The 54117-nt window shown below is 72.5% G+C and carries 59 protein-coding genes and 1 riboswitch (2 of these 60 cut by a window edge); of the genes, 26 read left to right on the top strand and 33 right to left on the bottom strand.

From position 1 onward, the window contains the following. Window positions 1-729 carry the 5' portion of an iron chelate uptake ABC transporter family permease subunit gene (locus ACFY9E_RS21660; RefSeq protein ID WP_390986652.1) on the bottom strand. Its footprint begins 270 nt before the window's first position, so 729 of the gene's 999 nt are visible here — the first part of the coding sequence; the start codon lies at window positions 727-729; its stop codon lies beyond the left edge, outside the window. Window positions 730-858: 129 nt separating this feature from the next. Next, complete coding sequence (locus ACFY9E_RS21665) at window positions 859-1875, bottom strand: ABC transporter substrate-binding protein (RefSeq protein WP_390986381.1); 1017 nt, start codon at window positions 1873-1875, stop codon at window positions 859-861. A 68-nt stretch (window positions 1876-1943) separates the two neighbouring features. Beyond that, window positions 1944-2134: riboswitch (cobalamin riboswitch) on the bottom strand. 82 nt (window positions 2135-2216) lie between these two features. Here ACFY9E_RS21665 and ACFY9E_RS21670 point away from each other — a divergent pair. The 3 genes from ACFY9E_RS21670 (at window position 2217) to ACFY9E_RS21680 (ending at window position 5629) form a co-directional block, all read left to right on the top strand. Continuing rightward, entirely contained in the window at window positions 2217-2645 is a 429-nt protein-coding gene (locus tag ACFY9E_RS21670; RefSeq protein ID WP_390986383.1) for a CoA-binding protein, read from the top strand. Between the two features lie 133 nt (window positions 2646-2778). Next, a complete protein-coding gene (locus tag ACFY9E_RS21675) occupies window positions 2779-4383 on the top strand; it encodes an amino acid permease (protein ID WP_390986386.1) in 1605 nt (534 codons plus the stop codon). 22 nt (window positions 4384-4405) lie between these two features. Continuing rightward, window positions 4406-5629 carry a 4-hydroxybenzoate 3-monooxygenase gene (locus ACFY9E_RS21680; protein ID WP_390986388.1) on the top strand — a complete coding sequence of 408 codons (1224 nt, stop codon included), beginning with the start codon at window positions 4406-4408 and terminating at the stop codon, window positions 5627-5629. A gap of 1 nt (window position 5630) precedes the next feature. On the opposite strand, the gene ACFY9E_RS21685 is transcribed toward ACFY9E_RS21680, so the two are convergent. Then, window positions 5631-5990, bottom strand: coding sequence for a metalloregulator ArsR/SmtB family transcription factor (locus ACFY9E_RS21685; protein WP_390986391.1), 360 nt, complete (start codon window positions 5988-5990; stop codon window positions 5631-5633). A 63-nt stretch (window positions 5991-6053) separates the two neighbouring features. Between ACFY9E_RS21685 and ACFY9E_RS21690 the strand changes: the two genes are divergently transcribed. Then, entirely contained in the window at window positions 6054-7118 is a 1065-nt protein-coding gene (locus tag ACFY9E_RS21690) for a cation diffusion facilitator family transporter (RefSeq protein ID WP_390986393.1), read from the top strand. Window position 7119: 1 nt separating this feature from the next. On the opposite strand, the gene ACFY9E_RS21695 is transcribed toward ACFY9E_RS21690, so the two are convergent. Further along, window positions 7120-7677: a YbaK/EbsC family protein gene (locus ACFY9E_RS21695; protein ID WP_390986395.1), complete on the bottom strand. Its 558-nt coding sequence runs from the start codon at window positions 7675-7677 to the stop codon at window positions 7120-7122. A 43-nt stretch (window positions 7678-7720) separates the two neighbouring features. Next, window positions 7721-8293 (bottom strand): cupin domain-containing protein, encoded by a 573-nt coding sequence (locus tag ACFY9E_RS21700; protein ID WP_390986396.1) that lies wholly within the window; start codon window positions 8291-8293, stop codon window positions 7721-7723. 97 nt (window positions 8294-8390) lie between these two features. Between ACFY9E_RS21700 and ACFY9E_RS21705 the strand changes: the two genes are divergently transcribed. Next, window positions 8391-9248: an EamA family transporter gene (locus ACFY9E_RS21705; protein ID WP_390986399.1), complete on the top strand. Its 858-nt coding sequence runs from the start codon at window positions 8391-8393 to the stop codon at window positions 9246-9248. A 67-nt stretch (window positions 9249-9315) separates the two neighbouring features. Here the strand turns inward: ACFY9E_RS21705 and ACFY9E_RS21710 are convergent, their stop codons facing one another. Continuing rightward, a complete protein-coding gene (locus ACFY9E_RS21710) occupies window positions 9316-10116 on the bottom strand; it encodes a DapH/DapD/GlmU-related protein (RefSeq protein ID WP_390986401.1) in 801 nt (266 codons plus the stop codon). Between the two features lie 111 nt (window positions 10117-10227). Here ACFY9E_RS21710 and ACFY9E_RS21715 point away from each other — a divergent pair, with 111 nt between their 5' ends. Continuing rightward, window positions 10228-10755: a DapH/DapD/GlmU-related protein gene (locus ACFY9E_RS21715; protein WP_390986404.1), complete on the top strand. Its 528-nt coding sequence runs from the start codon at window positions 10228-10230 to the stop codon at window positions 10753-10755. A 13-nt stretch (window positions 10756-10768) separates the two neighbouring features. Here the strand turns inward: ACFY9E_RS21715 and ACFY9E_RS21720 are convergent, their stop codons facing one another. The 3 genes from ACFY9E_RS21720 to ACFY9E_RS21730 all read right to left on the bottom strand — a co-directional run bounded on the left by ACFY9E_RS21720 (window position 10769) and on the right by ACFY9E_RS21730 (window position 15933). Then, complete coding sequence (locus ACFY9E_RS21720; RefSeq protein ID WP_390986407.1) at window positions 10769-11419, bottom strand: VTT domain-containing protein; 651 nt, start codon at window positions 11417-11419, stop codon at window positions 10769-10771. Window positions 11420-11490: 71 nt separating this feature from the next. Continuing rightward, a complete protein-coding gene (locus tag ACFY9E_RS21725; RefSeq protein ID WP_390986409.1) occupies window positions 11491-13875 on the bottom strand; it encodes a phosphoketolase in 2385 nt (794 codons plus the stop codon). Between the two features lie 312 nt (window positions 13876-14187). Beyond that, window positions 14188-15933, bottom strand: a complete 1746-nt coding sequence (locus tag ACFY9E_RS21730) for a ricin-type beta-trefoil lectin domain protein (RefSeq protein WP_390986412.1) — start codon at window positions 15931-15933, stop codon at window positions 14188-14190. A 534-nt stretch (window positions 15934-16467) separates the two neighbouring features. Between ACFY9E_RS21730 and ACFY9E_RS21735 the strand changes: the two genes are divergently transcribed. Continuing rightward, window positions 16468-17358 carry a sugar phosphate nucleotidyltransferase gene (locus ACFY9E_RS21735; RefSeq protein WP_390986414.1) on the top strand — a complete coding sequence of 297 codons (891 nt, stop codon included), beginning with the start codon at window positions 16468-16470 and terminating at the stop codon, window positions 17356-17358. 51 nt (window positions 17359-17409) lie between these two features. Here the strand turns inward: ACFY9E_RS21735 and ACFY9E_RS21740 are convergent, their stop codons facing one another. After that, window positions 17410-17847 (bottom strand): DUF4442 domain-containing protein, encoded by a 438-nt coding sequence (locus ACFY9E_RS21740; protein WP_390986655.1) that lies wholly within the window; start codon window positions 17845-17847, stop codon window positions 17410-17412. Between the two features lie 178 nt (window positions 17848-18025). Between ACFY9E_RS21740 and ACFY9E_RS21745 the strand changes: the two genes are divergently transcribed. After that, window positions 18026-19033 (top strand): hypothetical protein, encoded by a 1008-nt coding sequence (locus ACFY9E_RS21745; protein WP_390986417.1) that lies wholly within the window; start codon window positions 18026-18028, stop codon window positions 19031-19033. Between the two features lie 70 nt (window positions 19034-19103). Here ACFY9E_RS21745 and ACFY9E_RS21750 read toward each other — a convergent pair whose 3' ends face one another. Further along, window positions 19104-19433, bottom strand: coding sequence for a hypothetical protein (locus ACFY9E_RS21750; RefSeq protein ID WP_390986420.1), 330 nt, complete (start codon window positions 19431-19433; stop codon window positions 19104-19106). A 149-nt stretch (window positions 19434-19582) separates the two neighbouring features. Here ACFY9E_RS21750 and ACFY9E_RS21755 point away from each other — a divergent pair, with 149 nt between their 5' ends. Then, complete coding sequence (locus ACFY9E_RS21755; RefSeq protein ID WP_390986423.1) at window positions 19583-20887, top strand: MFS transporter; 1305 nt, start codon at window positions 19583-19585, stop codon at window positions 20885-20887. Here the strand turns inward: ACFY9E_RS21755 and ACFY9E_RS21760 are convergent. Both ACFY9E_RS21760 and tuf read right to left on the bottom strand, forming a co-directional pair. Continuing rightward, window positions 20849-21694 carry a fused MFS/spermidine synthase gene (locus ACFY9E_RS21760; RefSeq protein ID WP_390986426.1) on the bottom strand — a complete coding sequence of 282 codons (846 nt, stop codon included), beginning with the start codon at window positions 21692-21694 and terminating at the stop codon, window positions 20849-20851. The two genes, ACFY9E_RS21755 and ACFY9E_RS21760, sit on opposite strands and share 39 nt — an antisense overlap. A 108-nt stretch (window positions 21695-21802) precedes the next feature. After that, window positions 21803-22972 carry an elongation factor Tu gene (gene tuf / locus ACFY9E_RS21765; protein ID WP_390986429.1) on the bottom strand — a complete coding sequence of 390 codons (1170 nt, stop codon included), beginning with the start codon at window positions 22970-22972 and terminating at the stop codon, window positions 21803-21805. 341 nt (window positions 22973-23313) lie between these two features. On the opposite strand from tuf, the gene ACFY9E_RS21770 reads away from it, so the two are divergent. Further along, window positions 23314-24105, top strand: coding sequence for a VTT domain-containing protein (locus tag ACFY9E_RS21770; protein WP_390986431.1), 792 nt, complete (start codon window positions 23314-23316; stop codon window positions 24103-24105). A 22-nt stretch (window positions 24106-24127) separates the two neighbouring features. On the opposite strand, the gene ACFY9E_RS21775 is transcribed toward ACFY9E_RS21770, so the two are convergent. Beyond that, complete coding sequence (locus ACFY9E_RS21775) at window positions 24128-25297, bottom strand: acetyl-CoA C-acyltransferase (protein WP_390986434.1); 1170 nt, start codon at window positions 25295-25297, stop codon at window positions 24128-24130. 93 nt (window positions 25298-25390) lie between these two features. Here ACFY9E_RS21775 and ACFY9E_RS21780 point away from each other — a divergent pair, with 93 nt between their 5' ends. The 3 genes from ACFY9E_RS21780 (at window position 25391) to ACFY9E_RS21790 (ending at window position 27174) form a co-directional block, all read left to right on the top strand. After that, entirely contained in the window at window positions 25391-25861 is a 471-nt protein-coding gene (locus ACFY9E_RS21780) for a winged helix-turn-helix transcriptional regulator (protein ID WP_390986438.1), read from the top strand. 159 nt (window positions 25862-26020) lie between these two features. Then, window positions 26021-26896: an undecaprenyl-diphosphate phosphatase gene (locus tag ACFY9E_RS21785; protein ID WP_390986441.1), complete on the top strand. Its 876-nt coding sequence runs from the start codon at window positions 26021-26023 to the stop codon at window positions 26894-26896. Window positions 26897-26994: 98 nt separating this feature from the next. After that, entirely contained in the window at window positions 26995-27174 is a 180-nt protein-coding gene (locus ACFY9E_RS21790; protein WP_298564011.1) for a hypothetical protein, read from the top strand. 11 nt (window positions 27175-27185) lie between these two features. Here ACFY9E_RS21790 and ACFY9E_RS21795 read toward each other — a convergent pair whose 3' ends face one another. Then, entirely contained in the window at window positions 27186-27788 is a 603-nt protein-coding gene (locus ACFY9E_RS21795; RefSeq protein ID WP_390986443.1) for a DUF4291 family protein, read from the bottom strand. A gap of 96 nt (window positions 27789-27884) precedes the next feature. Here ACFY9E_RS21795 and ACFY9E_RS21800 point away from each other — a divergent pair, with 96 nt between their 5' ends. Further along, window positions 27885-28355 carry a nuclear transport factor 2 family protein gene (locus ACFY9E_RS21800; protein WP_390986445.1) on the top strand — a complete coding sequence of 157 codons (471 nt, stop codon included), beginning with the start codon at window positions 27885-27887 and terminating at the stop codon, window positions 28353-28355. A gap of 68 nt (window positions 28356-28423) precedes the next feature. Beyond that, window positions 28424-29989 carry an apolipoprotein N-acyltransferase gene (gene lnt / locus ACFY9E_RS21805; protein WP_390986447.1) on the top strand — a complete coding sequence of 522 codons (1566 nt, stop codon included), beginning with the start codon at window positions 28424-28426 and terminating at the stop codon, window positions 29987-29989. Here the strand turns inward: lnt and ACFY9E_RS21810 are convergent. Next, the gene (locus ACFY9E_RS21810; RefSeq protein ID WP_390986449.1) at window positions 29913-30818 is read right to left on the bottom strand and encodes a Gfo/Idh/MocA family oxidoreductase; all 906 of its coding nucleotides are present in this window, start codon (window positions 30816-30818) and stop codon (window positions 29913-29915) included. The two genes, lnt and ACFY9E_RS21810, sit on opposite strands and share 77 nt — an antisense overlap. 13 nt (window positions 30819-30831) lie before the next feature. Beyond that, the gene (locus ACFY9E_RS21815; RefSeq protein WP_390986452.1) at window positions 30832-32016 is read right to left on the bottom strand and encodes an FAD-dependent monooxygenase; all 1185 of its coding nucleotides are present in this window, start codon (window positions 32014-32016) and stop codon (window positions 30832-30834) included. An 82-nt stretch (window positions 32017-32098) separates the two neighbouring features. On the opposite strand from ACFY9E_RS21815, the gene ACFY9E_RS21820 reads away from it, so the two are divergent. The 3 genes from ACFY9E_RS21820 (at window position 32099) to ACFY9E_RS21830 (ending at window position 33909) form a co-directional block, all read left to right on the top strand. Next, a complete protein-coding gene (locus ACFY9E_RS21820) occupies window positions 32099-32689 on the top strand; it encodes a TetR family transcriptional regulator C-terminal domain-containing protein (RefSeq protein ID WP_390986455.1) in 591 nt (196 codons plus the stop codon). Window positions 32690-32732: 43 nt separating this feature from the next. Further along, a complete protein-coding gene (locus ACFY9E_RS21825; protein WP_390986458.1) occupies window positions 32733-33245 on the top strand; it encodes a DinB family protein in 513 nt (170 codons plus the stop codon). Between the two features lie 145 nt (window positions 33246-33390). Then, on the top strand, window positions 33391-33909 hold the full coding sequence (locus tag ACFY9E_RS21830) for a hypothetical protein (protein ID WP_390986460.1): 519 nt from the start codon (window positions 33391-33393) through the stop codon (window positions 33907-33909). Between the two features lie 9 nt (window positions 33910-33918). Here the strand turns inward: ACFY9E_RS21830 and ACFY9E_RS21835 are convergent, their stop codons facing one another. From ACFY9E_RS21835 to fabG, 5 genes are all read right to left on the bottom strand, one after another. Next, the gene (locus tag ACFY9E_RS21835) at window positions 33919-34419 is read right to left on the bottom strand and encodes a hypothetical protein (protein WP_390986463.1); all 501 of its coding nucleotides are present in this window, start codon (window positions 34417-34419) and stop codon (window positions 33919-33921) included. A 115-nt stretch (window positions 34420-34534) separates the two neighbouring features. Further along, window positions 34535-35218, bottom strand: coding sequence for a uracil-DNA glycosylase (locus tag ACFY9E_RS21840; RefSeq protein ID WP_390986465.1), 684 nt, complete (start codon window positions 35216-35218; stop codon window positions 34535-34537). 92 nt (window positions 35219-35310) lie between these two features. Then, a complete protein-coding gene (locus ACFY9E_RS21845; RefSeq protein WP_390986468.1) occupies window positions 35311-36897 on the bottom strand; it encodes an ABC transporter substrate-binding protein in 1587 nt (528 codons plus the stop codon). A gap of 199 nt (window positions 36898-37096) precedes the next feature. Beyond that, window positions 37097-37855: a glucose 1-dehydrogenase gene (locus ACFY9E_RS21850; protein ID WP_390986470.1), complete on the bottom strand. Its 759-nt coding sequence runs from the start codon at window positions 37853-37855 to the stop codon at window positions 37097-37099. Between the two features lie 12 nt (window positions 37856-37867). Further along, complete coding sequence (gene fabG, locus ACFY9E_RS21855; protein ID WP_390986473.1) at window positions 37868-38629, bottom strand: 3-oxoacyl-ACP reductase FabG; 762 nt, start codon at window positions 38627-38629, stop codon at window positions 37868-37870. Window positions 38630-38920: 291 nt separating this feature from the next. Between fabG and ACFY9E_RS21860 the strand changes: the two genes are divergently transcribed. After that, the gene (locus ACFY9E_RS21860) at window positions 38921-39307 is read left to right on the top strand and encodes an excalibur calcium-binding protein (protein ID WP_390986476.1); all 387 of its coding nucleotides are present in this window, start codon (window positions 38921-38923) and stop codon (window positions 39305-39307) included. A gap of 19 nt (window positions 39308-39326) precedes the next feature. On the opposite strand, the gene ACFY9E_RS21865 is transcribed toward ACFY9E_RS21860, so the two are convergent. Together ACFY9E_RS21865 and ACFY9E_RS21870 are read right to left on the bottom strand one after the other, a co-directional pair. Continuing rightward, the gene (locus ACFY9E_RS21865; protein WP_390986478.1) at window positions 39327-39740 is read right to left on the bottom strand and encodes a DUF3037 domain-containing protein; all 414 of its coding nucleotides are present in this window, start codon (window positions 39738-39740) and stop codon (window positions 39327-39329) included. Continuing rightward, entirely contained in the window at window positions 39737-40492 is a 756-nt protein-coding gene (locus ACFY9E_RS21870; protein ID WP_390986481.1) for a HipA family kinase, read from the bottom strand. Before ACFY9E_RS21870 ends, ACFY9E_RS21865 begins: the two co-directional genes overlap by 4 nt. Before the next feature lie 199 nt (window positions 40493-40691). Here ACFY9E_RS21870 and ACFY9E_RS21875 point away from each other — a divergent pair, with 199 nt between their 5' ends. Continuing rightward, window positions 40692-41180, top strand: coding sequence for a Rieske 2Fe-2S domain-containing protein (locus tag ACFY9E_RS21875; RefSeq protein ID WP_390986483.1), 489 nt, complete (start codon window positions 40692-40694; stop codon window positions 41178-41180). Here the strand turns inward: ACFY9E_RS21875 and ACFY9E_RS21880 are convergent. Beyond that, window positions 41167-41817, bottom strand: a complete 651-nt coding sequence (locus ACFY9E_RS21880) for an isochorismatase family protein (RefSeq protein ID WP_390986486.1) — start codon at window positions 41815-41817, stop codon at window positions 41167-41169. The genes ACFY9E_RS21875 and ACFY9E_RS21880 overlap by 14 nt on opposite strands. 132 nt (window positions 41818-41949) lie before the next feature. Between ACFY9E_RS21880 and ACFY9E_RS21885 the strand changes: the two genes are divergently transcribed. Beyond that, the gene (locus ACFY9E_RS21885; RefSeq protein WP_390986489.1) at window positions 41950-42420 is read left to right on the top strand and encodes a pyridoxamine 5'-phosphate oxidase family protein; all 471 of its coding nucleotides are present in this window, start codon (window positions 41950-41952) and stop codon (window positions 42418-42420) included. A 16-nt stretch (window positions 42421-42436) separates the two neighbouring features. Here the strand turns inward: ACFY9E_RS21885 and ACFY9E_RS21890 are convergent, their stop codons facing one another. After that, window positions 42437-43339 carry a LysR substrate-binding domain-containing protein gene (locus ACFY9E_RS21890; RefSeq protein WP_390986491.1) on the bottom strand — a complete coding sequence of 301 codons (903 nt, stop codon included), beginning with the start codon at window positions 43337-43339 and terminating at the stop codon, window positions 42437-42439. Between the two features lie 75 nt (window positions 43340-43414). Here ACFY9E_RS21890 and ACFY9E_RS21895 point away from each other — a divergent pair, with 75 nt between their 5' ends. Beyond that, on the top strand, window positions 43415-44368 hold the full coding sequence (locus tag ACFY9E_RS21895) for an EamA family transporter (protein WP_390986494.1): 954 nt from the start codon (window positions 43415-43417) through the stop codon (window positions 44366-44368). A 427-nt stretch (window positions 44369-44795) separates the two neighbouring features. Here the strand turns inward: ACFY9E_RS21895 and ACFY9E_RS21900 are convergent, their stop codons facing one another. Continuing rightward, entirely contained in the window at window positions 44796-46127 is a 1332-nt protein-coding gene (locus tag ACFY9E_RS21900) for an aminotransferase class I/II-fold pyridoxal phosphate-dependent enzyme (RefSeq protein WP_390986497.1), read from the bottom strand. A gap of 35 nt (window positions 46128-46162) precedes the next feature. On the opposite strand from ACFY9E_RS21900, the gene ACFY9E_RS21905 reads away from it, so the two are divergent. Then, window positions 46163-46849 carry a pyridoxamine 5'-phosphate oxidase family protein gene (locus ACFY9E_RS21905; RefSeq protein ID WP_390986500.1) on the top strand — a complete coding sequence of 229 codons (687 nt, stop codon included), beginning with the start codon at window positions 46163-46165 and terminating at the stop codon, window positions 46847-46849. Then, entirely contained in the window at window positions 46849-47481 is a 633-nt protein-coding gene (locus ACFY9E_RS21910) for an FMN-binding negative transcriptional regulator (protein ID WP_390986503.1), read from the top strand. The genes ACFY9E_RS21905 and ACFY9E_RS21910 overlap by 1 nt, the downstream gene beginning before the upstream one ends. 15 nt (window positions 47482-47496) lie before the next feature. Here ACFY9E_RS21910 and ACFY9E_RS21915 read toward each other — a convergent pair whose 3' ends face one another. From ACFY9E_RS21915 to ACFY9E_RS21925, 3 genes are all read right to left on the bottom strand, one after another. Further along, on the bottom strand, window positions 47497-48447 hold the full coding sequence (locus ACFY9E_RS21915) for an EamA family transporter (protein WP_390986506.1): 951 nt from the start codon (window positions 48445-48447) through the stop codon (window positions 47497-47499). 230 nt (window positions 48448-48677) lie between these two features. Further along, the gene (locus ACFY9E_RS21920) at window positions 48678-49682 is read right to left on the bottom strand and encodes an EamA family transporter (protein WP_390986508.1); all 1005 of its coding nucleotides are present in this window, start codon (window positions 49680-49682) and stop codon (window positions 48678-48680) included. A gap of 86 nt (window positions 49683-49768) precedes the next feature. Next, window positions 49769-50317 carry a Clp protease N-terminal domain-containing protein gene (locus ACFY9E_RS21925; RefSeq protein ID WP_390986511.1) on the bottom strand — a complete coding sequence of 183 codons (549 nt, stop codon included), beginning with the start codon at window positions 50315-50317 and terminating at the stop codon, window positions 49769-49771. A gap of 222 nt (window positions 50318-50539) precedes the next feature. Between ACFY9E_RS21925 and ACFY9E_RS21930 the strand changes: the two genes are divergently transcribed. Then, window positions 50540-50968 (top strand): SRPBCC family protein, encoded by a 429-nt coding sequence (locus ACFY9E_RS21930; RefSeq protein WP_390986513.1) that lies wholly within the window; start codon window positions 50540-50542, stop codon window positions 50966-50968. A 59-nt stretch (window positions 50969-51027) separates the two neighbouring features. Here ACFY9E_RS21930 and ACFY9E_RS21935 read toward each other — a convergent pair whose 3' ends face one another. Next, window positions 51028-51663: a helix-turn-helix transcriptional regulator gene (locus tag ACFY9E_RS21935; protein WP_390986516.1), complete on the bottom strand. Its 636-nt coding sequence runs from the start codon at window positions 51661-51663 to the stop codon at window positions 51028-51030. A gap of 167 nt (window positions 51664-51830) precedes the next feature. Here ACFY9E_RS21935 and ACFY9E_RS21940 point away from each other — a divergent pair, with 167 nt between their 5' ends. Next, the gene (locus tag ACFY9E_RS21940) at window positions 51831-52649 is read left to right on the top strand and encodes a PhzF family phenazine biosynthesis isomerase (protein ID WP_390986519.1); all 819 of its coding nucleotides are present in this window, start codon (window positions 51831-51833) and stop codon (window positions 52647-52649) included. Window positions 52650-52699: 50 nt separating this feature from the next. Here ACFY9E_RS21940 and ACFY9E_RS21945 read toward each other — a convergent pair whose 3' ends face one another. Next, a complete protein-coding gene (locus tag ACFY9E_RS21945; protein ID WP_390986521.1) occupies window positions 52700-53500 on the bottom strand; it encodes a type II CAAX prenyl endopeptidase Rce1 family protein in 801 nt (266 codons plus the stop codon). Window positions 53501-53568: 68 nt separating this feature from the next. Beyond that, window positions 53569-54117 carry the end of a glutamate-cysteine ligase family protein gene (locus tag ACFY9E_RS21950; RefSeq protein WP_390986524.1) on the bottom strand. Its footprint extends 969 nt past the window's final position, so 549 of the gene's 1518 nt are visible here — the last part of the coding sequence; its start codon lies off the right edge, out of view; it ends in the stop codon at window positions 53569-53571.

The raw sequence follows: 54117 nt of genomic DNA on the forward strand, positions 1-54117 counted from the left end.
CGTGACGCACAGCAGCACCAGGCGGGTGCGGGCGACGGACACCCCGAGCGCGGCCGCCGCGTCCTGCCCGAAGGCGAAGGCGTCGAGGGTACGCGCGTACGACAGGCACACCACCAACGCCAGGGCCAGCACCGCCAGGCACAGCCACACGTCGGTCCAGCCGGCGCCGCCGAGCGAGCCGAGGAGCCAGAACAGCACGCCGCGGGTCGTCTCGGCGTCGGCGGCGGTCATGACGACGAAGGAGGTGAGCGCGGAGAAGAGCTGCATGGCGGCGACGCCCGCGAGGACGACCCGGTCGGTGGTGCCGCCGAGGGTGTGACTGAGCAGCAGCACCAGCGCGAACGACAGCAGGGCGCCGAGGAACGCCCCGGCGGACACCGGGAGGGCGCCGCCGCCCACGCCGAGGACGACGACGAGGACCGCTCCGGTGGAGGCGCCCGAGGACACTCCGAGCACGAACGGGTCGGCGAGGGGATTGCGCAGCAGCGACTGCATCACCGCCCCGCACACGGCGAGTCCGGCCCCGCACACCGCGGCGAGCAGGGTGCGGGGCAACCGCAGCTGCCAGACGATCCCGTCCCGGATCGGCGTCAGCCCCGAGCTGCCGAGACCCAGGTGGGCGGCGACGACGGACCACACGTCGGCGACCCGGATGTCGGCGGGGCCGATGGTGATGGCCACGGCGAGGGAGGCGGCGAGCGCGACGGCCCCCGCCGCGCCCAGCGCGATCGACCCGGATGTCGGCGGGGCCGATGGTGATGGCCACGGCGAGGGAGGCGGCGAGCGCGACGGCCCCCGCCGCGCCCAGCGCGAGTCCGGCCCCGCGTCGGGCCCCGGGGGCCGGCTCGCTCCGGGTGGTCACTTCACCAGCCCGAACCGGCGCAGCCCCGCGGCCACCCGCTCCACGCCCTCGACGGTGCGGATGGTCGGGTTCATGGCCTGCCCGCTGAGCAGCACGTACCGCTTGTGCCGGACGGCGTCCATGTTCCTGGTGACGGGGTTGGACTCCAGGAAGGCGATCTTCTTCGCGGCCGACTCGGCGGTCTGCGACTTGCGGGTCAGGTCGCCGATGACGAGGACGTCGGGGTCGCGGTCGGCGACCGTCTCCCAGTTGACCTGCGGCCATTCCTCGCGGGTGTCGTCGAAGGCGTTCTTCGCGCCGAGGACCCGGGTGATGATGCCCGGCGCTCCGCAACAGCCGGCCGTGTAGGGCGACTCGGAGTTGGCGAACCAGTACAGGAGGGTGACGTCGGAGGCGTCGATGCCGGCCGTGGCCTTCTTCATGCGCTGCTGGAGGGAGGCCACGAGCTTGTCGCCCCGCTCCTTCACCCCGAACACGGTCGCGAGGTCCCGGACTTCGCCGTAGACGGTGTCGATGCCCAGGGCCTTGTCGCGTGCGCCGTCGCCGCCGCCGGAGTTGTCCTTGCCTGCGCAGTCGGACGGGGAGACGTAGGTGGGGACGCCGAGCTTCTCGAACTGCTCGCGGGTTGCGACGCCGCCCTTGCCGAGGGTGGAGACGAAGGACGCGGCGACGAAGTCGGGGTCGGCGTCCAGGACGCGTTCGAAGGACGGGTTGTCGTCGGCTAGGCGCGGCACCGACGCGTTGGCCTTCTCCAGCCCCTTCATCACCGGGTCGGTCCAGGTCGCGGTGCCCGCGAGGCGGTCGGTTAGACCGAGGGACAGCAGGATCTCGGTGGTGCCCTGGTTGAGGGAGACCGCGTGCCGCGGCGGGGTCTCGACGGCGACGTCGTGGCCACAGTTGACGAGCGTGACGGCGGCCTTCGCCGTCGTGGGTCCGGAGGCGCCGCAGCCGGTCAGGAGCAGGGAGCCGGCCGCGAGCAGGACGGCGGCACGGGCGGGTAGGGCGAGGGACACGGGAACCAGTCCTCAGGCGTCGAGGGCCCATTCGCGGAGCCCGGTCGTACGGTGCTCCCCCGCCGCATGCGGCCGCGGGGGCCGCCAGCAGGTCTTCGGACTCGGGTTCACCCGGATCGGAGCGCCTTCCCGGACGTCCACGAGGGAGTCCAGTGGCCGAGGCCCCGCCCGTCCCCCTCACCGCTGCGCGTCAGTTCCGGATTCGCACCGGATTCCCTGACCCACGTACATGGGTTCGACTGGCCTCGGCAAGCTATCACGGAGGCCGTCCGGGGAATCACCGCGCACCCCGCGCCGTTGACCCGGGAGCAGTTCGTCCACGACTCCCGAGGAGGCCGCCGGTGTACGGCGACGAGGCAACGGTCCGCAGGATTCTCACCGGGCTCGGCGACACCTGGGCCGTGGTGGGCCTGTCGTCGAACCGGCAGCGCGCGGCGTACGGCGTCGCCGCCGTGCTCCAGCGCTTCGGCAAGCGCGTCGTGCCGGTGCACCCGAAGGCGGAGACGGTGCACGGGGAGAAGGGGTACGCGAACCTGGCGGACATCCCCTTCGAGGTGGACGTGGTGGACGTCTTCGTGAACAGCGACCTCGCCGGAGCCGTCGCCGACGAGGCGGTCGCCAAGGGCGCGAAGGGCGTCTGGTTCCAGCTCGGCGTCATCGACGAAGCGGCGTACGACCGGACCCGGGCGGCGGGCCTGGAGATGGTGATGGACCGCTGCCCGGCGATCGAGATCCCACGGCTGTCTCATCACCGCGTACAGGAATCCTGAAGCGTTTCCCACGAAATCCCCGTGCCCGGTCAAGGCTGCACAACTCGTCTTCTGCGGTCGCCTGACCCCTTCCTAACCTGAGGCCTCTTGCTCGCCGAACTCCCCGAGTTCATCTCTGAGAGGCCCCGCATTCATGGAAAGAGACGGCCTGCGCCGGGAGGTCGGGCTGATCGGGCTCATGTGGGCCTCGGTCGGTTCCATCATCGGCTCGGGCTGGCTGTACGGCGCCGAGAAGGCCGTCGTGGCGGCCGGCCCCGCGGCGATCCTGTCCTGGCTCATCGGCGCGGTGGCGATCGTGCTGCTGGCCCTGGTGCACGCGGAACTGGGCGGCATGTTCCCGGTCGCGGGCGGCACGGCCCGCTACCCGCACTACGCGTTCGGCGGACTGGCCGGCATGTCCTTCGGCTGGTTCTCCTGGCTCCAGGCGGCGACCGTGGCACCGATCGAGGTCGAGGCCATGATCGGCTACGCCGGGCACTGGCACTGGGCACAGGGCTTCCAGCACGCGAAGGACGGGACGCTCACGACGAGCGGCTTCGCCGTCGCCGTCGTCCTGATGGCCGTGTTCGTCGTCGTCAACTTCCTCGGCGTGCGGATCCTGGCGCACACCAACAGCGCCGCCACCTGGTGGAAGGTGGCCGTGCCGCTGGCCGCGATCTTCATCATCGCGGCCGGCAACTTCCACCCGGGCAACTTCACCGAGCACGGTTTCGCCCCCTTCGGCGCCCACGGCGTGCTGAGCGCCGTCAGCTCCAGCGGCATCATCTTCGCTCTGCTGGGCTTCGAGCAGGCGATCCAGCTGGCGGGCGAGAGCCGCGACCCGCAGCGTGACCTGCCCCGCGCCACGATCGGCTCGGTCGCCATCGGCGCGGCCATCTACGTCCTGCTCCAGGTCGTCTTTATCGCCGCCCTGCCGCTGAGCTCCTTCGCGCACGGCTGGACCAAGCTCGACTACCCCGGCATCAGCGGTCCGTGGGCCGGACTCGCGACCCTGGTGGGTCTCGGCTGGCTGAGCGCGGTGCTGTACCTGGACGCGGTGGTCTCCCCCGGCGGCACCGGCCTGATCTACACGACGGCCACGTCCCGCGTCTCCTACGGTCTGGCCCGCAACGGTTACGCGCCGAAGCTCTTCGCCCGCACGGACGCGCGCGGCGTGCCGTGGTTCGGGCTGATCGTGTCCTTCGTGACCGGCGTGGTCTGCTTCCTGCCGTTCCCCAGCTGGCAGCAACTGGTCAGCTTCATCACCTCGGCGAGCGTGCTGATGTACGCGGGCGCCCCACTGGCCTACGGCGTCTTCGCGGACCGGCTGCCGCACCGGGAGCGCCCCTACCGCCTGCCCGGCGGGAAGGTCCTCTCGCCCCTGTCGTTCGTGGTGGCCGACCTCATCATCTACTGGTCCACCTGGGACACCCTGTGGCGGCTCGGCGTGGCCATCGTCCTCGGCTACGTCCTGCTCGGCGGCTACGCCTGGTACGCCGTCCGCAAGGGTCTGCCCGACGCGCCCCGCCTCGACTGGAGGGCCGCCCAGTGGCTGCCCGTGTACCTGCTGGGCATGGGCGTCATCTCCTGGCAGGGCGGTTTCGGCGGCCAGGGGCACCTCGGACTGTGGTGGGACGTCCTGGTCGTCGCCGTGTTCTCGCTGGCGATCTACTACTGGGCCCGTGCCTCGGCTTCCCGGACCGGGGAGATCGAGCGGAGCATCGAGGAGGTGGCCGTCGCGGAGGTGCCCGTGCACTGAGACCGGCCTCCATAATGTGCGCATGACCCACCCCGTGCCGCCCGTCAACTCCGGCGCCCCGCAACGCTTCCCGGTCGTTGTCGTGGGCGCCGGTCCCGCGGGGCTGACCGTCGGCAACATCCTGCGGGCCGCGTCCGTTGACTGTCTGGTGCTGGAGACGGAGACCCGGGAGTTCATAGAACAGCGGCCCCGGGCCGGGGTCATCGAGGAGTGGGCCGTACGCGGCCTGGAGAAGCGGGGCCTCGCCCGGAACCTGCTGGACCGCGCCGAGCTGCACACCGCGTGCGAGTTCCGCTTCGACGGGCAGCGTTACCGGTTCCCGTACGGCGAGCTGACGGGCAGCCATCACTTCGTCTACCCGCAGCCGTTGCTGGTGACGGACCTGGTGCGCGAGTACGCCGACGTCCGGGGCGGAGAGATCCGCTTCGGCGTCCGGGACGTGCGGATCCACGACCTCGACACCGACCGGCCCTGGGTCTCGTACACCTGCCCGGAGACGGGTGAAGGCCACGTGGTGCACTGCGACTTCGTCGCCGGCTGCGACGGGGCGCGCGGGGTGAGCCGGGCCTCGCTCCCGCCCGAGCGGGTCCGTATCGCGCGGCACGACTACGGCGTCGGCTGGCTGGCCCTGCTCGCCGAGGCCCCGCCGTCCGCCGACTGCGTGCTGTTCGGCTGCCACGCGCGCGGGTTCGCCGGCCAGATGCCCCGCAGCCCGGAGGTGACCCGCTACTACCTCCAGTGCCCGCCGGGCGACGACCCGGCGAACTGGCCGCACGAGCGTGTCTGGGCCGAGCTCCGGGAGCGGCTCGGGGCGGCCGGTGTGCCGCCGCTGACCGAGGGGCGGCTGATCGAGAAGCGCGTGCTGGACATGCACGACTACGTGGTCGAGCCGATGGTGCACGGCCGGCTGTTCCTCGCCGGCGACGCGGCCCATCTGGTCGCCCCCATCGCCGCCAAGGGCATGAACCTCGCCCTGCACGACGCCTTCCTGCTCGGCGACGCCCTGGCCGCCCGGCTGACCACCGGCGACGACAGCGGTCTCGGCGGCTACGCGGCGGCGTGCCTGCGGCGCGTGTGGGACTACCAGGAGTTCTCGCAGTGGCTGTCCGAGGTGTACCACGGCACGGCGGCGGGCGACCCGTTCCGCGCGGGCATCACGCTCGCCCGGCTGCGCCGCCTGTTCACCTCGCCCGCGGCGGCCGCCGCCTTCGCCGAGCAGTACCTCGGGACGGCGGCGCGGTACTGACTCAGTCGTGCGGGGGCCGGTCGCTGAGGCGGTGGTCGGCCACGTTCAGCGCCTCGTCGACGAGCCGGCGCAGATGGCCGTCGCGGAGTGCGTAGATCACCCGGCGGCCTTCCTTGCGCGTGTTCACCAGGCCCGCGAGGCGCAGTCGCGCCAGGTGCTGGCTGACGGCCGGCCTGGCCGCCCCGCACACTTCCGTGAGGGTCGTGACGTCGGCCTCTCCCCCGGTCAGCGCGTGCAGCAGAGCGAGCCGGGTCCGGTCCCCCAGCAGGGCGAGGAGTTCGGCGGCGAGTGCGAACTGCTCCTCGCCGGGGCTGCGCGGATGCGCATCATGCGCAGATGACAGGTGCATGCGTGCGCTCATACGCACATAATGGCGGCACGGGACGGGTACGTCCACTCTCGCGCGCACCGAAAGGGGATCCACGTGAGCGACCGGCACGAGCACTCCCACCCGCACCGCCACGACCACGGCAACGGCCACGGCCACGGCCACAGTCACAGCCACGGCCTGCGCCGGCGGATGAGCCACCTCCTCACCCCGCACTCCCACGAGACGGCCGACAAGGTCGACTCCGCGCTGGAGTCCTCGGCGCGCGGGATGCGTGCGCTGTGGGTCTCGCTCGCCGTCCTCGGCGTGACGGCACTGGCCCAGGCGGTCGTGGTGGCCCTGTCCGGATCGGTGGCACTGCTCGGGGACACGGTGCACAACGCCGCGGACGCACTGACCGCCGTGCCCCTCGGGATCGCCTTCGTGCTGGGCCGGCGCGCGGCCACCCGCCGCTTCACCTACGGCTACGGGCGGGCCGAGGACCTGGCCGGGCTCGTGATCGTGCTGACGATCGCCGCGTCCGCGGCCTTCGCGGGCTGGACGGCTGTCGACCGGCTGCTGGATCCGCGCCCGGTCCAGCACGTCCCGGCGGTCGCCGTGGCCGCTGTCGTCGGCTTCGCCGGCAACGAGTGGGTGGCCCGCTACCGCATCCGCGTCGGCCGCTCGATCGGCTCGGCCGCACTGGTCGCCGACGGACTGCACGCCCGCACGGACGGCTTCACCTCACTGGCCGTGCTGCTGGGCGCCGGGGGCTCGGCCCTGGGCTGGCAACTGGCCGACCCGATCGTCGGGCTGGCGATCACGGCGGCGATCGCGCTGGTGCTGCGCGACGCGGCCCGTGAGGTGTTCCGCCGGGTGATGGACGCCGTCGACCCGGCTCTGGTGGACCGGGCCGAGCGGGCCCTGGCCGAGGTGCCCGGGGTGCGGGGGGTGGGTGAGCTCCGGCTGCGCTGGATCGGCCACCGGCTGCGCGCCGAGGTGGCGGTCGTGGTGGACGGCGACGTGACGGTGCGCGAGGCACACCGCGTCGCCGTGGAGGCCGAGCACGCGCTGCTGCACGCGGTGCCGCGGCTGACCGCGGCCCTCGTGCACGCGGATCCGGAGCCGGCCCCGGGCGAGAGCGACCCCCACCTTCCGCTGGTCCACCACATCGCGGCGTAGGTCAGCGGACCCCGAGGTCCTCCAGTACGACGGCGCCCGGCAGTTCCGTGAACGCCTTGCCCGGGACGAGCAGCTTGCCGCGCCGCCGGCCGCTGCCGACCAGCACGTAGGGCAGGTCGACGACGGCGGCGTCCACCAGGACGGGCCAGCCGTCCGGCAGTCCGAGCGGGGTGATGCCGCCGTACTCCATGCCGGTCTCGCCGGTGGCCGTGTCCGTCGAGGCGAAGGACGCCTTGCGGGCACCGAGCCGGCGGCGCACGGCGCCGTTCACGTCGACCCGGGTGGTGGACAGCACTACACAGGCGGCGAGCGTGGACGCGCCACCCCGCTTGCCCGCGACGACCACGCAGTTCGCCGACCGCTCCAGCAGATCCTGCCCGTAGTGCTCCACGAAGGTGGCGGTGTCGGCCCACTCCGGGTCGGTGTCGACGTAGACGATGTGCTCGGCGGGGACGCTGCCCCGCCAGTGGCGTACGGCGTCGGCGACCGGGACGGTGAGTTCGTCGAGGCAGGCGGGGGCCGGGCGGGCGTTGTCGAAGTGTCCGATGGGTGCGCGCATGAGCGCACGCTAACAACAGCGGACCGGCGTCGGGCCGGGCGCCTTACGTCACGGGCGGCACCGAGACGGCCATGACCATCTCCATGGGCGCGTCGCCTGTGTTGCCGTAGATGTGCGGGACGTTGGCCTCGAAGTGGACGCTGGCGCCGGCGGGCACGCGGTGTTCGACGCCGTCGACGGTGAGGGTCAGCTCGCCCGCCGTGACGTGGAGCAGTTCGGTCGTGCCGGCGGGGTGCGGGTCCGAGGGGCTGCTCTCGCCGGGCATGAGCCGCCAGTCCCACATCTCCAGCGGGCCGGGCGCCTCGGTGCCCGCGAGGAGCCGGTTGTAGCTGCCGGCGTCGGTGTGCCACAGCCGTACGGCCTGCTCGGCGGGGATGACGCGGACGTTCGGGCCCTGCTCGTGGTCGAGCAGCGTGGTGATGCTGATCCCGAGCGCGTCACCGATCTTGACGACGGTGCCGAGGCTGGGGTTGGTGCGGGCCTGCTCGATCTGGATGAGCATGCCGCGACTGACGCCCGCCCGGGCGGCGAGCACGTCCAGGGTGAAGCCGCGCACCGCGCGCCAGTGCTTGACGCTCCGCGCCAGGGACTGGGTCAGCAGGTCGAGGTCCGACACGTTCCGTCCAATATTCTGTATGACACAGTACAGCGGGCTGCACTATGGTGTGGTTGACCTGATCGTTCACTGAACTGTACTGCGAGGTATCCACCCCATGACAGCGCTCTTCGCCCTGGCCACCAGCCTGCTGTGGGGGCTGGCCGACTTCGGCGGCGGCCTGCTGACCCGGCGCACGCCCGCGCTCACGGTGGTCGTCGTCTCGCAGTCGATCGCGGTGGCCGTGCTGGGCGTGGTCGTGGTGGCGACCGGCGGCTGGAGCGAGGCGGGGCCACGACTGTGGTTCGCGGTGGCGGCCGGGCTGGTCGGGCCGGTGGCGATGCTCGCCTTCTACAAGGCGCTCGCGCTGGGCCCGATGGGCGTGGTCTCGCCGCTGGGGTCGATCGGCGTGGCCGTGCCGGTCGGGGTGGGCCTGGTGCTGGGCGAACGCCCGGGTCTGCTGCAGTTCGCCGGCATCCTGGTCGCTGTCGCCGGTGTGTGCCTGGCCGGCGGCCCCCAGTTCCGCGGCGCTCCCGTCCAGCGCCAGGCCATCGGGCTGACCCTGCTCGCGGCGTTCGGCTTCGGCGCGGTCATGGCCCTGATCGCCGAGGCGTCGTCGACCCTCACGGGTCTGTTCCTCGCGTTGTTCGTGCAGCGGGTGACCAATGTCGCCGCCGGCGGCCTGGCGCTGTACGTCTCGGTGCGGCGCGGGTCGCCCGCACTCCCGGCGGACGGCTTCCCCTGGCACTCCCTGCCCGCCCTCGCCTTCGTCGGCCTCGCCGACGTCGCCGCGAACGGCACGTACTCGATCGCCGCGCAGCACGGCCCGGTGACGGTCGCCGCCGTGCTGGCCTCCCTGTACCCGGTGGTGACGGCCGTGGCGGCACGGGGCGTCCTCCGCGAACGGCTGCGGGCGATTCAGGCCGCGGGGGCGGGACTGGCCCTGGTGGGGACGGTGCTGCTGGCCTCGGGCTGATCCGGGCTCATACCCCAGGGGCGGCGCACCCCTCTCGTCCGGGCACCCGAGGATTCCCTCCCGGAGGTCAGGACGACCCCGGCTCCAGCTCCGCGAGACCCGCCGCCGCCTCCTCGTCCAGTTCGGCCAGCCGGGCCGCCGTCTCCTCGTCCAGGTCCGACAGCGCACGCAACTGCTCGGGGGTGACGCCCTCCGGTATCGGGACGGGCGCCGGCGTGCGCAGCGGGGGCTGCCAGCCGTCGGCCGGGGTCCAGCGTCGTACGACGCGGGCCGGTGCGCCCGCCACCACGGCGTGGTCCGGCACCGTGCCCCGGACGACGGCGCCCGCGGCGACCACCACGTTCCGCCCGATCCGGGCGCCCGGCAGGATCACCGCTCCCGTGCCGATCCAGCAGCCGGGCCCGATCTCCACCGGCTCCATCCGCGGCCACTGCTTGCCGATCGGCTCGTGCGGATCGTCGTAGGAGTGGTTCGTGGAGGTGACGTAGACGTACGGGCCGAAGTAGCAGTCGCTGCCGATCGTGACCGTGGTGTCGGCGATGACGTGGCTGCCGCGGCCCAGGACGACGCCGTCGCCGAGGCGCAGGATCGGGTCCGGGCCGAGGTCGAGGTCGGGCATGAGGCCCGCGGTCAGGGTGACCTGCTCGCCGATGATGCAGTGGGAGCCGAGGTGGATCCACGGTTCACCGAAGACCGTGCCGAGCGGGAAGGCGAGCCTGGTACCTGTTCCCATCGCGCCGAACCGGTACCGGCCGGGGTGCTCTGCGGTCACGGAGGCCGTCCGTTGCAGCCAGGCCCAGCCCGCGTGGACGGCGCGCTGGGTGAGGCCACGCCGCCAGGATGAGAACGTGTTCTTGCGCTTCGGCACCCGCTCACCGTACTCAGCGGCCGCTCACCCCGCGGCGTCCCATGCCTGTGATCTTCGCCCCACCGGGTGGCGTACGGTGTGCGCGTTGTCTACGACGCTTGGGAGGCGGACATGGGTCAGCGGGCGATGATCACGGGCATCGGCGGCAGGGAACCGGAGATCGACGAGTCCGCGTTCGTGGCGCCGACGGCGTCGGTGATCGGGAGCGTCACACTCGGGGCGGGCGCGAGCGTCTGGTACGGAGCCGTCGTGCGCGGCGACGTCGAGGCGATCTCCGTCGGGGCGAGCAGCAACGTCCAGGACAACTGCACCCTCCACGCCGACCCGGGGTTTCCCGTGAGCGTCGGTGAGCGCGTGAGCATCGGGCACAACGCGGTGGTGCACGGGGCGACCGTGGAGGACGACTGCCTGATCGGCATGGGGGCGACGGTGCTGAACGGCGCCGTGATCGGGGCCGGGTCGCTCGTCGCCGCGCAGGCCCTGGTGCCGCAGGGCATGGTGGTGCCGCCCGGTTCGCTGGTGGCGGGGGTTCCCGCGAAGGTGCGGCGGGAGCTGTCGGAGGAGGAGCGGCAGGGGGTCACCCTCAACGGCACGATGTACGCCGAGCTCGCCAAGGCGCACCGCGAGGTGCACGCGTAGCGGAAAGGCCGCGCTACTCCGCGGCGGCCACGGTCTCGGCCTGCTGGGTCTGCGTCTGCTGCTGAGCCTGCTTCGCCTTGCGCTTGAGCACGAGCATGGACGTGAGGCCCACCAGGACCGCCGCCACCAGGCCCAGCCACGAGAAGCGCTTCAGCCAGGACTCCGCGACGATGCCGACGTAGTAGATGACCGCCGTCGTACCGCCCGCCCAGACGATGCCGCCGAGGACGTTGGCGATGAGGAACTTCCAGTACGGCATGCGGAGCACGCCGGCGAGCGGGCCCGCGAAGATGCGGAGCAGGGCGACGAAGCGGCCGAAGAAGACGGCCCACATGCCCCACTTCTCGAAGGAGCGCTCGGCGGTGGCGATGTGGCCCTCGCTGAAGTGCTTGGGGAACTTGTTGCCCAGCCAGGCCAGCAGGGGCCGCCCGCCCTTGCGGCCGATGGCGTAGCCGATCGAGTCGCCGATGATCGCGCCGGCCGTGGCGCTGGCGCCGAGGACGACGGGGTCGATCTCGCCGTGCTGGGACGCGAGCAGCGCCGAGGAGACGAGGATGATCTCGCCCGGCAGCGGGATGCCCAGGCTTTCCAGCCCGATGACCAGCCCCACCAGTGCGTAGACGGCGACCGCGGGTACGGTTTCGAGCCACTCCTGGACGTGCAAGGCCGGTTCCTTTCCCTGAGCTTCCCTGCGTGCCCGGGAAGCCTACCGGCTATTGGGACGTCCCTCGCGGCTCAGGCGTTCCAGCTCCACTCGGCGACCTCCGGCAGATCGGTGCCGTGTTCGCGGATCCAGGCGTGGTGGCGGGTGCGGGCGTCCTGCATCCTCTGGCGCACGGCCGTGGCGCGCACCGCGAGGCCGGGGACGCGGTCGATGACGTCCATGACCAGGCGGTAGCGGTCGAGGTCGTTGCGGACGACCATGTCGAACGGCGTGGTCGTGGTTCCGGCCTCCTTGTAACCGCGCACGTGCAGATGCCGGTGTCCGGTGCGGCGGTAGGCGAGGCGGTGGATCAGCCACGGATAGCCGTGGTAGGCGAAGACCACCGGCTTGTCGGTGGTGAACAGGCCGTCGTACTCGAAGTCGCCCATGCCGTGCGGATGCTCCTCCCGGGGAAGCAGCCGGGCGAGGTCGACGACGTTCACGACCCGGACGGACAGCTCGGGCAGGTACCGGCGAAGCAGGTGCGCGGCGGCCAGGGTCTCCTGGGTGGGGACGTCCCCGGCGCAGGCCAGCACGACATCGGGCTCGGTGCCGTCCTCGGTGCCCGCCCACTCCCAGATGCCGGCGCCCCGGGCGCAGTGGACCCGCGCCTCGTCCATCGACAGCCAGTCGAAGCAGGGCTGTTTGCCGGCCACGACGACGTTGACGTAGTCGCGGCTGCGCAGGACGTGGTCCGCCACCGACAGCAGGGTGTTGGCGTCCGGCGGGAAGTAGACGCGGACGACCTCGGGGCTCTTGTTGAGGACGTGGTCGACGAAACCGGGATCCTGGTGGGAGAAGCCGTTGTGGTCCTGCCGCCACACATGGGAGGTCAGCAGGTAGTTCAGGGAGGCGATGGGGGCCCGCCAGGGCAGCCGGCGCGAGGTCCGCAGCCACTTGATGTGCTGGTTGACCATGGAGTCGACGATGTGGACGAACGCCTCGTAGCAGGAGAACAGCCCGTGCCGGCCGGTGAGCAGGTAGCCCTCCAGCCAGCCCTGGCAGAGGTGTTCGGAGAGGACCTCCATCACCCGGCCGTGCCGGTCGAGGTGCTCGTCCACGGGCAGGGTCCCCGCCTGCCAGGCCTTGCCGCTGGCGCCGTAGACGGCCTGGAGCCGGTTCGAGGCGGTCTCGTCCGGGCCGACCAGGCGGAAGTCGCGGCGGTCGGTGGTGTCGCGCATGATCCGGGCGAGGAGGTCACCGAGGACCCGGGTCGGCTCGTGCATCGTCGTGCCGGGCTTGTCGACGGGGACGGCGAAGTCGTCCAGGGACGGGATCGGCAGGTCACGCATGAGCAGTCCGCCGTTGGCGTACGGGGTGGCGCCCAGGCGCCTGGTGCCGTCGGGCACGCAGGCGAGGACGTCCTCGACCGGGCGGCCGTCCGCGTCGAACAGTTCCTCGGGCCGGTACGAGCGCAGCCAGGACTCCAGTTGCCGCAGGTGCTCCGGGTTGTCGCGGACACCGGCCAGCGGCACCTGGTGCGCACGCCAGGTGCCCTCGACGGGTTCACCGTCGACCTCGCCCGGACCGGTCCAGCCCTTCGGGGTGCGCAGCACGATCACCGGCCAGTGCGGGCGCTCGGTCACGCCCTCCTCGCGGGCGGCGCGCTGAGCGTCGGCGATGCGGTCGAGGGCGCTGTCCATGGCCTCGGCCATGGCGCGGTGGACGGTGGCCGGATCGTCGCCGGCGACGTGGATCGGCTCGTGGCCGTAGCCGCGCAGCAGCGCGTCGAGTTCGTTTTCCGGGAGGCGGGCGAGGACGGTCGGGTTGGCGATCTTGTAGCCGTTGAGGTGCAGGATCGGCAGGACGGCCCCGTCGTGGACGGGGTCGAGGAACTTGTTGGCGTGCCAGGACCCGGCCAGCGGGCCGGTCTCCGCCTCGCCGTCACCGATCACGCAGGCGACGAGCAGGTTCGGGTTGTCGAGGGCGGCGCCGTAGGCATGGGCGAGGGAGTAGCCGAGTTCGCCGCCCTCGTGGATCGAACCGGGCACCTCCGGGGCGACGTGGCTGGGCACGCCGCCGGGGAAGGAGAACTGCCGCATCAGCAGCTCCATGCCTCGCGCGTCCCGGGTCGCGTCCGGGTACTTCTCGGTGTAGCTGCCCTCCAGCCAGGAGTTGGCCAGGACCGACGGCCCGCCGTGGCCCGGGCCCCAGATGCACAGGGCGTCCAGCTCACGCGCCTTGATGACCCGGTTGAGGTGGGTGTGGACGAGGTTCAGCCCGGGAGAGGTGCCCCAGTGGCCCAGCAGCCGCGGCTTGATGTGCTCGGGCCGCAACGGCTCGGTGAGCAGGGGGTTCGCGAGCAGGTAGATCTGGCCGGCCGCCAGGTAGTTGGCGGCCCGCCAGTGGGCGTCCAGCGTGCGCAGTTCCTCCTCGGTCGGTGCGGTCCTGCTGTCCTGGCGCGGGGCCTCGGGCATGAATGACTCCCTGGGTTCTGCGGGCGGCCTCAGGAGGAGTACCAGTTTGTTCCGGTTCGATGCCGGTCGCCTCTCGGTCATGCCTCGCCCTGCCTGGAATCGGCCGCCGACCCTCGCGCGCGGCCGCGCCCGCGGATCCCGGGTGCCGCCCCTGCGGGTGCCCGGGTGCCGGTTCCCGGGTGCTGGCTACCGGATCCCGGGTGCTGGGTGCCGGATCCCGGGTGCTGGGTGCCGGATCCGGGGTGCCGGATCCGGGGTGCCGGGTGAATGCTCGGTCTCGGGGTCGCCCAGAGGACGACCCCGAGCAGAGCTCTACGGCAGCGCGGCGGAGTGCAGCGCCGTCACGGCGTCGGCCAGGGTGGCGGTCGCCGAACCCAGGACATCGGAGCCGGGCCGCGCACCGGCCCGGCCGGCCCCGTCGGCCTCGTCCGCTTCGGCGGCCCCGGCGGCCCCGGCGGCCTCCGCACAGCAGTCCACCTGCGCGAACCGCGTCTCGTACCGCTCCTGCGGCCGTTCTCCGGACGTGACGCCCGGCCCGGGCCGGGACGGGGCGTGGTCGTCCCGCTGCCGCCCCTCCCCGCGGCTCTCCCGCGGGGCGTCCTCGGCGCGCTTCTCCCGGGACTCCCCCGGCCCCTCGGCGGTGGCCACCGGTTCCAGCGCCCAGCGTTGGGCCTCGGATCCGTCGCGCCCGGCGACGATCACGTCCCGGCCCTTCCCCGGCGCGACGGCCAGTTTCTTGCCGCCGCGCGGCAGGAGTTCGCCGCGCACGGTCAGGTCGTAGCGGACGACTCCGGCGTGCACGAGGCAGTCGGCCAGGACGACCGAGCCCTCGGCCGGTTCGGAGCCGAGGCACAGGGTGGGGTCGGTGGCGCTGCGCAGGACACCGTCGTCCTGGTAGGACCAGCGCTGGGACGGGCCCGCGGAGCAGGCGGCCAGCACGATGCGGGCGTCGGCCCGGGTCCGTCCGCCCCGGACGTCGAGGCACAGGCCGGCGTCGAGATTGCGCAGCCGTCCACGGGCCACCTCGGCGGGGTTGCCCGCGGAGGCGGCCGTCGGTGAACCGCCGGTCGAGGATCCGGACGAGGAGTCCGTGGCGTCCGGTCCTACGGACGAGGAACCTCCGCCGTCCGGCCGGACGGTGTGGCCGCTGACCGCGCCCCAGGTGGCCCGCGGGTCGGCGGTGCCGTTCTCCTCCGTCCAGCCCCGGGCGGCGAGCAGGGTCGCGAGCAGCACCAGGGAGGTCACCCCGACCGCGGCGGCCAGCGCCTTCGTGTGCCTTCTCGCAGGTCCGGGCCGGCCGTCGGCGGGCAGGGCACGGGCCCGGAGGCGATGGCGTCCGCCGCCGGGCATCACGCCCCGGTTCGCGTCGCGGCCCGGCCGTGACTCCAGGTAGCGGCGGGCGCCCCAGCCGAGCACCGTCTCGACGAGCAGGTCTTCCAGACCGTCCTCGAAATGGCTGAGTTGTTCGGCGGCGTGACGGCAGTAGCGGCATGCCATGAGATGCCGTTGCACATCGGGCAGCAGGGCCCCGCCGCGGCGCATGGGAACGTCCAGCAGGCGGTTGTAGTGGCGGCATTCCCGCGTCGGCGCGAGTTCCCGGTGCGCCCGTACGCATCCGGTCCGGAATTGCTCGCGCGCCTGCTCCAGGGCGGCCGACGCGGTGGCGGCGTCCACTCCCAGCAGACCGGCCGGTACGGATATGGGCTCGGCCTCGACCTCCGTGTGCCACAGGAGGCATTGGGAAGCCCCGGGAAGGCCGCGGAAAGCACGCTCCGCGAGACGTCGCCTTTCGGGCGTGATGGATCGGGCGGCGCGCAGGCCCCGGGCGCCGACGGTTTTGCGGAGTTCCGGCAGGACATGGGAAATGCCGTCGTCGGCGGCCCACTGCCCGACCGTCTCCCGGACGGCCGCGAGCAGCCGGGGACGCAGGGCGCCGCCGCCCGGCCGGGCCAGTTCCGCGCGGAAGGCGGCGGCCGTCGCCATCGACGCGGAATCCTCCGAGGAGGCCAGGCAGATCACGGCGTATTCGTAGACCGCGCGCCAATGCCGTGCCAGCAACAGCGCGACGGCGCGGGGCCCTTCATCAGGTTCACCGACCCGGGCCAGGAGATTGCGATCGGACTCCGCCGGCCCCGCTCCGGGTCGTGGCGGGTACGGCGGGCGTGGGGGGTAGGGGGATTGCACGGAACCATTTCCTTCCAGCCGCAGAACGGCAGGCGAATTGCGCGTCCGTCGGAAAGCAGGTGCGTGATTGGTGCATACCTATGCCGCGTCAGCTGCGGACTCGGCTGTGAGGCGGCTCACTTTCGCACATACGACTCGCAGGTAACAAGGCGTTCGGATGGCGCATGTTCACAACGCGGGGAATTCAGATATGTTACCGGCGGTATCCGCACCGGCTTTCGAAAAACCCGGCTGCCCAGGGCGGCAAGTTGTGCGCGGACAAAGGCGGTTGGTCCACGAAATCTCCCCCTCCACAGGCCACTCCCATGCGGCGCTCGGCGCGCTCCCATTTCCGCACGCCGGCATGGGCCGCATGATCACCCCCACCCCTCCACCCCGGCCGCCCCTGCCCGCACCGTCCGCAAGGCGGTGGTCCCGGCCGCCGGTCTCGGAACCCGCTTCCTGCCCGCCACGAAGGCGACGCCCAAGGAGATGCCGCCCGTCGTCGACAAGCCGGCCATCCAGTACGTCGTCGAGGAGGCGGCAGCGGCGGGACTCGACGACGTCCTGATGGTCACCGGCCGGCACAAGCGGGCCCTCGAGGACCACTTCGACCACGCCTTCGAACGGGAGCAGGCCCTCGCGGCCAAGGGCGACGCCGTACGGCTGGACGCGGTGCGCGACTTGGCGCGGCCGGCGAGCATCCACCACATCCGGCAGGGCCAGCCGCTCGGCCTCGGCCACGCCGTGCTGTGCGCCCGCCGCCATGTCGGCGACCAGCCCTTCGCGGTCCTCCTCGGCGACGACCTGATCGACCCGCGCGAGACCCTGCTGAGCCGGATGCTCGACGTCCGCGACCGCCGGCTCGGCAGCGTGGTCGCCCTGATGGAGGTCCCGCCGGAGCGGATCCACCTCTACGGCTGCGCCGCCGTCGAGCCGGCCGGCGAGCAGGACGTCGTCCGCGTCACGGGTCTGGTCGAGAAGCCGGCCCGGCAGCACGCGCCCAGCCGCTACGCCGTCATCGGCCGCCACGTCCTCGACCCGGCCGTCTTCCCCGTCCTGGAGCGCACCCCGCCGGGCCGGGGCGGCGAGATCCAGCTGACCGACGCCCTGCGGGAACTGGCCGTGGGCGGCACGGTGCACGGAGTCGTCTTCAAGGGTGTGCGCCACGACACCGGCGACAAGGCCGACCATCTGCGGACGGTGGTGCGGCTGGCCTGCGAACGGCCCGACCTGGAGCCGGAGTTCATAAGGTGGCTGAGGGGGTTCCTCGGGGAGCTGGACGGCGCCCGCCCCGGACACCGGGACGTGGCGGCCTGACATGCGAAAGCCCCGGCACACGGCCGGGGTCCCGCACGCACGACAGCCTGATCAGCCGTTGGGCCGCAGGGTCCACACGACAGTCATCTCGCCGGTCACGGCGCCGTCGGCCCGCTGGATGGCGATGGTCACCGGGAACTCGGGGCGCTCACCGGCGTCCAGCTGGGCGACGACCTCCGCGGCCGGGCGGCCGAGGGTGGCCGTGGCGGTGACGGCGCCCATCGCCAGCTTCTTGTAGGAGATCTCGGCGCTGACCGCGAGCGGCACGGCACGCGAGAGCTGGTCCCCGAACGCGGCCAGCACGATCGCCCCGCTCGCGGACTCGCCCAGCGTGAACATCGCACCGGCGTGCGGGCCGCCGACGTGGTTGTGGAACTCGCCCTGGTCCGGCAGCGACACCACCGCCCGCTCCGGCGAGGTCTCCAGGAACTGGAGGTTCAGGGTCCGGGCCATGGGCACCGTGGCGGCGAGCATCTCGCCGATGGACATCTGGTCTGCGCTCATGACCGCATGTTACTCACGAGTAGAGACCGGTGACCAGGGAGGTGTGACGACCGCCGCACCGGCCCGCCCGGCGTCCGCCGCACCGCTCCGTCTCCGGGTTGCTACGTCTCCGTCCACGGGCGGTGACCGAATCGTGTCCGGAGCGCGGCTAGGGTGGCTGCCCATGTGGCCAGGACAGCAGCCGCCCGGGGGCGAGCAGAACCCGCAAGGGAACAACCCGTACCAGCAGCCGGGGTATCAGCAGCCGAATCCGTACCAGCAGCCGGGATACCAGCAGCAGCCCAACCCCTATGGGCAGCAGCCGCAGTGGGGCACCCCGGCTCCGGCCGGTGCGCCGCAGCCCCCGCAGGGCGGTGGCGGCGGAAACCGGACGAAGCTGGTCGCGATCATCGCCGCCACCGCGGTGGTCGTGGCGGCCGGCGTGACCGGCTTCCTGGTGCTGGGCGGCGACAAGGACGACACGGCGGACGACGGCGGCAAGAGCGGCAAGACGTCGGCGAGCCCCTCGACCGAGGAGCCCAGCGCCCCCGCCACGGGCGACAACCCGCGCGGCGGCGAGGCCGAGCAGCCCACGGTCAAGGGCTGGAAGGTCGTCATCAACCCCAAGTGGGGCACGGCCTTCGACGTCCCGGCGGACTGGGAGGTGGCCTCCCCGACCTCGTCCGTCTTCTTCGAGGACGAGAAGTCCGACGACGGCAAGCCGCTGATCCTCATGTCGGCACCGGCGTTCTACAAGTCCAAGTGGTGCACGAGCGACGACGACAAGGACGGCAGGACCGAGACCGAGTCGCTGGCCGGGGCGGGCACCAAGGGCGCCGATGGTGCCAAGAACACGGACGAGGTCGCGGTCAACCAGGTGGCCTGGTGGGTGTACGGCGGCTACACCCAGCCGGACAAGAAGAGCGTCAAGACCGACGACAAGGCCAAGCCCTACACCACCGCCTCGGGCGTGAAGGGCAGCGTCGCCTGGGCGCACTCGGAGAACACGCCCGACAAGGGCAAGTGCGCGAGCGACGGCAAGGCGGTCACGTTCGGCTTCAAGAACTCCGCCGGCGACTTCGTCGCATGGAGCTTCTTCGGCGCCAAGGGCGTCAAGGGCGAGGTTCCCGAGAAGACCGTCATGAAGATCCTCAGCACGGTCCGGCTGCACGGCGAGCCGACCGGCGGCTGACCCGGAAACGGAACGGGCCCGCCCCCGTCGACGGGGGCGGGCCCGGCTCACCGGAGCCTCGGGACGGGCGTCAGCCCTTCAGGTACCCGCGGTAGACCCAGCGCCCCGTGATGGAGTCCTCGTCGACACGGCAACTGCCGATGCAGACCCAGGGGTTTCCCGAGGAGTTGGTGCAGTCCCAGTAGGCGTGCACCTCGTTGTTCTTGTAGACGTAGTCGACGACCCTGGCGTTCGCCGAGAAGCTGGAGTGGACCGCGGCCTTCTCCTTGACGACGACGTAGTCGTGGGACGTCGGCTGGCACTTGAAACCGGCCGCCGAGGCGGAGCCCGCACCCATGAGGGGCAGCGCGGCACCGATGAGTGCCGCCGTGGCCAGCAGCGTCGCAGAACGCTTCCGCATTGATTTCCTTCCTTGGGAACCGTGTCGGTCCTGGGGGTGGCGAACAAGTCGCGGACATGACACGACAAGAGCAAGATCAACTTAGCGGTGCGTCACAACGGCCCGCAAACCGTTTGGCGCCCCGGGCCCCGGGCGGGGATAGTCTCCCGGTGACATCCCCCACCGCCTCCTCCCGGAGCCCGCGCAGACCCTCCTGGGCGGGCCGCAACTACTCCCTGCTGACCGCCGCCGCGGTCGTCACGAGCCTGGGCAGTAACGGCGCCCTGATCGCGGGGGCGTTCGCGGTCCTCGAAGCGGGGGGCGACGGAGGTGACGTCGGCCTGGTGGCGGCGGCGCGGACCCTGCCGCTGGTGCTGTTCCTGCTGATCGGCGGCGCGATCGCCGACCGGCTGCCCCGGCATCGCGTGATGGTCGCGGCCAACGTCCTGAACTGCCTCTCGCAGGCCGCCTTCGCCGCCCTCGTGCTGGCCGGGGAACCCCGGCTGTGGCACATGATGCTGCTCGCCGCCCTCGGCGGCACCGGCCAGGCCTTCTTCGGCCCGGCCGCCGAGGGCATGCTGATGTCCTCGGTCGAGGGCGAGAACGCGGGCCGCGCCTTCGCCGTGTTCCGGATGGCGATGCAGGGGGCGGCCCTGGGCGGTGCCGCGCTCGGCGGCGCCATGGTCGCGGCGATCGGACCCGGCTGGGTGCTCGCGGCGGACGCGGCGGCCTTCGCGCTCGCCGGGGCACTGCGGGCCTTCCTCGACGTCGGCCACATCCCGCCCCGCGCCCCGGGCGGCGGTCTGCTCGCCGATCTGCGGGACGGCTGGCAGGAGTTCGCCGGCCGCCCCTGGCTGTGGGGCATCGTCGTCCAGTTCTCCATCGCCAACGCGGTCGTCGCCGCCGCGGACGCGGTCTACGGCCCGCTCGTCGCCCGCGACCACCTCGGCGGCGCGGGCCCCTGGGGGCTCGCCCTGGGTGCGTTCGGCGCGGGCACGGTCGCCGGCGCCCTGCTGATGACCCGCTGGAAACCCCGCCGCCTGCTCTTCGCCGGCACCCTGTGCGTGTTCCCCCTGGCGCTGCCCTCGGCCGCCCTCGCCGTCCCGGTGCCGGCCGGCGTCCTCTTCGGGGTGATGTTCGTGGCCGGAGCGACGGTGGAGGTGTTCGGCGTGTCCTGGATGACGGCCCTGCACCAGGAGATCCCCGAGCACAAGCTCTCCCGCGTCTCGGCGTACGACTGGTTCGGCTCGGTCGCGCTGGTTCCCCTCGCCACCGCCGCGGCGGGACCGACGGAGGAGGCCTTCGGCCGCACGGCCGCCCTGTGGGGCTGCGCGGGCCTGGTCGTCCTGGTCACGGCCGCCGTGCTGTGCGTACCGGACGTCCGCAACCTGCGCCGCCGGACCGCACCGGTGGCCCGGGGCGGCACCGAGCAGGCGTCAGCCGATGCCGAACGCCCCGTCGGGGGGCTCGGGTGAGGGCACGGCGTCCTCGTCCCGCACCGGCCGCGCACCACCGATGAACTCCCGCAGCCCGGCGCCGTGTTCGACCCGGGCGGGGAAGGCGTCGGCGGCGGTGAGCCGGGTGAGGACGGCGACGTCGACGGGCCGCCGCCCGGCGACGAGCACCGCGTTCCCGAACCGCCGCCCGCGCAGCACCCCCGGCTCGGCGATCAGCACGAGCTCCTCGAAGACGGAGGCCAGGGTGGCGAGTTGCGACCGCAGGAAGGCGAACGGCGCGGCATCGGGGAGATTGGCGAGATACACGCCGCCGTCCCTCAGCACCCGCCCGGCCTCACGGACGTAGGCGGCGGAGGTGAGGTGCGCCGGCACCCGCGCCCCGCTGAAGACGTCCGCGAGGACAACGTCCGCCGACGCCGTGGGCGCCTTCTCCAGCCAGTCGCGCGCGTCCGCCGCGTGCAGGGCGATGTTCGCGTCCCGCGGCAGCGGAAGCTGCTCGGACACCAGCTCCAGCAGCCCCCGGTCGGCCTCGACGACGTCCTGCCGCGACCCCGGCCGGGTCACGGCCACGTACCGGGGCAGGCTGAGCGCTCCACCCCCGAGGTGCACCACGTCCAGCGCCCGCCCCGGCTCGGCCACGACGTCCAGCACGTGGCCGAGGCGCCGCGTGTACTCGAACTCCAGATGCGCGGGCTCGTCGAGATCGACGTAGGACTGCGGCGCCCCGTCCACGGTCAGCAGCCATGCCCTGTCCCGGTCGACGTCGGGCATGAGCTTGGCGGTGCCGTGATCGGTGGTCCTGGTCACGGGAAGGGGATCGTTCACTCCTCCATTGTGCGGCGGGGCACCGCATCGAGGGGCGCGGGCCGTCCCGATGTGCGGCTCCGCCGCGTGGGCGCGACCAGCCACGACGGTCCGCCGGCCCCCACGACCTCAACCGACCACGGTCACCGTCCCCGCCCCGACAGTTCTGCCACCCTCACGCATGGCGAACCCGAGTCCCGGCTCCACCGGCACGTCCCGCCCCAGCTCCACAGTCATCACCACTGTCTCCCCGGGCCGGGCCACGCCGACCTCACCGAGGTCGACGTCCCCCACCACATCCGCCGTACGGATGTAGAACTGCGGCCGGTACCCGCTCGACACCGCTGTCGTGCGACCCCCCTCACGCGCGGACAGCACATACACCTGCGCCGTGAACCGGCGACTCGGCACGACACTCCCCGGCGCGGCCACGACATGCCCCCGCCGCACGGCCTCCCGTGGCACCCCGCGCAGCAGCAACGCCACGTTGTCCCCGGCCTGTGCCTCCTCCATCGGCTTCCCGAAGGTCTCCAGTCCGGTGACGACCGTCTCGACGGCCGCCCCGAGGACCTCGACCCGGTCCCCGACGCGCACCACGCCCCGCTCGACCGCCCCGGTCACCACGGTCCCCCGCCCGGTGATGGTCAGCACGTTCTCCACGGGCAGCAGGAACGGCGCGTCCACATACCGCTCCGGCATCGGCACATAGGTGTCCACCGCGTCGAGCAGCGCCTCGATCGACGCCGTCCAACGCGGGTCCCCCTCCAGTGCCTTCAGCCCCGAGACCCGTACGACGGGCACGGAGTCACCGCCGTAGCCGTGGCCGGTGAGCAGGTCGCGGACCTCCAGCTCGACCAGGTCGGTCAGCTCCTCGTCGCCCGCGTCGGCCTTGTTGAGGGCGACCACGATGTGGTCGACGCCCACCTGCCGGGCGAGCAGGACGTGTTCGGCGGTCTGCGGCATGATCCCGTCGAGCGCGGAGACGACGAGGATCGCCCCGTCCAGCTGGGCGGCGCCGGTGACCATGTTCTTGACGTAGTCGGCGTGGCCCGGCATGTCGACGTGCGCGTAGTGCCGGGTGTCGGTCTCGTACTCGACGTGCGCGATGTTGATGGTGATGCCGCGTGCCGCCTCCTCGGGCGCCCGGTCGATCCGGTCGAACGGCACGAACACGCCGCCGCCGCGGTCGGCGAGCACCTTGGTGATGGCGGCCGTCAGGGTGGTCTTGCCGTGGTCGACGTGACCCATCGTGCCGATGTTGAGGTGGGGTTTCGTGCGGACGTATGCCGTCTTGGACATGGCTGTACCTCGAAGCGTCTGATCAGCGAAGAAGAACGTGGGACCCCGAGGACCTGCCCGACCCTCCCCTTGCGGGGTCCGCCGGACGAACCGGAGAGGGTCAGCTTCGGGCGCCGTCGGCAACGGCCGTGAGAACGGCGACGGCAGCCTTCGGGGCATCCGTGACGACGGATGCTGCGAGGGTGAAGGCGTGCCGGAACATGTCGTCGATCATTGCCGACGCTTTACCGCACGTCGAATGGTTTTCGCTTGCCCGTGCACGGGGTTGCGCGCAGGCGTCTGTGACGCTGGTGAGACGAACCATACGGCGATCACACACATTTGTCGGTTAGTGTCACCAGATGCTCGATGCCACCACCCGCTCTGGGGGCACCGCCACGGCCTCTCCCCGGGCCACCGCCGCGGAGCTCGCCGTCGCCGTTCCCCAGGCACCGACCGCCTCGCCCGCCGTACCGACCCGTTTCGCCGTCCGCTGCACGAGAGTTCTGCTCTCCCCGTGGTCGCGGCTGTCCCTGCTCGTCGCGCTGCTCGCCGCCGGCGCGTGCGGGGTGCTGCTGTTCGAGCCGCAGCGGCTGCTGACGGAGGGCTGGCCGCCGCAGCTCGGCGGAGCCGCGGCCGCGGCGGTGTTCGCGGTGGCGTACGGCGTGTCCACCGTGGCGTTCGTGCCGAGGCCGCTGCTGAACCTCGCCGCGGGTGCCCTGTTCGGTTCTCCGCTGGGCCTCGGCGTCGCCCTCGGTGGCACGGTGCTCGGCGCCGGGATCGCCTTCTGCCTGGGCCGGGCGCTGGGCCAGGACGCCCTGCGGCCACTGTTGCGGGGGCGCTGGCTGAAGGCCGCGGACGGCCAGCTCAGCCGGCACGGCTTCCGTTCGATGCTGGCGGTACGGCTGTTCCCGGGGGTGCCGTTCTGGGCCGCGAACTACTGCGCCTCCGTCTCCCGGATGGGCCTGTTGCCGTTCCTGCTGGCCACGGCCCTCGGTTCGATCCCGAACACCGCCGCCTACGCCGTCGCGGGCGCCCGCGCCTCGGCACCGACCTCTCCCGCCTTCCTGATCGCCCTGGCGTGCATCGCCCTGCCCGCGCTGGCGGGCGTGGTGGTGGCCTGGCGCAAGCGGCACCAGCTGCGCCGTCTCTGACGGGCCGTCACGCCCGACCGGCTCACACCCGTTCCAGCACCATGGCGTTGGCGAGCCCGCCCGCCTCGCACATGGTCTGGAGCGCGTACCGGGCGCCCCGTTCCCGCATCGCGTGCACCAGCGTCGTCGTCAGGCGGGTTCCGCTCGCGCCGAGCGGATGCCCGAGCGCGATGGCGCCGCCGTGCACATTGACCCGGGCGAGGTCGGCACCGGTCTCCTGCCGCCAGGCCAGTACGACGCTGGAGAAGGCCTCGTTGACCTCGAACAGGTCGATGTCGTCGAGGGTCAGCGACGCCTTGCGCAAGACCTTCTCGGTCGCCGGGATCACGCCCGTGAGCATCAGCAGCGGGTCGGAGCCGGTGACGGCGAAACTGTGCAGCCGGGCGAGCGGGCGCAGGCCGAGCCGGGCCGCCGTCTCGCTCGACGTGATGAGCACCGCCGAGGCGCCGTCGTTGATCGGGCTGGCGTTGCCCGCCGTGACGTTCCACTCGATCTGCGGGAAGCGCTCGGCGAAGACGGGGTCGTGGTAGGCGGGCCTGAGCCCGGCGAGGATCTCGGTGCTGCTGCCGGGCCGTACGCATTCGTCGCGCGCGACCCCGTCCAGCGGTGCGACCTCGGCGTCGAAGAGCCCGCTCTCCCAGGCCGCGGCGGCCTTGTGGTGCGAGGAGACGGCGAAGGCGTCCATCTGCTCGCGGCCGATCGACCACTTGGCTGCGATCAGCTCGGCGCTGATCCCCTGCGGAACGAGCCCCTCCGGGTAGCGCTCGGCGACTCCGGGGCCGAAGGGGTCCTTGCCCGCGGGCACGTTCGACCACATCGGCACCCGGCTCATCGACTCGACCCCGCAGGCCACGACCAGGTCGTAGGCGCCCGAGAGGACGCCCTGCGCCGCGAAGTGCACGGCCTGCTGGGAGGAGCCGCACTGCCGGTCCACGGTGGTCGCGGGCACCGAGTCCGGGAAGCCCGCCGACAGCACGGCGTACCGGGTGGTGTTCATGGCCTGTTCGCCGACCTGGTCGACGGTGCCGCCGATGACGTCGTCGATCAGGGCGGGGTCGATCCCGGACCGCTCGACGAGGGTGCGCAGGGTGTGGGCGAGGAGCTCCACGGGGTGGACGTGCGCCAGGGCGCCGTTCGGCTTGCCCTTGCCGATCGGGGTGCGTACGGCTTCGACGATGACTGCGTCACGCATGTGCGGGCCTCCACGACTACTGGTGAGTAGGAAATCCGAACTCACCGTAGCCCGCAGGGTTGGAAATTCCAACCCTCTTCTAGACTGAGTCCCATGGCCGCCCGCAAAGACCCGCGCCCCTGCTCCATCGCCGACACCCTCGCGCTCGTCGGCGAGAAGTACTCCCTGCTCGTGCTGCGGGAGGTGTGCCTGGGCAACGGCCGGTTCGACCAGCTGGTACGCAACATCGGCGCCCCGCGCGACATCCTGGCCACGCGGCTGCGCCGGCTCGTCGACGCCGGGATCCTGGCCAAGCACCCGTACAGCGAGCGCCCCCAGCGTTTCGAGTACCGGCCGACCCGGGCGGGACTGGAGCTGGAGCCGGTGCTGATGACCCTCATGGCGTGGGGCGACCGTCACCTCCGGCCGGACGGCGACCGGCCGATGGTCCTGGAGCACTCCTGCGGACGGTCCCTCGCCCCGGCCGTCACCTGCCGGGCCTGCGGCGACGAGGTACGCCACGAGGACCTCACGGCCCGCCCCCAGGCGCCCGGCTGGACGGTGACCGGACCCGCCTCGGCCTGAACGCCACTGTTCGGAAGGGGCTTCCAAACCCCTGTGTCCCAGCGGCCATCCGGGGGCGCTACGCTTCCCCCTCGGCACACATGATCCCCCGTTTATCGCGACGGCGGCCCGGTGCGCCCGTCGTCCGTCCCACGATCGGCACTTGGACTCCGCTACCTCATGTCTTGGTTCGAATCACTCATCCTCGGACTCGTCCAGGGGCTGACCGAGTTCCTCCCCGTCTCCTCCAGCGCCCACCTGCGGCTGACGGCGGCCTTCTCGGGCTGGGAGGACCCGGGCGCGGCCTTCACGGCGATCACGCAGATCGGCACCGAGGCGGCCGTGCTGATCTACTTCCGCAAGGACATCGGGCGGATCATCTCGGCGTGGACGCGCTCGCTCACCAACAAGGAACTGCGCAGCGACCCGGACGCCCGGATGGGCTGGCTGGTGATCGTCGGCTCGATCCCGATCGGTGTCCTCGGCGTGACGCTGAAGGACCAGATCGAGGGGCCGTTCCGTGATCTGCGGATCACCGCCACCATGCTGATCGGCATGGGCATCGTCCTGGGCATCGCCGACCGGCTCGCGGCCCGTGACGAGAGCGGCGGCAAGCACCGCGCGCCCAAGCAGCGCAAGGCCCTCGAGGACCTGGGCGTCCGGGACGGCCTGATCTACGGCGTCTGCCAGGCCATGGCACTCGTCCCGGGTGTCTCCCGCTCCGGGGCCACCATCAGCGGCGGCCTGTTCATGGGCTACAAGCGTGAGGCCGCGGCCCGCTACTCCTTCCTCCTCGCCATTCCCGCGGTGCTCGCCTCCGGTGCGTTCGAGCTCAAGGACGCCACGGAGGGCGGCCATGTCTCGTGGGGCCCGACGATCTTCGCGACGATCATCGCCTTCGGGGTCGGATACGCGGTCATCGCGTGGTTCATGAAGTTCATCTCGACCAAGAGCTTCATGCCGTTCGTCTACTACCGCATCGCGCTCGGCATCCTCATCATCGCCCTGGTCAGCATGGGTGCGCTGAGCCCGCACGCGGCCGAGTCGGCGGGCTGATCCGGAGGGTCTGTGACCCGGATCTCGTGACCAACCGCATAGCGATCGGGTAGCCGTCCGGTAGCGGGCTGTCAGTGGCTGCCCCTAGGCTTGTCCGCATGTCCCCCGATTTCGTGACCCCTGGTTCCGTGCGGTCCGCTGCCGAGGTCAACGACGAGATCCGCGCGCTGTGGCAGCGCACGGGCGGCACCCTGTCGGCCGAGGAGCGCGCGGAGTACGAGCTGCTCGTCGTCGAATGGGCGGCCGCGATCCGAGGCGGCGTCGTCAAGGCGGCCTGATCCGGCACCCTTCAGGCGCGCAGAGGCGCCAGCACCTCGTCGTCGATGTCGTACGGCCGCTCCTCGGGCAACAGGCCCGCCGCCGACTCCAGTTGACCCGCCCGCACCAGCCCGTGGATCTCCGCGGCGAGCTGCGTGACGTCCTCGATCCCCACGATCCACTCGTCCGCGTACCGCGCGGCCGCCTCCCCCGCCAGCCCCAGCTGAAGCGACCGGTACGGCAGCGGGTCGAGACGCAGATTCCGTTCCGGATCCCACTGCACCCGCGCCGACGCCTGCCTCAACTGCCGCTTCCAGTCGGCCCGGTCGCCGTGCAGGGCGGGCACGTGGTGGGACAGGCAGGCGTTGCGCAGCGCCCAGAGGAAGCCCTCGCGGTCGATCTCGATCGCCAGGACCGTCTCCTGGCCCTCCTTGGTGCCCCAGCCGCAGCGGTACATCATCCACAGGAACGACGGCTTGATCCAGGTCATGCGCTCCCGCTTCCAGGACGACGGGAAGCGGCCGTGGCGCGCGGCCGGGACGCCGATCTCCGGACGGTAGGCCTGGTAGACCGTGATCGTGGTCTCGGTGTGGCGGGCGCGTATACGGAATCTCGGTTCGTTCTGATCGTTCACGAAGGACAGGCTGGGCCCCGGTGCCCCCCGGCGGCCACCGAATATCGCGCACGCACGGCCCTTGGCCCTCCCTGTGCCATGCCCAACACTGGGGCGATGACGCAGCGCGTGGAGCTCGCCACCGTGAGGGACCGGCTGGCCGTCGACGGGTTGATCACCGACTACGCGGTGGCGGTCGACGACGGCGACTGGGAGGCGTACCGGGAGTTGTTCGCCCCGCGGGGACGGGCGGACTACCGGTCGGCCGGCGGCATCGAGGGAGAGGCACGGGCGGTCGCCGCGTGGCTCGCGGAGAGCCTGCACCTGTTCCCGATGCGACAGCATCTGATCGTCAACCGGCGGGTGCGCTTCGGGACCTGGGAGCACGACACCGGCGACACCGCCGAGGTCCAGGCCGATTACGTCAATCCCATGGCCACCACGGGCCCCGCCCCCGACTTCGTGTGCGGCGGCCGGTACGCCTTCGCGCTGCTGCGCACGGACGACGGCTGGCGGCTGAGCGAGGTGGTCGTACGGGAGAAGTGGCGGCGCCTTCCCGAGCCGCGGACGGCACCTGTGATCAACTGACCCGGCATCCCGTGTCCTGGATCGCCCGCGGGGCGCACACTGGAGGCACCCGCGGGTAGGAGGCGCCTATGAAGACGCTCGGCCACTGGCTCACCTCCCCCTGGCGCCGCTCTGCGGCCGCGGCGATCGCGGGCGCCCTCCCCGTCCTCGCCTTCCCCGCGCCCTCCCTGTGGTGGTGGGCCTACGCCGCCCTGGTCCCCTGGCTCCTGCTGCTGCGCACCGCGCCGACCGGGAAGCGGGCCGCGATCGAGGGCTGGTGCGGCGGTTTCGGCTTCATGCTGGCCATGCACCACTGGCTGCTGCCGAGCCTGCACGTGTTCACGGTCGTCCTCGCCGCCCTCCTCGGCGGGCTGTGGGCCCCCTGGGGGTGGCTGGTGCGCCGCCTCCTGGGGGAAATCCGGTCCCGGGGCCAGGTGGCGGTGGCACTCCTGGTGCTGCCGTCGGGCTGGCTGGCCGCCGAGCTGGTCCGCTCGTGGCAGGGTCTCGGCGGCCCCTGGGGCATGTTCGGCAGCACTCAGTGGCAGGTCGAGCCCGCGCTGCGGCTCGCCTCGGTCGGCGGGGTGTGGCTGCTCAGCTACCTGCTCGTGGCCGTCAACGTCGCCGTGGCCGTCCTTCTCGCGGTCCGCCGGGCCCGGGTGCCCGCGATGGCCGGTCTGGTCGCCACGGCCGCCGCCACCTCCGCGGCCTGGACGTTCTCGCCCCGCCCCGCCGTCGACGGCCAGGTCGCGATCGCCGTCGTGCAGCCGGGCGTCGTCGTCGGCCCGGACAGCCGGTTCGCCCGCGAGGAGCAGCTGACCCGCCGGCTCGCCGGTCAGGACCTCGACCTGATCGTCTGGGGCGAGAGCAGCGTCGGCTTCGACCTCGGGGACCGCCCCGGCCTCGCCCGGCGGCTCGCCGCCCTGTCCCGCGCGACGGGCGCCGACATCCTGGTCAACGTGGACGCCCGGCGCTCCGACAAGCCCGGCATCTACAAGAGTTCCGTCCTGGTGGGGCCCGACGGCCTGACCGGCGAGCGCTACGACAAGATGCGGCTCGTGCCCTTCGGCGAGTACATCCCGGCCCGCTCCCTGCTCGGCTGGGTCACCTCCGTCGGCAAGGCCGCGGGTGAGGACCGCAGGCGCGGCTCGCAACCGGTCGTGATGAACATAGGCGACGATCTGCGCGCCGGCCCGCTGGTGTGCTTCGAGACGGCTTTCCCCGACATGACCCGTCACCTCACCCGGGAGGGTGTCGACGTGCTGATCGGCCAGTCGTCGACCTCCACGTTCCAGCACAGCTGGGCTCCCGAGCAGCACGCGTCGCTCGCCGCGCTGCGCGCCGCCGAGACGGGCCGCCCCATGGTGCACGCGACCCTCACGGGCGTCTCCGCCGTCTACGGCCCGGACGGGCAGCGTGTCGGATCGTGGCTCGGCACGGACGCCTCCGCCGCACAGGTCTACGAGATCCCCCTCGCCCACGGCACCACGCCCTATGTCCGCCACGGCGACTGGACGGTGCACGCGGCGATGCTGATCCTCGCCCTGTGGGCCGCCGGCGAGGGCGCTCGGACCCTGCGGCTCAGGCGGTCCGCTCCTGAACCGCACGTACCACCCGTTCGCACAGCTCATGGGTCGCCAGCGCGTCCCGGGCGCTGAGCACCTTGCCCGCCCGGACCGCGTCCAGGAACGCGAGCACCGCCTGCTCGATCCCGCGCTGCCGGGCCACCGGCACCCAGTCCCCGCGCCGCCGCACGGTCGGCTGGCCCTTGTGGTCGACGACCTCGGCGAGGTTGACGACCTGGCGTTTGGTGTCCTGCCCGGACACCTCGAGGATCTCCTCGGCGGAACCGCTGAGCCGGTTCATCACACCGAGCGCGGTGAAGCCGTCCCCGGCGAGCTGGAGCACCACGTGGTGCAGCAGCCCGTCCCGGACGCGGGCGCGCACGGTCACGTCGTCGACCTCGCCGGGCACCAGGAACCGCAGGGTGTCCACGACGTGGATGAAGTCGTCGAGGATCATCGAGCGGGGTTCCTCCGGCAGCCCGATGCGGTTCTTCTGCATCAGGATCAGCTCGCGCGGATGGTCCGCGCACTGCGTGTAGCCGGGGGCGTGGCGTCGGTTGAAGCCGACCGCGAGGCTCACGTCCCGCTCCTCGGCGAGCGCCACCAGCCGCGCGGAGTCGTCGAGTTCGTAGGCGAGCGGCTTGTCGACGTACGTCGGTACGCCCGCCTCCAGCAGCCGCGTCACGATCTCCGGGTGCACGAGCGTGGGCGCGTGCACGAAGGCCGCGTCGAGGCCCGCCGCGAGCAGGGAGTCGAGGGTGGTGTGCCGCCGCTCCGGCGGGAGGTGGAGACCGTCGGCGACCCGGTCGAGCGTGGCCGGCGTGCGGGTCTGCAGGTGCAGCTCGACCCCGGGCTGGAAGGCGAGGACCGGAAGGTAGGCCTTCCGCGCGATGTCGCCGAGTCCGATGCAGCCGACCTTCACGGGGTGATCTCCTCTAGCGGTTGCCTGCCGGGGTCTGTTCGGAAGCATACGGCCGCTGTGGTGGCGCCCAGTCCGCGATGCCGTCGAAGCCGCGCAGGAACAGGGCGGGTCCGGTCTTCGACAGTGCGGCCACGGCCGTGTCGCGCAGGACGGTCCCGGCCCGGCCGCTCATGAGGCTGAGCCGGGCCGCCTTCACGGCCTGGCGTCCGATGGCGGTCGTACGCGGCAGCCGGGCGGCGGTGTAGGCGGCGAGGTCGTCGCAGTGGTGGGCGAGCACGATCGCGTCCTCGATCGCCTGGTTGCCGCCCTGGCCGAGGCTCGGGGGCATGGCGTGCGCGGCGTCACCGAGCAGGGCGACCCGGCCCTGGTGGTAGGCGGGCAGGGGCTCGGCGACGTGGTGGACGTCGTGGCGCAGGACGTCCTCGGGGCGGGTGGCGGCGAGCACGGCGGGGATCGGGTCGTGCCAGTCGCCGAAACGGCGCAGCAGCTCGGACTTCTCGTCGTCGGGCGCCCGGCCGCCTGCGGGGGTCAGGGCGGCGGCGTAGGCGTAGACGCGGCCGTCCTTGAGCGGGTGGGTGCCCCAAAGACGGCCTCGGCCCCAGGTCTCGTGCGAGGCGAACCGCGCGCCGGGGACGGGGATCACGACCCGCCAGGTGGTGAAGCCGGAGTAGACGGTCCCCGGGTGGCGGGGAAAGAGCGTCCCGCGCACGGCGGACCGGACTCCGTCCGCACCGACGACCAGGTCGGCTTCGATCTCGCCGTCCGCGGTCGTGACGCGGGCCGCCCGGCCCGGGCCGCCGCTGTCGGCGAGGGCCGCGGCGGCGTCCGTGCGGACGGCGTCGGCCGGGAGGAGGGCGGCGAGACGCTCGATCAGGGTGGCGCGGTGCAGCAGGACGAGCGGGCCGCCGAAGCGCTCGGCGGCGGCCTCGGCGGAGGAGCGGCAGAACCACCGCCCGCCCGGGGCGCGCAAGCCGCCGTCCCCCGACCAGGCGGCGAGGGCGCGGATCTCGTCGCCGAGGCCGATGACGTCCAGTGCGCGCAGGGCGTTGGGCGCGAGGGAGATCGCGGCGCCGACCGGCGCCAGCGAGCGGGCCCGCTCCAGCACGGTGACCCGCAGGCCGCGCCGGTGCAGGGCGACCGCCGCGGTCAGGCCTCCGATACCGCCGCCGATCACGACGGCGCGCCTCGGCTGTGTCATGGCTCCTCCTGCTGTTCGACTACACCTGTAGTGACACCATCGACGTTACTACAGATGTAGTCGAGCGGGTAGCGTGAGTCCCATGTCCGTACGCACCGCCGGCCCCGCCCGCTCCGACCTCGTCGCCGACACCGCCCTCGCCCTGCTCGCCGAGCGCGGGATGCGCGGCCTCACGCACCGGGCCGTCGACGAGGCGGCCGGGCTCCCGCAGGGCTCCACCTCCAACCTCGCGCGGACCCGGCAGGCCCTGCTGGAACTCGCGGTGCGGCGCCTGGCCGACCGTGAGGCGCGGGTGCTGGGGCTGCACGAGATGCCGGACCCCCGGGCCGGGGCCGGTCCCCTGGCGGACGCGCTGGCCCTGGCGACCCACCGGGCCCTGACGGGCAACCGCCCCCTCACCCTCGCCCGCTACGAACTGGCCCTGGAAGCCACGCGCCGCCCCGAGCTGCGGGCCTACTTCGACGCCACCGGCGCCCGTTTCCGGGACCAGCTCGCGGCCCTGGTGACCGGCCTGGGCTCGACGGACCCGGCCCGGCACACCCTGTCGCTGATCGCCTGGGCGGACGGGCTGATGTTCAGCTGCGTGGCGGGGTCCTTCGGTGCCGAGGTGCCGAGCCTGGAGGACGTGCGGGCCGGGGTGCGGGAACTGCTGGAGGGCATGCTCGGGGGCTGAAAACCTTGTGGTGCGCCAGAGGCTGCCCGGAGAGGATGCGTCCATGACGAACGAACGCAGCATGCCCGCCACCACGGCCGACGAACGCACCATGCTGGAGGGCTGGCTCGACTTCCACCGGCAGACCCTCGCCTGGAAGTGCGAGGGCCTGAGCGGCGAGCAGCTCAGGTCAGCGGCCGTCGAGCCCTCCGGCCTGTCCCTGATGGGGCTGGTGCGGCACATGGCGGACGTCGAACGGAGCTGGTTCCGCCGGGTGCTGACGGGCGAGGACGTGCAGCCGATCTACTGGAACGACGAGGACCCGGACGGCGAGTTCCATCTCACCGAGGCGGACACCTGGCAGGAGGCGTACGCGACCTGGCAGGCCGAGATCGACACGGCCCGGCGCAACGCGGCCCGCTTCGGCCTCGACGACATCACCGAGGGCAAGCACCGGCGCACCGGCGAGCGGTACAACCTGCGGTGGCTCTACACCCACATGATCGAGGAGTACGCGCGGCACAACGGCCACGCCGACCTGATCCGCGAGCGTATCGACGGTGCGACCGGCGACTGACGTCACCCGAGCCACCCGTCACTCACGTCACCACGTCACCCCCGTCACGTGCGCACCCTCCGTACGGGGCGCGAGATCACCCGTCCGGGGCATCCTCCGCCTGTCCGCGGCCCCACCTCGGGCCGGACGCACCAGAGTTGCGCGGGTGCATCGAACGACGACCACAGCGACGCTCCTGGTGACCGTGGCGGTCTCGGCCCTCTCCGGCTGTACGACGGTCCCGCATCCCCCCGCGCCGGGGCCTTCGGCGGCACCCTCCCGGCCGTCGGCGCCGCGGCCGGAGGGGGAGGCGGAGACCCAGATCGTGCAGGCACCGGCCCGTGAGGCCCTGCAACTCATCGAAGAGGCGTCCCGGCGCCCCGAGCCGGCCGTGTCGGTGCCCCGTCCCGCGACGCCGCCGGCGACCTCGCCGGAGCGCGCCCGGCCGGGGCCCGGCGACCGCGACGTCCGCCCGCGCCCCGCGCGTCCGGAACGCCCGGAGCCCGCCCCGCGCGCCCCCCGGCGGTCGCACGCCGATGCCCCGGACGTGGCGGAGTCGGTCCGGCAGGACGTCGAGAAGAGCGTTCCGAACAGCTCGGACGTGTGCGCGCTGGGCAGACGCTACGGGGGCTGGCGGGCGGACAGCCCGGAGGCGAGGATCTGCCGCGACACGTACGGGCGTTGACCTGCCGCGTCAGGGTCGCTGACGCGGCGGTGTCCACGCCCCCGGGCCGCCCTCCCCGAGCCGGGACTCCAGCCGTCCGATGGCCGCCCACACACCGTCGCCGTAGCTGTCGTCGGCGAGGGCGGTGGCGGTGTCACGGGCCCACCGCAGATGCGTGCGGGCGGCATCGTCGCGTCCGAGTCTGAGGTAGTCGTCCGCCAGGTTCACGTGCAGGGAGGGGTAGAGCGCCGTCACCGCTGTCACCTCGAAGGCCTCCTGCCTGGCCTCCTCGGCCGCCGTCAACGCGCGCAGGTCCCAGGCCAGTTCGTCCGCCGGGTCGTCCTGGGTGTCGGCGAGGTAGTGGGCGAGGGTGCAGCGGTGCAACGGGTCGCCGTGCTCGCCGATCTCCGCCCACAGGCCGAGCAACCGGTGCCGGGCCTCCTCCCGGTCCCCCGCGTGGTGCAGCATCACGACCTGCCCGATCCGCGTCAGCACGGCGTCCGGCGCCGCCTGCCCCTGTCGCTCCGCCACGACGCCCTCCGCGCACTCGCCGGCTGTTCCCGCCGACGCTAACCGCAGGCGGCTGCGATCCGGCTCAGGCGGCTCCGGACACCCCCGGGGACGCCACGGACGTACGGCCGGCCTCTCAGCCCAGGTTCGGGATCGTCCAGTCGATCGGGGTGTGGCCCTGCGCCGCCACCGCCTCGTTGATCTGCGTGAAGGGACGCGAGCCGAAGAACTTCTTCGCCGACAGGGGCGAGGGATGCGCGCCCTTGACCACCGCGTGCCGGGACTCGTCGATCAGCGGGAGCTTCTTCTGCGCGTAGTTGCCCCACAGCACGAAGACCGCCGGGTCGGGCCGCTCGGCCACGGCCCGGATCACCGCGTCGGTGAACTTCTCCCAGCCGCGCCCCTTGTGCGAGTTGGCCTCGCCGCTGCGGACCGTGAGGACCGCGTTGAGCAGCAGCACGCCCTGCTCGGCCCACGGCATCAGATAGCCGTTGTCCGGGATCGGCGTGCCCAGCTCCTGGTGCATCTCCTTGTAGATGTTGCGCAGGGACGGCGGGATCCGCACGCCCGGCCGGACCGAGAAGCACAGGCCGTGGCCCTGCCCCTCGCCGTGGTAGGGGTCCTGACCGAGGATCAGGACCTTGACCCCCTCGTACGGCGTGGCGTCCAGTGCGGCGAAGACCTCCTCGCGCGGCGGATAGACGGGACCCTTCGCCCGCTCCTCCTCGACGAACTCCGTCAGCTCCTTGAACCAGGGCTGCTGCAGCTCGTCACCCAGAACCCCGCGCCAGGACTCGGGCAGCATGGCGATGTCGGTCACGTCAACGTCCTCACGATGTGCGGTCACTTCAGGCGACAGAACCTACAGGCGACCACTGACAACGTGCCCGACAACGTCCGAGGCCGGTCCGCCTACCAAGCGGTCTTGCGGTGCAGCTCCCACATCATCATGATCGTCGACGGGTCCATGGCCCGCTCGGCACCCGAGACGTCCCGGCTCGCCGCCACGTACTGCCGGCCCTGCCACAGGGGCAGCAGCCGCGCGTCGTCCACGAGGATCCGCTGGGCCGCCTCGAACTCCTTCTCCACCTTCGCGCGGTCGCTCTCCCGGCGCGAACGGGGCAGCAGATCACCGGTGATCTCGGGCGCCGGGTAGGGCGTACCGAGGGCGTTCTGGTCGCCGACGAACGGGGCGATGAAGTTCTCGGCGTCCGGGAAGTCGGGGAACCAGCCGCGCCCGAACACCGGGTACTCGCCCTTCTGGTACCCCTCGACGTACGTCTTCCAGGGGCGGCTCTTCAGGCTGATCGTGAACAGTCCGGAGGCCTCGAGCTGGCGCTCCAGCTCCTTGAACTCCCCGGCGGTCTCGGAGCCGTAGCGGTCGCTCGTGTACCAGAAGGTGAGCGGGACGCGCTGGTTGATGCCGGCCTCGGTGAGGATCTTGCGGGCCTTGGCGACGTCCGGGTCGCCGTAGTCGTCGAAGAAGCCCGTGGTGTGGCCCGTGAGGCCCTTGGGGACCATGGAGTACAGCGGGTCGACGGTGTCCTTGTAGACCTTGTGGGCGATCGCCGCCCGGTCGACGACCTGTGCGATGGCCTGGCGCACGGCCTTCTTGTCCGCCCAGGAGTCCTTCGGGTTGAACACCAGGTAGTTGATGTCGGTGCCGGTGCCCTCGACGAGCTGGATCTCCTCGTCCTTGGAGGTCTTGCTCTGGAGCTCGACGACGTCACCGGCGGCCAGACCGCGGTACGTCACGTCGATCTTCTCGTCCCGCAGGGCCTTCACCATGGCGCCGGAGTCCCGGAAGTACCGGACGGTCACGGCGTCGTTCCGGCGCTCCGCGTAGCCCTTGTAGGCGTCGTTGCGGACCAGGACGGCTTCCTTGCCGTCGGAGTACGAGTCGAGGGTGTACGGCCCGGACCCGACCACGTCGCCGTCCTTGCGCAGCCTGTCCGCCGGGTAGGCCTCCGGGGACACGATCGACATGGCGGGGGTGGCGAGGACGAACGGGAAGGTGGAGTCGGGCTTGTTGAGGTGGAAGATCACCTCACGGTCGTTGGGCGCCTGCACCCGCTCCAGGCTGCCCAGCAGACCGGCGGGGCCGCCGTTGACGTTGATCTTGCGGATCCGGTCGAACGAGTACTTCACGGCCTGGGCGTTCAGCGCGTCGCCGTTGGAGAACTTCAGGCCCTCGCGCAGCTCGCAGCGGTACACCTGGTTCGAGGAGTCGCTGAACCCGCACTGCTCGGCGGCGTCCGGCTGGGGCTCGCTCGCACCCGTCGGATAGCTCAGGAGTGTTTGGTAGATGTTGCGGAACAGCTCCCAGGAGCTGTCCCACGAAGCGGCAGGGTCGAGCGTGCTGGGCGCACTGGTGGTGCCCACGACGATCGGTCCTTCGTCCTCCGGGGTGTCGGACGACAGCACGCCGCATCCGGCGAGCAGGGACGATATGGACGCGATGGCCGCCACCCGCCGCAGGCATCGATTCCGGTTGAACACGCGCACGCTCCTCGATCTGCCCTACCAAGGGTCGGCAGACCATACCGCAGTGCCGGCCCCGCTGACCCTCCCCGGGGCATGACCTCTTGATCGATAAACCTTTGACGACGTTGTCATCGGACTTTGCGGTGTCTTTGCACCGGCACGGGCGCCGTCCGTGTCGTCGGGCGCCCGTGCCGAACCGTGTGCGTGATGCCCGTCAGCCGGTTCCGGCGTTGAGGAAGATGCCGCCGTCCACGACGAGCGTCTGACCGGTGACCCAGTCGGACTGCTCGGAGGTGAGGAACGCCGCCGCGCCCCCGATGTCGGAGGGCACGCCGAGCCGGCCCAGCGGGTAGGCCGCGGCGGCCTCCTCCTCGCGGCCCTCGTACAGGGCCTGGGCGAACTTGGTCTTCACGACCGCCGGGGCGATCGCGTTGACCCGCACCCTGGGCGCGAACTCGTGCGCGAGCTGCACGGTCAGGTTGATCATCGCGGCCTTGCTGACGCCGTACGCGCCGATGAACGGCGAGGGCGACAGACCCGCGACGGAGGCGATGTTGACGATCGCGCCGCCGTTGTCCTTCTGCCAGGCGTGCCAGGTCCGCTGGGCGAAACCGAGCGCCGAGACGACATTGGTCTCGAAGACCTTGCGGGCGACGTTCAGGTCGAGGTCGGCGATCGGCCCGAACACCGGGTTGGTGCCGGCGTTGTTGACCAGGTAGTCGACGCGGCCGAAGGCCTCCATCGTGCGCTCGACGGCGACGGCCTGGTGGGCCTCGTCGTGCGCCTTGCCCGCCACGTGGATCACGCGGTCGGCGCCGAGCTGCTCGACGGCCTCCTTGAGGGCGTCCTCGTTGCGCCCGGTGATGCACACGCGGTCACCGCGCGCGACCAGCGCCTCGGCCACGCCGTAACCGATGCCGCGGCTGGCGCCCGTCACGAGGGCGACCTTGCCGGAGAGTTCCACGGAAGTCATGTTCTCGGTCCCTTAGTCGAGCGGTCCGCCGGCCACGTACAGCACCTGGCCGGAGACGAACCCGGCCGCCTCGCCGGTGAAGAAGGCGATGGCGTTGGCGATGTCCTCCGGCTCGCCGACCCGGGCCACCGGGATCTGGGTGGCGGCGGCGGCCTTGAAGTCCTCGAAGCCCATGCCGACCCGGTCGGCGGTCGCCTTGGTCATCTCGGTGGCGATGAAGCCGGGGGCGACGGAGTTGGCGGTGACGCCGAACTTGCCGAGCTCCTTGGCGAGGGTCTTGGTGAAGCCCTGCAGACCCGCCTTCGCGGCCGAGTAGTTCACCTGACCGCGGTTGCCGAGCGCGGACGACGAGGACAGGTTGACGATCCGGCCGAAGCCCGCGTCCACCATGTGCTTCTGGCAGGCCTTGGACATCAGGAAGGCGCCGCGCAGGTGCACGTTCATGACGGTGTCCCAGTCGGAGACGCTCATCTTGAACAGGAGGTTGTCGCGCAGCACGCCCGCGTTGTTGACCAGGATCGTCGGTGCGCCGAGCTCCTCGGCGATCCGGGCGACGGCCGCCTCGACCTGGGCCTCGTCCGAGACGTCGCAGCCGACCGCGAGGGCCCTGCCGCCCGCGGCGGTGATCTTCTCGACGGTGTCCTTGCAGGCCGCCTCGTCGAGGTCGAGAACGGCGACCGCGCGGCCCTCGGCGGCCAGTCGTACGGCGGTGGCGGCGCCGATGCCGCGCGCGGCACCGGTCACGACGGCAACCCGCTGCTCAGTGGTGGACATGACTGCTACTCCTCAGGTGAGCGACCGCTTAGTACCTTCAGTGGGTGTGACGCTAGAAGCCCTGGCACGCGGTGTCAACGGCCGGAGGCGGCATGTGATCCATCACCCGGCCCCACCCTGCCCGTCAGCGTCCTGCGGGACACCCGATCGGCCTACGGCCGCGCGCCGCCACGCCCCTCGGCGCCTAGCGTCGGAGCGCGAGCCACCCGTGGCCGGAAGGGAGGCGCTCCATGCGCCGTCGCACCGTGTCGCACCGGTGCCATCGGCACGCTGTTCGCGATCGCCGCGATCGTGCCGCTGGCCGACCCCGCTCACGCCCGACAGGACCTGGACTGCCGTGACTTCTCCTTCCAGGAGGACGCGCAGGCCGTCTTCGACGCGGATCCGGGTGATCCGAACAGACTCGACGAGGATCAGGGCCCGGACGACGGCATCGCGTGTGAGGCGTTGGCCCGGCGCGGGGTCATCTCCCCCACGACCCCGCCGCCCAGCCCCTCCGCTCCCGTCACCGCCACTCCCACCGCCACTCCCACCGGCGCTCCGACTCGAGGCGTGCGAGGAGGACTCGGGGGCGCGGTGACCTCGGGGCCGAGCGACTGGGACGTCGCGATCGGTCTGACCTTCGCGGCGGGGGCCGCCGTCGCCGCCGGTCACGCGGTGAAGCGCCGCCGGCACTGACGGCCGGGCCGGGTGCCCGTCACCTCACCAGCAGGTCCAGCAAGCGCTCGGGCTCCGCCGCCGGGTCCGTGGTCAGGCCGGTGTGGACGGGGCCGGGCTGGACGATGGTGGAGCGGGGGGCGACGAGCCAGCGGAAGCGGCGGCCCGGGTCGTCGGAGGCCGCCTGGCCGGCCGCGGTCCCGCCCGCACACAGCCCTTCCACGGCTCGCAGGGCGGCCCGGACCCCGGCCACGTCGACCCGGGGGTCGAGGGCCAGCAGGCGGGCCTCGTCGAGGTGGGTGCGGGCACCGACGTAGGCCTCGGCGCGGCAGTAGACGAGGATTCCGGCGTTGATGCACTCGCCGCGTTCGACGCGCGGGACGACGCGCAGGACGGCGTACTCGTAGACGTGGCGGTCCCGGGGGCCGCCCCTGATGATGTGCCGGTCGTTCACGTGAGCCCCTGGATGCGGTCGTGGATGACGGCGGCCCGGGCGAGCAGCGGCCGCGCGTAGGCCTGCCTCAGGTCGTCCGGAGTGGCGAAGCCCGGTTCGTCCGTGAGCCAGGCGTCCGGGATCTGCGCGGTCACGTCGGCGAGGAGTTCCTCGGTGACCAGGGGCGCCAACGCGGCGGCGGCAGAGGCGACGTCGGGCGCGAAGGACGCGAGCGCGTGGTCGGAGGCGTCGTACGGGCGGGCGGCGGAGGCCTCCACGCCCGGCCAGTTGTGGTGCCAGATCATCGTCGCGCCGTGGTCGACGAGCCACAGCTCGCCCCGCCACCTCAGCAGGTTGGGGTTGCGCCAGGACCGGTCGACGTTGTTGATCAGCGCGTCGAACCAGACCACCCGCCCGGCCTCCTCCGCGTCCACCGGGAAGGCGAGCGGGTCGAAGCCGAGCGCGCCGGAGAGGAAGTCCATGCCGAGGTTGGTGCCGCCGCTGGAGCGGAGCAGGCTCTGCACCTGCTCGTCGGGTTCGCCGAGCCCCAGCTCCGCGTCGAGCTCGACGGTGACCAGGCGCGGCATGCGCAGCCCCAGCCGGCGGGCGAGTTCCCCGCAGACCACTTCGGCGACGAGCGTCTTGCGGCCCTGTCCCGCGCCGGTGAACTTCAGGACGTAGGTGCCGAAGTCGTCGGCCTCGATCAGGCCCGGCAGCGAACCGCCTTCGCGCAGGGGCGCGATGAAACGGGTCGCGATCACTTCCTTGAGCATCGCCCCAGGTTACTGACGCCGGTGGCGGCCTCGGCGACGGCCTCGCGGCGGCGGGCCGGAATCCGACAGCGAACCGACAGCTCCGCTTTACCCGTGTCCTTCCGCGCACGGGTCAGGATTTCGACAGGGTCTGAACAGCCGGTCCCCAGGGGCCGTACCTCTCGGCAGATCACGAACTTCCCCCGGAAGGAACGTCAGCATGACCAGCGAATCAGTTCAGCCGATGTCGGGACCGAGCCGCCGCACCGTCGTGGCGGCGGTCGGCGCGGCGGGGCTCACCGTGGCGCTGACGGCGTGCGGGTCGGACGACAAGGCGTCCGACCCGTCCACCGAACAGGGCGCCACGGGCGGCGGCGCGACGAACGAGGGGGGCGGTTCCTCCGCCGGAGCGGGGGCCGGTGGTGCGGCGCTCGCGAAGACCGCCGACATCCCGGAGGGCGGCGGCAAGATCTTCAAGGACGAGAAGGTGGTGGTCTCGCAGCCGGCCGCGGGCGACTACAAGGCCTTCTCGACGATCTGCACCCACCAGAAGTGTCCGATGGTCGACCTCAAGAACGACGTCATCTCCTGCGCCTGCCACGGCAGTCAGTTCTCCGTCCTGGACGGCAGCGTGAAGAAGGGGCCGGCGGTCCAGCCGCTGGAGACGAAGCAGATCAGCGTGAACGGCGACTCCATCACGCTCGCCTGACCCCACCCGCACGCTTCAGGCACGCCAGCACCTCGTCCGTGGTCGCGACCGTGGCGACCAGCGCGAGGGTGTGGCGGATCATCGCGGGGGTGTAGTCGGCGGGCACTCCCGCGATGGCGTCCGCCGGGACGACGACGGTGTAGCCGCGGTTCACGGCATCGAACACGGCGTTGGGCACGGCCACGTTGGCCGAGACGCCGGTGACGATCAGGGTGCGGCAGCCGAGGTTGCGCAGCAGCGGATCGACGTCGGTGCCGTGCAGGGGCGACAGCCCGTGCAGACGCCGTACGACGAGATCCTCCTCGGCGACCTCGATCGGTGCGGCCACCCGCACCGCCGCGGTGCCGGTCAGCTGCTGGACGGGCAGGCGTGCCGCGGCGTGGAAGAGGCGGGCGTTGCGGCTGGCGCCACGGCCGTCGGGACGGCGCTCGGCGACGGCGTGGACGACCTGGACACCGGCGTCGTGGGCGGCCGCCACCAGGCGGGCGACGTTGGCGAGGGCGCCACCTGCGCGCGCCTGCGCGGCGAGTTCGGGCAGTGCGCTGTCCGCCCCGACGACGCCCTCCTGGCACTCGACGGTGAGCAGCACGGTGGTGCGCGGGTCGAGGAGCTCGCTGAGCGCTTCGTACGAGGGCACGTCTCCCCCTGTCGCCGGCGGCCGGGCGGGTGAGCGTAGCCACCGTTGCGCACGGACGGAAGAGCACCCATCCTTTTCTGACGTGATGTCAGAGGATCTCCTCTGGCACGACGTGGGAGAAAGAGGGGGCGCATGACCGTCACTCAGCAGCGCAGGGGCCGGAAGATCATGATGACGCCGGGCGAGCTGGACGATTTCCTGACCACGCAGCGCACCTGCCGGGTGGCCACGGTGTCGGCCGACGGCGCGCCGCACGTCAGCACCTTGTGGTTCGCCTGGGACGGTGCCTCGATGTGGCTGTACTCGGTCGTCCGCAGCAAGCGGTGGACCGACCTGCGGCGCGATCCCCGCGTGGCGATCGTGGTCGACACCGGCGAGGAGTACGACGAGCTGCGCGGCGCCGAGCTGTCCGGCATCGTCGAGTTCGTGGGCGAGATACCCCGCACGGGCGAGCTGCGCGCCGAACTCGACGTGCCGGAGACCCTGTTCGCGCGGAAGAACTTCGGCCTGGAGGAGATGCCGCACGACGGCCGGCATGCGTGGATGCGCCTGACGCCGCAGAAGATCGTCTCCTGGGACTTCCGCAAGCTGGCCGGGCAGTAGCTCTCCCGGGGGGCGTTCAGCCGACGCTCTCCCCCGCCGCCCGCAGGGCCTGCACCGCCGCCCGGATCGAGGGGCGGCGGTCCGCGTCCGCGCGCCAGACGACGTACACGTGCCGCCGGACCCGCTGGCTGACCGGGACGGTCACGACCCCGTCGGGCACCGGGTGGCGGCCCAGCAGCGGGGCGATGCACACCCCGAGGCCCGCGGCGACCAGCCCGAGCTGCGTGTGCGTCTCCGCCGCGCGGTGGCCGACGATCGGCTCGATGCCTTTCGAGCGGAGCGTGAACATCAGCCACTCGTGGCAGAACTCGCCGTCGCCCCAGGTGATCCACTCGTCGTCGGCGAACTCGCCGAGATCCACCTCTTCGCGCCCCGCGAGCCGGTGGTCCACCGGCAGGGCGACCTCGGCCGGGTCGTCCAGGATCGACGCCTTGACCAGGCCCTCGGGCAGCGCCATGGGCTTGTTGTACCAGTCGAGCACCACGGCGAGGTCGAGGTCGCCGCGCACGACTCCGGCGATGCCCTGCTCCGGTTCGAGCTCGCAGGAGCGCAGCCGGAGCGCGGGATGCTGCTCGCGCAGTGCGGCCAGCGCGTGCGGGAACAAGCCGCGCGCGGCCGTCGGGAACGCCGAGAGCCTGAGCTCGCCGACGACCTGCCCGCGCTGGGCCTCCAGGTCCGACTGGGCGAGTTCGACCTGGGACAGGATGCGCGCGGCGTGCTCGGCGAGCAGCCGGCCCGCGTCGGTGAGCCGCACGCCCCGGCCGTTCTTGGCGAGGAGCTGCTGGCCGACCTCGCGCTCCAGCTTGGCCAGCTGCTGCGAGACGGCGGAGGTCGTGATGTGCAGCGCCTCGGCCGCTCCGCTCACCGAGCCGTGCCGGGCGAGGGCGTCGAGGGTGCGCAGGCGCTCCAGGTTCAACATGTAAGCAATGCTACGCGGTACCGGGTGCGAAATCTCGATTGTGCTACGAGGTTCAGGTGCCGCATCGTGGCTGCCATGAGCACCGTCACCACTCCGTCCGGGCGGGTGGCCACCGCCCCGTCCGCCCCTCCCCGCCGCCGCCTCGATTGGCGTCTGCGGTTCGCCGCCCTGTCCCTGATCTGGGGCTTCAGCTTCCTCCTCATCAAGGTGGGCACCGGGGGCTACGCGCCGTTCCAGGTGACGCTCGGCCGGCTGGTGTTCGGCACGGTGGTGCTGGCCGCCGCGATGGCCGTGCGACGTGAGCGGCTGCCGCGCGGGGCACGCGTCTGGGCGCATCTGACGGTCGCCGCGTTCCTGCTGAACGCCCTGCCGTTCTCCCTGTTCGCGTACGCCGAGCTGACCATCCCCTCCACGCTGGCGGGCATCTGCAACGCGACCTCACCGCTGTGGGGCATGGCGCTGTCGCTGGTCGCCCTCTCGGAGGACCGCCCGACCCGGGTGCGCGTCGCGGGGCTCGGGCTCGGCTTCCTCGGCGTGCTCACGGTGCTGGGCGCCTGGCAGGGCTTCCACGGCCTGGACGCCACCGGAACGGCACTGGCCCTGCTGGCCTCCCTCAGCTACCCCATCGGCTGGATCTACGTCCGCCGCACCCTGGCCGGCACCGGCCACTCGCACCTGTCGATGACCGGCGCCCAGCTGCTGCTCGCGACGGTCCAGCTGGCCGTCGTCACCCCGCTGTTCACGACCCTGCCCACCCGCGTGTCCGTCGTGCCGTTGCTGGCGATCGCCGCCCTGGGCGCCCTGGGCACGGGCCTGGCCGTGCTCCTCCAGTACGGCCTGGTCGCCGAGGTCGGCCCGACGACCGCCCAGATGGTCACGTACTTCATCCCGGTCATCGCCACGGCCGCGGGCGTCGCCCTCCTCGGCGAGACGCTCACCTGGTCGACACCGATCGGGGCGCTGATCGTCCTGACGGGCGCGGCACTCACACAGGTGCGACCGAAGCCCCGGCAGGCGTCTCGGCCCTAACCGCACGGGCCCGCAGCGCCGGGGCGCCGTTCCTCGGACGAAGCCCGCGTGCACGGCGACGCGACGGCCGAGGCCGGTGTCTCAGACGTGGCCCCGCCGGGGGCAAGGGCCGGAGACCATGCCTCAGACGACCTCCGCGCAGCGGCTCAGCGGCCGAGGCCGGTGTCACAGCCGTGCCGCACCGGCCCGGGACGCCGGGGCTGTGCCTTCGTGGCCGAAGGCCGGTGCCAAGAGCGACTGTCCACAACCGGGGTGCCGGGCCCAACCCTCGGTAGCCGAAGGCCGGCGCCTCAGGAAGGCCGTCCAGAACCGGATCGCCGGGCCCAATCCTCCGTGACCGAAGACCGGCGCCCCAGAGAGGCTGCCCGGAGCCCGGCCACCGGGCCCGTTCCTCCGTGACCGAAGACCGATGCGCCGGGGCCGGGGCTCAGTCGTAGCTGCGCGCGGGGGCGGGGCCGACGGCCGAGGCGATCGCGTCGGCCAGGGCCTCGATCTCGGGCCCGGCGAGCGTCGAGACGGTGACCCGGATGCCGGGCGGTGCGTTCAGCCGGAAGCGGGCGCCGGGGGCCACCGCCCAGCCGGCGTGCAGCAGCCGGGCGACGGCGCCGGTCTCGTCAGGCACGGGCACCCACACGTTCATGCCGCTGCGCCCGTACGACGCGACACCGCGCCGGTCGAGCGCGCCGATCAGCGCGTCCCTCCGCCGTCCGTACGATGCCGCCACCTCGGCCGTGTCCACCACGCCGTCGGCCCACAACCGGACCAGGGCCCGCTGCATCAGCCGGCTCACCCAGCCCGGGCCGAGCCGGTGCCGCCCGCGGACCCGGTCGACGGTGACGGCGTCCCCGGTGAGCACGGCGAGCCGCAGATCGGGGCCGTAGGCCTTGGCGGCCGAGCGCACGAACGCCCAGTGCCGGGTGGTCCCGGCCAATGGGTGCAGGGGCACGTCGACGATGCCGTGACCGTGGTCGTCCTCGATCAGCAGGACCTCCGGGTGCTCGCGGAGCACGGCCCGCAGGGCACGCGCGCGTGGAGCGCTCACCGCGGCGCCGGTCGGGTTCTGCGCCCGGTCCGTGACGATCAGGGCCCGTGCCCCGGCCTCCAGCGCCCGGCGCACGTCCTGTGCGCGCGGTCCCTCGTCGTCGACGCCGACGGGGACGGTCCGCAGCCCGAGCGCGGGCACGAGATCGAGGGTGCGGCCCCAGCCGGGGTCCTCGACGGCGACGGTGTCACCGGGCTTGAGGTGAGCCGCCAGCACCCGTTCGACGCCGTCGAGGGCGCCGGAGACCACGGCGAGCGGCCCGTCCGGTACCCCGTCGGCGTCGAGACCGGCCCGGGCGATCCGGGCCAGCTCCGGTTCCACGGCCATGTCCCCGTAGAGCACGGGCGCCCGGTCGCCCTCGGCGGCCGCCTGCGCGAAGGCGCCCGCGAGCGGCGGCAGCAGCGCCGGGTCCGGATTGCCCTGCGCGACGTCCCGCACGCCCTCGGGGACGTCCACCCTGATGTGGTCACGCCCGGTCGTCGCCGGTGCGGGCCGCACCCGGCTGCCGCGCCGGCCCGCCGTCTCGATGACCCCGCGCTCGCGCAGGGTCCGGTACGCGGCCGCGACCGTGTTGGGGTTCACCCCCAGCCGCTCGGCCAACTCCCGCATCGGCGGCAGCGATTGACCGGGCCGCAGCTCGCCGGCCCCCACCGCGCGCTCGATGCTCGCGGAAATGTCCGCTGCGCCACGCCCACTGATCCGATACTCTCCTAGCACAAAGCCAATTATGCACTAGTGCAATGGAGAGCGCCATGCAGGGGACCACGCAGACGCCGTCGCAGCCCGAGACCGGCTACACCCCGACCGACCGCACCGTCCCCACCCGCTCCCCGGACCGGGCCTCGTACGACAGGGAACTGGTGCACGCGATACTCGACGAGGCCTACGTCTGCCATCTCGGTTTCGTCCGCGACGGGGCCCCGGTGGTCCTGCCCACGCTGTACGCCCGGGTCGGCGAGCGCCTGTACGTGCACGGCTCGACGGGCTCGCGTCCGCTGCGGGCGGCCGGACAGACCGACCCGGGCCTTGCGGTCTGCCTGACGGTCACGCACGTCGACGGACTGGTCCTGGCCCGCTCGGCCTTCCACCACTCGATCAACTACCGCTCCGTGGTGGTGCACGGCGTCGCCCACGACGTGACGGACCCCGAGGAGAAGCGGCAGGCCCTGGACGCGCTGGTCGACCACGTCGTGCCCGGCCGCTCCGCCGACTCGCGCCCCGCCGACAAGAAGGAGCTGGCCGCCACCGCCGTGATCCGCCTGGACCTGGACGAGGTCTCCGCGAAGCTGCGCACCGGCGGCGTGAACGACGAACCGGAGGACCTCGCCCTCCCCCACTGGGCCGGTGTCGTCCCGGTGCGGCGCACCTACGGCACACCGGTTCCCGACCCGGGCCTGGCCCCCGGCACCGAACTGCCCGGCTACCTCGAGGCCCTGTGATGCTGATCCACCCCTGGGACGCGCCCCGCGACGACACCGAATGGCAACAGTGGCTGGCCGATCACGACTTCGGCCAGCTCGCCGTCAACGGCCTGCCGGGCGAGCCGCCCCACGTCCAGCCCCTGCACTTCGCCTACGACCACGAGCGCGGCGTCGTCGTCACCCATCTCGCCCGCCCGAACCCGCTCTGGCCCGCGCTGGAGGCCGATCCGCAGGTCGTGCTGAGCGTGGTCGACGACTACGTGTACGTGCCCGGCCCCTGGCAGGCCGCCCAGGACGTCCCGCCCGAGCACGGCACCCCGACGAGCTTCTACACGGCCGTCCAGCTCCGCTGCCGCGCCCATGTCGTGGACGACCCGGCGGAGAAGGCCGCGCTCCTCAACCGCCAGGTCGACCACTTCCAGCCACGGGGCGGTTCCGCACGGGCCGCGGCGGGCGAGGCCCCCTACAGCAGGATGCTCGCCGGGATCCGCGGCCTGCGCCTCGAAGTGACGGACGTGCGGGCGAAGTTCAAGTACGCCAACCACAGGACGGACGAGGTCCGGGACCGGATCGCCGCGGGCCTCGCGGCCCGCGGCGGTCCGGGCGACGCGAGGGCCCGCGACCACCTCCTGCGCAGACAGCGGGCGTAGGCCGCGGGGCCCGCCCTACATGGCCATCACCGGCTCCTCGCCCGTCCGCGCGCCCCGCGCCTCCCCGACCGCGAGGCCCGCCACCGAGCCGAGCATCAGCACGGTCCCGGCCAGGGTCGCCGTCGTGAGGTGCTCACCGAGCAGGACGACGGCGAGCACCGCCGCGCTCACCGGTTCGAGCAGCATGATCACCGAGACGGTGGCGGACCGCACGACGGCCGCGCCCGCGAAGTAGAGGCCGTAGGCGAGTGCCGTGGGGACGGCGGCGACGTAGGCCAGCAGGAGCAGGAGCCGGGCGGGTTCCTCGGTGTGCGGCAGCAGTCCCTCCGCCAGGGCGAAGGGCAGCAGGCACAGGCTCGTGACGGCGAAGGCCCCGGTGGTCGTCCGGGAGGCGTCGGCCTCGCCGTCGCGGCCCCACCGGCGGGTGAGCAGCGTCATCACGCAGTACCCGGCCGCGGACAGCAGCGCGAGCAGCACACCCACCGGGCGTACGGTCGCGCCCCCGCCCCCGAGGGCGAGAACCGCGAGCCCGGCGAGGGCACCCCCGACGGCGAGGGTGCCGCCCCGGCCCAGGCGCTCGGCCAGGGTCAGCCGGGCGCCGAGCGCGATGAGGACGGGACCCGCGCCCAGGGTGACGACGGTGGCCACGGCCAGGCCGGTGGCGGAGACGGCCGCGAAGTAGGCGGTCTGGAAGACGGCGAGCCCGAGCCCCATGACCCCGGACCGCAACACCCGGCGGCCGAGCGGCTCCCGCACAGGCGTCGCGGCGCGCGGCCGCAGCAGGCGGACGGCGAGCAGCAGGACGAGACCGGCGGCGCAGCGCCAGAAGGAGAGGGCGACGGGCCCCATGTCACTGGCCCGGTAGACCAGGGAGGCGGCAGCGCCCGCGGTGCCCCAGGCGGCACCGGCGACGATCAGATAGAGGAGGCCTCGCCCGATGGGCAGGCCGGATGCGGTGTTCGACACGTGTTCTCTCCGCAGACGCGCACGCGTGCCGCACCCGCGTCGGGTGGCGGCCGGATGCGCGGAAGTTCGGGAAGGGCCCCGGATCGGTCGGGATCAGCGGGGTCCACGGACTTCGTCTGCGGGCAGCACCGTTCGGCCCGGCTGCAAGTCGCCGGGCGCGGTTTCCGGAGGGCCCGCCTCAGGCGGCCGGAGGCGGAAGAACGAGTGCGTTCGAAGGCATGATCGACACCTTAGGCGCTGGTGCCGCGCCGGGACAATTCCCTTTCCGGGCCGCCGCTCGCCACCGGCTGCCCGGACCCCTTGGCGGGCGTCGAGGACTGCGCGATGAACGCGCCCACCAGCACGATCACCCCGCCGGCGATCTGCGGCGCCGAGAGGTGCTCGCCGAGCAGGACCCAGGCAAGGACGGTGGCGATGACCGCCTCGAGACAGGCCACGACCCCCGCGACCTGCGGGGAGAGCCGGCGCACGGACAGCACACCGGTGATGTAGGCGACGACCGTGGCGACGAGGACGATCCACGCCAGCAGGACGACGGCGGCGACGGGCCTGCCGTCCATGCTCGCGGTGCCCCGGAGCACCGACCAGTCCATGGTCCAGGGCCGGGCGACCACGGTCAGCACGGCCGCGCCGACGAGCAGCCCGTAGGCGATGACGCCGAGCGGGTCGGGTGCCTCGTCCCCGGCGTCGCTGCCCTGGTCGGACAGCACGAAGTAGCCGACCTGGCAGCAGGCCGCGCCGAGCGCGAGCAGCAGTCCGAGGGCGTCGAAGCCGAGGCCGGACCAGACCTCGACGACACAGGCGAGTCCGCCGACCGCGAGGACGACACCGACGGCCGCGGCACGCGTCACGGGCCGCTTCTGCACGAACCGCACCCAGCCCAGCACGAGCGCGGGCGCCAGGTACTCGATGAGCAGCGCGACCCCGACGGGGATCCGGGAGAGCGCGGCGAAGTAGCAGGCCTGGACACCGGCGACGGCGAGCAGACCGAACCCGGTGAGCAGACCGGGGCGCCTGCGCAGCAGCGCCCGGTGCCGCACGGCGAGCGGCAGCATGACCAGGGCCGCCCCGGCCACGCGCAGCCACACCACGTGCAGCGGGTCCAGGCCCGCCTCGATCAGCGGCTTGGCCGCGACACCGGATCCGCCGAAGGCCACCGCGGACAGGAGCGCGAGGCCGAGCCCCACGCCCCTGCCGCGCCCGCTCGCGCTGCTGTCAGAGGTACGCACCGGCACATGATGGCAGGCCTTGACAGGAGCGTCATCCCCTATGGCACCTGTCTCACAGCCTGGACGGGGCGAACGGTCCCGGGCCATGCGGCTCAGTGCGTGGCTTCGCCGCACTCCTCGGTAGTGCCGGGCCGGCCGTCGAGCCGGGCGTACACCTCGCGCGGGTCGATGCCGGCCCGTTCGAGCACCTCCACGGCGCGTGCCTGCGGGTCGACGACGATCGCCGCGAGCAGGTCGGTGCCACGGGCCGGCCCGCCGCGCTCGGCCGCCCGTTCGCAGGCGTACTCCATGGACGCGGCGGCGAGCGGGGAGAAGCCCGCCGTTCCCGTCACGAGGGGGACGGCGCCGGAGTCCTCCACACCGCTCTGCCAGCGCAGGCCGTAGCCGATGCTGCGCTGGACGAGATAACCGAGCAGCCGCGCGATCTGCGGTCCCTCACCGATGACGGCACGCGCCTCGGGGCCGGACTCCAGCAGCGAGTGGAGCAGATGGGCGGTGTCGATCTGCCGGTCTCCGTCCCGGACCGCCCGGCGCCGGGCACCGCCGACCACCGACGCCAGCTCGTCACTGAGCCTGGCATCGTTGTCCACGCGCTGAATGCCGTGCTCATGGGCCGACTGCCGGGGGATACGGGATTGCACATCCCTACCCCATCAGCCCCGCGGGCCCGGGTCATCCCCGGAGGGAAGCATCTTCGCGTCCCACGGGAAGTGGACCCCGGAGGCCGGAATCTCCTCCTTGCGGAGGAGATCAGGCGGATCCGGAGGGAGGCCCCGACCTGGCTGACGGTTCGTCAGTATTGAACATTGCGGCCGCCGCGGCTACGTTCCGCGACACCCAGCCCGATACGAAGAGGTGGTCGCATGGCCGAAGTCAGCGCGGAGGCACGCATCGGGGCGCCGGCCGAGAAGGTGTGGGCGAGACTCACGGACTGGTCCGCGCACGGCGAATGGAACGCGACCCACACGAGTTTCCCGGCGGGTGGTCCCGTGCCTCTCGCAGTGGGCGCGACGTTCCAGGAGAACATGCGGCTGATGAACTTCCCGGCCGAGGTGGCCTGGACCGTGGAGGAGCTGGAGCCGGCCCGCGTGCTCGCCATCCGCGGCAAGGGCCCGATGGCGGTGACGGTCGCGACGCGCTACACCCTCACGCCCGACGGCGACGCCACGACGGTCCGCATCGACGGCGAGTTCACGGGGGCGACGGTGTCCCTGATGGCGGGCAAGCTCAAGGACTCGGCCACGGCGGCCCTGCACGAGTCGCTGCGCAGGCTGGACGGCCTGGTGACCTGACACCCGGCACGCCGAAGCGCCCCGGGAGGGATCCGGGGGCGCTTGGTGTCCCGCGTGGTTCAGTCCTCGTCGGCGAGGATGAGGTACAGCTTCTTGCGGGCCTCGTTGATGACGCCGAGCGCCTTCTCGCGCTGCTCCTTGCTGCCGGTCTTCCAGACCTGACCGAAGGCCTCCATCAGACCGAAGCCGGCCTGGCGGATCTCACCGAGGGCCTCCCAGTCGACCCCGCGGGAAGCCTCCTCCCAGGGGGCCTCGGGCCCCTCTCCGGCCGCCTCGCGGCCCGCCTCGGTGAGCGAGAACAGCTTCTTGCCGCCCTCGGAGGCGCTGACGATCAGCCCTTCGTCCTCCAGCAGCTGGAGGGTGGGGTACACCGAGCCGGGGCTGGGCTTCCACGCCCCGCCGCTGCGCTCGGCGATCTCCTGGATCATCTCGTAGCCGTGCATCGGCCGGTCCTTCAGCAGGGCCAGGATCGAGGCGCGTACGTCACCGCGCCGCGCCCTTCCCCTCGGTCCTCCGCGCCCTCGCCCGCCCCAGGGGCCGGGGCCGAAGCCCGGTCCACCGGGTCCGCCCCAGCCGGGGCCACCCGGGCCGCCGGGCCCGAACGGACCGAAGGCCGCACGCAGCCCTTCGAAGCCGCCCCGGCCGTGGTGGGGGCCGCCGTGTCCATGTCCACGCTCGAATCCGTGGGTACGCATCACAACCACTCTCCATTCCATCGTTGATCTGTCGCGATGCTTCAACGATATATCGGTAACACTCGACTGACAAGGACCGGCTCGCGGGACCCGGCCGGCGGAAACCGGGCCGCCAGTCGCGAATTGGCCTTGGCCTGCGGCTTCGGCGGAGCCCTAACGTCGCGGCCATGCGGATCCGAATCGTCGACGCCTTCACCGATCGCCCCTTCGCCGGCAACCCGGCCGGGGTCCTGCTCCTGACCGACACGGACGCCTTCCCGGACGACACCTGGCTGCAGAACGTCGCCCTGGAGGTCAACCACGCCGAGACGGCCTTCGCCCACCCGTTGCCCGAGAGCGCAGGGGCCGACTGGGCGCTGCGCTGGTTCACGCCGGCCACCGAGGTCGCGATGTGCGGCCACGCGACCCTCGCCACCGCCCACGTCCTGCACACGACCGGCGCCCACGCGGGCCCGGTCCGGTTCGCCACCCGCAGCGGCGTCCTGGTCGCCACCCCCGCCGCGGACGGCTCCGTCACCATGGACTTCCCGACGGCCCCGCTCACCCGGACCGATCCGCCCCGCGGCCTCGCCGAGGCCCTCGGCACCGAGCCGCTCACCGTCCTCGACACCGGCCCGAACGTCGGCGACCTGCTCGTCGAGATCGCCGACGAGAAGACGGTGCGCGCCCTCCGCCCCGATCTGAAGGCCCTCGCCGCCCACTCCGAGCGCGGCGTCATCGCCACCGCCCGGGCCGAGGACCCCGCCCGGGGCTACGACTTCGTCTCGCGCTGCTTCTTCCCGAACGTCGGCATCGACGAGGACCCGGTGACCGGCAGCGCCCACACCGCACTCGCCCCGTTCTGGTCCGAGCGCCTGGGCCGTCCGGGCCTCACCGGACTCCAGGCCTCACCCCGCTCCGGCCGGGTCCGCACGGAACTGCGGGGCGAGCGCACCCTGCTGACGGGCAGGGCGGTCACCGTCATCGAGGGCGACCTGATGGCCTGAGACGAGAAAGGGGGCGTACGACGGTGTCGTACGCCCCCTTCCGCACCGCCTCAGGCCGTCGGCAGCCAGCCCACCTTGCCCGCCAGCAGCGCGTACCCGACGAACGCCCCGATGTCGAGCAGCGAGTGGGCCACCACGAGCGGGCCGACGCGACCCCAGCGGCGGTAGAGGTGGACGAAGACGACGCCCATGACCATGTTCCCGATGAAGCCGCCGATGCCCTGGTAGAGGTGGTACGAGCCGCGCAGCACGGCGCTGCCGGCCAGCGCAGCCGTCGGAGTCCAGCCCAGCCGGCCCAAGCGGCGCAGCAGATAGCCGACGACGATCACTTCCTCCAGCACGGCGTTCTGGATCGCCGAGAGGATCAGCACCGGGTACTTCCACCACACCTCGGGCAGCGCCTCGGGCACCACGGTGAGGTTGAAGCCGAGGCCGCGGGCCGCGAGGTAGAAGGCGATGCCGGTGCTGCCGATGACGGCCGCGATCGCCGCCCCGCGTCCCAGGTCGGGCCAGGGGCGGGTGCGGTCGAAGCCGATGGTGCGCAGGCTCGCGCCCTCGCGCAGCAGGAAGTGCGCGACGAGCGCGACGGGCACGAGGGCCGTGGTGATCCCGAAGAGCTGCCAGGCGAGGTCGAGCCAGGGCCGGCCGGGCGCGGCCGAGGCGTTCATCGTGGCCGCCTGGTCCTTGAGCCCGCCCGGCTTGGTGACCGACCCGACGAAGCTGATCAGCGCGGACACGCCGCTCGCGCCCAGCGAGAGCGCGAGGACGAGCAGTGTCTCGTGGCGGAGCATCCGCCGTGAGAGCCCCTGCTGGGGAATGGAATCGCCCACCGGGCTCGCCTCCGCCTGCACACCCGCCTCCACTTCACCGACCTGTCGGATCAGTATGGCGGCAGCGGAATGTCACCCCGGCGGCGGCGTCAGCCCAGCGACACCGGCTCCGGCAGCCCCACCGGCCAGTTGTGCACCGGCTCTCCCTTGTGCATCAGCTCGCGGTAGCGCCGGGTCGTGGCGGCCAGGGCGTCCTCCCGGGAGAGGCCGGCGTCCAGTGCCTTGTGGAAGGTGGCGGCCTGCCAGCTCGCCCCGTTCACACGGCGGCGGCACCGTTCCTCGATCACGCCCAGGTACAGATCGCGGTCGGCCGGCTCGACACCCCAGGCGTCCAGCCCGGCCTCGGCCAGCGGCAGCAGCTCGTCACGGATCAGGCTCACCGCGTCGACCTCGGTGGTGCCGCTGTACCGGCCGCGCCGGGGCCAGGTGAAGCGGGCGTCGATGCCGTCCTTGCACGCGGCGTCGAAGTTGGCGGCGGCCGCCTCGAAGGGCAGCCGGGACCACACCGGCCGTGACTCCTCCGCGAGCGCCCGGACGACGCCGTAGAAGAAGGCCGCGTTGGCGATGACGTCGACGACGGTGGGGCCGGCCGGCAGGACGCGGTTCTCCACGCGCAGGTGCGGGACGCCGTCGGCGAT

It is taken from the genome of Streptomyces sp. NPDC012466 (assembly GCF_042955215.1).
GTDB lineage: Bacteria > Actinomycetota > Actinomycetes > Streptomycetales > Streptomycetaceae > Streptomyces.

Bases quoted from the DNA above. Each gene is read 5' to 3' on its own strand.
- ACFY9E_RS21775 (WP_390986434.1), bottom strand. From the start codon at position 25,297: ATGCGTGACGCAGTCATCGTCGAAGCCGTACGCACCCCGATCGGCAAG.
- ACFY9E_RS21930 (WP_390986513.1), top strand. From the start codon at position 50,540: ATGGCCGAAGTCAGCGCGGAGGCACGCATCGGGGCGCCGGCCGAGAAG.
- ACFY9E_RS21875 (WP_390986483.1), top strand. From the start codon at position 40,692: ATGACCAGCGAATCAGTTCAGCCGATGTCGGGACCGAGCCGCCGCACC.
- ACFY9E_RS21705 (WP_390986399.1), top strand. From the start codon at position 8,391: ATGACAGCGCTCTTCGCCCTGGCCACCAGCCTGCTGTGGGGGCTGGCC.
- ACFY9E_RS21675 (WP_390986386.1), top strand. From the start codon at position 2,779: ATGGAAAGAGACGGCCTGCGCCGGGAGGTCGGGCTGATCGGGCTCATG.
- ACFY9E_RS21820 (WP_390986455.1), top strand. From the start codon at position 32,099: ATGTCCGTACGCACCGCCGGCCCCGCCCGCTCCGACCTCGTCGCCGAC.
- fabG (WP_390986473.1), bottom strand. From the start codon at position 38,629: ATGTCCACCACTGAGCAGCGGGTTGCCGTCGTGACCGGTGCCGCGCGC.
- tuf (WP_390986429.1), bottom strand. From the start codon at position 22,972: ATGTCCAAGACGGCATACGTCCGCACGAAACCCCACCTCAACATCGGC.
- ACFY9E_RS21850 (WP_390986470.1), bottom strand. From the start codon at position 37,855: ATGACTTCCGTGGAACTCTCCGGCAAGGTCGCCCTCGTGACGGGCGCC.
- ACFY9E_RS21910 (WP_390986503.1), top strand. From the start codon at position 46,849: ATGCTGATCCACCCCTGGGACGCGCCCCGCGACGACACCGAATGGCAA.
- ACFY9E_RS21815 (WP_390986452.1), bottom strand. From the start codon at position 32,016: ATGACACAGCCGAGGCGCGCCGTCGTGATCGGCGGCGGTATCGGAGGC.
- ACFY9E_RS21770 (WP_390986431.1), top strand. From the start codon at position 23,314: ATGCTCGATGCCACCACCCGCTCTGGGGGCACCGCCACGGCCTCTCCC.
- ACFY9E_RS21680 (WP_390986388.1), top strand. From the start codon at position 4,406: ATGACCCACCCCGTGCCGCCCGTCAACTCCGGCGCCCCGCAACGCTTC.
- ACFY9E_RS21725 (WP_390986409.1), bottom strand. From the start codon at position 13,875: ATGCCCGAGGCCCCGCGCCAGGACAGCAGGACCGCACCGACCGAGGAG.
- ACFY9E_RS21895 (WP_390986494.1), top strand. From the start codon at position 43,415: ATGAGCACCGTCACCACTCCGTCCGGGCGGGTGGCCACCGCCCCGTCC.
- ACFY9E_RS21940 (WP_390986519.1), top strand. From the start codon at position 51,831: ATGCGGATCCGAATCGTCGACGCCTTCACCGATCGCCCCTTCGCCGGC.
- ACFY9E_RS21740 (WP_390986655.1), bottom strand. From the start codon at position 17,847: ATGTCCATCGGCGAGATGCTCGCCGCCACGGTGCCCATGGCCCGGACC.
- ACFY9E_RS21780 (WP_390986438.1), top strand. From the start codon at position 25,391: ATGGCCGCCCGCAAAGACCCGCGCCCCTGCTCCATCGCCGACACCCTC.
- ACFY9E_RS21745 (WP_390986417.1), top strand. From the start codon at position 18,026: ATGTGGCCAGGACAGCAGCCGCCCGGGGGCGAGCAGAACCCGCAAGGG.
- ACFY9E_RS21715 (WP_390986404.1), top strand. From the start codon at position 10,228: ATGGGTCAGCGGGCGATGATCACGGGCATCGGCGGCAGGGAACCGGAG.
- ACFY9E_RS21905 (WP_390986500.1), top strand. From the start codon at position 46,163: ATGCAGGGGACCACGCAGACGCCGTCGCAGCCCGAGACCGGCTACACC.
- ACFY9E_RS21750 (WP_390986420.1), bottom strand. From the start codon at position 19,433: ATGCGGAAGCGTTCTGCGACGCTGCTGGCCACGGCGGCACTCATCGGT.
- lnt (WP_390986447.1), top strand. From the start codon at position 28,424: ATGAAGACGCTCGGCCACTGGCTCACCTCCCCCTGGCGCCGCTCTGCG.
- ACFY9E_RS21885 (WP_390986489.1), top strand. From the start codon at position 41,950: ATGACCGTCACTCAGCAGCGCAGGGGCCGGAAGATCATGATGACGCCG.
- ACFY9E_RS21935 (WP_390986516.1), bottom strand. From the start codon at position 51,663: ATGCGTACCCACGGATTCGAGCGTGGACATGGACACGGCGGCCCCCAC.
- ACFY9E_RS21800 (WP_390986445.1), top strand. From the start codon at position 27,885: ATGACGCAGCGCGTGGAGCTCGCCACCGTGAGGGACCGGCTGGCCGTC.
- ACFY9E_RS21685 (WP_390986391.1), bottom strand. From the start codon at position 5,990: ATGAGCGCACGCATGCACCTGTCATCTGCGCATGATGCGCATCCGCGC.
- ACFY9E_RS21695 (WP_390986395.1), bottom strand. From the start codon at position 7,677: ATGCGCGCACCCATCGGACACTTCGACAACGCCCGCCCGGCCCCCGCC.
- ACFY9E_RS21870 (WP_390986481.1), bottom strand. From the start codon at position 40,492: ATGCTCAAGGAAGTGATCGCGACCCGTTTCATCGCGCCCCTGCGCGAA.
- ACFY9E_RS21790 (WP_298564011.1), top strand. From the start codon at position 26,995: ATGTCCCCCGATTTCGTGACCCCTGGTTCCGTGCGGTCCGCTGCCGAG.
- ACFY9E_RS21825 (WP_390986458.1), top strand. From the start codon at position 32,733: ATGACGAACGAACGCAGCATGCCCGCCACCACGGCCGACGAACGCACC.
- ACFY9E_RS21890 (WP_390986491.1), bottom strand. From the start codon at position 43,339: ATGTTGAACCTGGAGCGCCTGCGCACCCTCGACGCCCTCGCCCGGCAC.
- ACFY9E_RS21785 (WP_390986441.1), top strand. From the start codon at position 26,021: ATGTCTTGGTTCGAATCACTCATCCTCGGACTCGTCCAGGGGCTGACC.